We start from the raw sequence: 43,371 nt of genomic DNA, 5'->3' as shown, positions 1-43,371 counted from the left end.
CAAGCCGCTCTTCAAACCAGACTGCGTCATGAGCCATTCCTCCAGTCATCACACAAGAGAGGGAATGACAGAGAAAGACCCAAAACTAGAGGGTTGTTCGAACCCTCCATTTGTAGCCAAAGAACGGAATGGCGGGATCGTTGGCTGGCATGCTTCCATCATCCTGCCGCTTCGCTTTGGTAAACTTCAGTGTCCATCTCACATGACGATCTTTATGGGACAGCTTTGAGGGCTTCTCCTACCAATCTTGTAGGATCCGTCCTTCACGCAGGGCCGCCTTCTCCGCGTTAGTATTGCGTTGCTTGAGAGCTACCACCAGCGTGGTATCCATGATCTGGCCTGACATCGGCAGATAATCCGCATTCCGCAGACGTGCCATTTCGTACTCCATTGGAAAAGCCGTCTGGACCACGAACACAGTGCTATTCAACAGATAACTCATGGTCCAGAACTACATCATGACACGTCCTGCCAGACGACTTCACAATCCATTCTCTCCATCACCGCAAGATAGAATCACAGGGGAACACCTCAAAAACAAGAGGCTTTTTTGAACCACCTAAGTTGCATTCCTTCAGAATAATCATTCCACTCTGTCTACGATATCGATTATCAGTATTCTGATATCTCAATATTTTTTACAAAGAATCCAAATGCCTGACCTATCAAGGGACACCAAACTATGAGCTCACGGTCTTTTACAGCGTTACCTGTCTTAGCCGGTGGCATTATGCTTTTTTTGAACACTGGCACAGCACTCGCAGCTGATACCCTCCCAGCCATTAATACCGGTGACACCGCGTGGATGCTAGTCAGCACCGCTTTTGTGCTGATGATGACCATTCCGGGTCTGGCGCTGTTTTATGCGGGTATGGTGCGTAAGAAGAACGTTCTAGCAACGCTGATGCAGTCATTCGCACTGTGCTGCATTATGTCTATCGTCTGGATGGTCGCAGGGTATTCTCTGGCGTTTACCACTGGAACGCCGTGGATTGGCGGGCTTTCCCGTATGTTCCTGAATGGTCTAGGCGCTCATATTCATAATGGCTCGGACATTGCCTTCACGCTTGGGGCGGATTCTCCCAATGCCACGACAATGACGATTCCTGAGAGCCTCTTCATGATGTTCCAGATGACATTCGCCATCATCACCCCTGCCCTGATTTCCGGTGCTTACGCAGAGCGCATGAAATTTAGTGCCATGTGTGTCTTCTCCATCCTCTGGTCTCTGCTGGTCTATGCGCCTATCGCACACTGGGTCTGGAGCCCCGTGGGCTGGCTGGCCGGTCTGGGCACTGCGGATTTTGCGGGCGGCACTGTTGTGCATATCAATGCCGGTATTGCAGGCCTTGTCTGCGCTCTTGTACTGGGCAAGCGTAAAGGCTTCGGGCATGACGATCTCTCTCCCTTTAACCTGACCTACGCTATTATCGGGGCTTCTCTGCTTTGGGTGGGTTGGTTTGGCTTTAATGCAGGATCGGCTGTTGGGGCTAATGGTCGTGCCGCTATGGCGATGACAACCACACAGATTGCCGCCGCCGGAGCTGGCGTCGCATGGATGTTGGTTGAGTGGCTACGTAGCGGAAAGCCTACGGTTCTCGGGGTAATTTCTGGCGCGGTGGGTGGTCTCGTTGCCATTACACCAGCGGCAGGATTTGTGTTGCCGGGCAGCGCCTTGATTATCGGTCTGATTACCGGAGTGGTCTGCTACTGGAGTGCGACATCCCTCAAACACCTGATGGGCTATGATGACAGTCTGGATGCTTTTGGTGTGCATGGTGTGGGCGGTATTGTCGGAGCGCTGCTGACAGGTCTGTTCGCCTATGGCCCTCTTTCAGCCACGGATGCCAATCCTTCTGGCATTACCGGCTCTTTGCATCAGTTTATGGTTCAAGGAGAAGCCGTTCTGGTTACCATTCTCTGGTGTGGCGTAATCTCTTTCATTCTTCTGAAAGCTATTGATTTCACTCTCGGTCTACGTGTGACGCCGGATGAAGAGCTTGAAGGACTGGATATGTCCTTGCATGGAGAACGGATCAACTAACACGTTGGTCCGTCATTGCAATAAAGACAGAGTGCTCTTTTCACCCCTTTCCCTCTTCCTCTGGGAGAGGGGTTTTTCATGAGCCTCAGGTCGCATAACTCTTACAAAAGCCGGCAAGAGTCGCTCCTTATGGCAACAAACCATCGGCCATAAATCCGTGCCGGGATAACCCTTTTCCAAACACATTTATTCGGCATATGATGCTGAGATAATCAGGGCAGTGCGACATGGTGTTGTATCTTTCCGCCCTGATGTTGATATGAGGTTTTTCCTTATGACATCTTCCGCTCGCTTTGCGCTTGCCGCACTTGCCCTGAGCTGTGCCACTGCCCTTTCCGCTCCGGCTGCTCATGCCCTGAGCGCCAAGGAATGTCATGCAAACTTTGCTGCTGCCCGCAAGGCAGGCACGCTGAACGGCCAGAGCTACAAGCAGTTCAAATCCGCTCAGTGTGAAGCCGCTACGGCAGCTCCGGCAGCAACAACCGCACCGGCTCCCGCTGAAGCACCGAAAGAGGCCGCAGCGCCTGCCACTCCGGCAACGGCTCCGACCGCCGCTGCAACTCCGGCTCCGGCGGCACCCGCAGCTCCGGCTGCCGCCACCACTGCTGGCGTTGTCTTCCCGAGTGCTGTTGCGCCGCAATATGCCAAGCTGAGCGCTGGCAAGGCCCGCATGAAAACGTGTCTTGACCAGTACAACACCAATAAAAGCGGTACCGGCAACGGTAACCTGAAGTGGATTCAGAAAGGTGGCGGCTATTACAGCCAGTGCAACACCCACCTGAAAGCAGGCTGATCAGGAAGCTGGGGCTCTTTATTTAAAGGGTCCCGGCTTTTTTATAGGCAGCGACTTCCGAAGTTTTGAGTTACGGGCTGACCAAACCTTGTTGCTTATCGGACAACCCGCGTTGCTGCCGCGATACGGTGAGATCGGTGCAAAAAGACACGCAAGACTGAGTTTTGGGCGTTTTTTAAAGCTACATCTCTGTCAGCACCCTTATTTCTGCCGCTTAAGTGCGGGCATCACATAAAGCGTTCCCGTCTGGTATGAAATCCAGACACGATGGGCCGCAAACCAGTCTGACCCCAACAACATATCTACCGAGTCATGGATGGGTGCTACCGTCAGCACGGGAGCCTGTTCCTGCTCTTGCCCAATCTGGAACGTGTGAAAACGATGCCAGTGATAGACCTGCCGGTGGCCATCAACACCGCTCGTCAAGCCACCCGGATCAGCCGCCAACGTGCGGGCCGTTACACCCAGTTTTTCTGCTGCTTTGTCTGACAGGATGCGGGACCGTGCCCCGCTATCCACCAATGCACGCAAGGGCTGGCCGTCCAGAAGCACCTGAACGATCACGCGCCGTCCAGCAGACTGAAGAGGCACGGCACGGTAAATCACATGCCAGTCGACTGGCCCTGCACAGGCTGCGGAACCGCTTTTGACTGCCCAGAAGGTCAACCAGCCTTCCGCGACGTTGAATTCTACATCGTAATGCGAGAGCAGATCACCTCCGACCAGACCTTCAACCGGAGGTTGCGTAACGGGCTTTCCCGGCAGATCGTCTACGGGCATGGAAACCGGGCCAGTTTCCAATCCACCCAGCATGAGAGACCGCACAACGACATTTGGCACCGTGCGGCCTATTCCGCCAGTTCCCCTCATGACAGTATGAACAGACGGGTCCAGCAGGACGTTGAAACGCTCAGCCGCATCGGGGGAGAGCAGACTCCCCTCCGACCCGGTATCAACGATCATACTCACGGCATTCCGATTGATCTGGACCGGAATGTTTAGAAACCCTTGATCATCATGCAAAGGGATACGGGCCAGCCGTTCGTGATGGCACATGCTTTCCGCAGCCTGTGCTACCGGCACCCTCACAAGGGATGCGGCAACGGAACAGAGTGCGGCAAGAAGTGCTGTCTGGACTGCCCGTTTATGCATAGCGTCAGCCTAATTCCCGCGCAAAGCGGTCTGTGGCATCCAGCAGGGCACTGAGAATGCCGGGTTCAAACAGCGCGTGGCCCGCAGCATTAATCAGCTTGAAATCCGCTTCCGGCCATGCCCTGTGCAGGTCCCACGCGGTGCGCACCGGCGTTGCCATGTCGTAGCGCCCCTGCACGATAACGGTCGGGATATGCCGGATGCGGTCCACATCGCGGATCAACTGGCCTTCTTCCAGCCATCCCCCATGCACGAAATAATGGTTTTCAATGCGGGAGAACGCCAGCGCGTAATCGGCCTCTTCGTGCTGGGTTTCAATCTCCGGCGCGGGGAGGAGGGTAAGTGTACGCCCTTCCCACAGGCTCCATGCCAACGCCGCTTCCTGCCGGGCGGCAACATCGTCCGACACCAGACGCTTGCGGTACGCCGCCATCATGTCTCCACGTTCTGCCTGCGGGATGGGAGCCTGAAAATCCTCCCATTTATCGGGAAACAACCAAGAAGCACCTTCCTGATAGTACCAAAGCAACTCCGCCTTCCGCAGCGTGAAGATGCCCCGCAGCATCAGGGCTGTTACGCGCGTCGGGTGAGTCTGGGCATAGGCCAGCGCCAGTGTGGAGCCCCATGAGCCGCCGAAAACCGCCCATTTATCAATGCCGAAAAACACGCGCAGGCGCTCAATATCCGCCACCAGATGCCATGTGGTGTTGTTTTCAAGCGAGGCATGGGGTTTAGAACGGCCACAGCCGCGCTGGTCAAACAGCACAATCCGATAGCGGGACGGATCAAACAGACGGCGCTGCGCGGGGGAACACCCGCCGCCGGGGCCGCCATGCAGGAACACAACAGGGATACCGTGCGGATTGCCGCATTCTTCCCAATAAATCTCGTGCCCTTCTCCGGTATCCAGATAGCCGTGGGCGTAAGGGTCTATAGCGGGCCAAGGGGCGCGCAGGGCCTCGGTCATCAGTCTCGTGTTCCTTCTCTCGGCTGAGCAGTTTTTTGCGCACGCGGATGCGCACGGCTCCACACATCAAGCAGGCGCGCTTCATCTGCAAGAGTGTATCTTTGTGTGGTGGACAAGCTGGCATGCCCGAGCAACTCCTGAATGACGCGCAAGTCCGCGCCGCCTTCCATCAGGTGCGTTGCAAAAGAATGGCGTAGAGCATGCGGCGTTACATGGTCCGGCAGTCCAGCCAATGCACGCCATTCCCGCATGGCTTTTTGGGCCACACCGGCCTGTAACCGGCCGCCCCGCACGCCGGGAAACATCGGCTCTTCTGGCTGCGGCGACGGATGTTGCGTGCGCCAGACCTCCAACGCCTGCCGCACGGCAGGCAGCACAGGCACCAGCCGCTCCTTGTTGCCCTTCCCCCGGATACGCAGCACACCGCTGCTGGCGAGTGTGCCGAGATCCGCAATATTCAGATTGAGAGCCTCGGAAATACGTAATCCGCAGCCATAAAGAAGCAGGAACAAGGCCCCATCCCGCTGCTGCGCCATGGGAGTATGCGCAAGGGACGCAATATCTTCCGGCACGGCTTTGGCGTCCGTAACACTCAGAGGTCGAGGGAGCGGTTTTTTGCTGCGCGGCGTGGCCAGCAGGGCAACCGCCGGGTTTTCCACCCCCTGCCTACGCGCAAGATACCGGAAGAAGGACCGCACAGCGGAAACACGGCGGGCCCGTGTGCGGGCAGCCCGGTCCGGTGTGCTCTGCCGCTGGCGGGAGGCTGTGGCGCGCGCCTGCTCCTGCGCCAGCCATGCCCGGAAGTCTCTCAGGCTGATACGCGCCAGCCCGGCCATATCCGGCAAGCCATCCAGATGTTCCGCCATAAAGCTCAGAAAACGCGCGAGATCAGCCCGGTACGCCTCAATAGTCAGGGGAGAGGCGCGCTTTTCCGTTGCCATCCACTCCAGAAATTTCTGGACGGCGTCTTCTGCTGTCATCACGCTCCCTCATATAAACCAGCATCGCTCAGGATGCTCTAATGGCTGTGCTGACTTGTTCAGACTTTTTCTGGTTTCGCAAGCACTGTTCTTTAACCGGTCCTCCGCTTACATAGAACCTCATGGCGTCTGCATCCTCCCATCCCTCTCGGCCTGCCCGATCTCCGGCTTCTATTGCCGGAGCTGCACGCCAGAGAGTATCCGTGCTGCTGCCCATGCCTTTCCCCGGCCCATTTGATTATGCCGCCCCGACAGACATACCGCTCCAGCCCGGCGACATTGTCACGGTGCCTCTCGGCCACCGCAGGCAAACGGGTGTGGTATGGGATGCCGCCTCCTCCCTCCCCCCGGAATTTACGCCACCACCGACCCGCACGGTGGACGCCGCAAAACTCCGTCCTGTTGCGGAACGGCTGGACCTGCCACCGCTGACGGCGGAACTTAGGCGCTTTGTGGACTGGGTGGCGGCCTATACGCTTTCTGCCCCCGGCATGGTGCTGGCCATGACGTTGCGACTGCATATGCGCGGTGTGCCCACACCGTCCACCGGATGGTTGGCGACTTCTCCGCAACCGGACGGATTGCGGCTCACGCCTGCCCGCCAGAAAGTGCTGGCCTTGCTGGCCGATGGCACGGCCCGCACCACGACAGATCTTGCTACGGCCGCCGGTGTTGGGCCCGGTGTTGTCAAAGGGCTGGCCGATGCCGGGGCATTAACGGCTGTTGCCCTCGGGCCGGAGCGCGCCTTTGCCGCCCCGGACCCATTCCATAATCTGCCCGTGCTGGAAGGCGCGCAGGCCGAGGCGACAGACGCCTTGCGCCAGACTGTGGCGGAAGGACGCTTTTCCGTCACGCTGCTGGAAGGCGTCACCGGTTCCGGTAAAACCGAGATTTATCTGGAAGCCATTGCAGCCTGTCTGGAACAGGGCAAGCAGGCACTGGTTTTATTGCCGGAAATCGCGCTTTCCGCGCAGTGGATGGAGCGTTTCACCCGACGCTTTGGCACCCAGCCTGCCATCTGGCATTCGGAAGTTGGCCAGCGCGCCCGCCGTCTAACATGGCACGGAACGGCGGATGGCAGTGCGACGGTGGTTGTCGGGGCACGCTCTGCGCTATTTCTGCCGTTTAAAGACCTCGGCCTGATTATTGTGGATGAAGAGCACGAAGCCCTGTTTAAGCAGGAGGAAGGCGTAATCTACAGCGCGCGGGATATGGCAGTGGTGCGGGCACGGCTGGCGGGCTTCCCCATTGCGCTGGTTTCCGCCACACCCAGCTTGGAATCTCTGGCCAATGTGGAGGCCGGGCGATACCGCCATCTGGTCCTCCCCTCTCGCCATGGCGGAGCGGCGCTGCCGGAAACCCGGATTCTGGATATGCGGGACCACCCGCCGCCCCGTGGTCTGTTTCTCTCCGCCGCCCTCACGGAAGAGCTGACCGCGACCTTCGAGCGCAAGGAACAGGCCATGCTGTTCCTCAACCGGCGCGGCTATGCCCCGTTGACCCTGTGCCGCGCTTGTGGGCACCGGATGGAATGCCCGCACTGCACGGCATGGCTGGTCGAGCATCGTAATCGCAAAATCCTCTCCTGCCATTTTTGCGACCATACTGAACCCATGCCCGAAACCTGCCCCTCCTGCGGGGCAGAGCAAAGCCTGACCCCCATTGGGCCGGGCATTGAGCGCATTACGGAGGAAGCGCGCCACCTCTTCCCCGATGCGCGGATACTGGTCATGGCCAGTGACACGCTGGGCGGCCCAGCCGCTACGGCGGAGGCGGTGGGCAAGATTTCCCGCCGAGAGGTCGATCTGGTGATCGGCACGCAGATTGTCGCCAAAGGCTGGCATTTCCCTCATCTGACTCTGGTGGGGATTGTGGATGCGGACCTTGGCCTTGGCGGGGGCGACTTACGGGCTGGGGAACGCACCATCCAGCTCCTGCATCAGGTTGCTGGTCGTGCCGGGCGGGCCAGCACACCGGGGCGTGTCCTGCTGCAAAGCTATACGCCGGAACATCCGGTCATGCAGGCGCTGCTCTCGGGCGATTTTGATGCGTTCATGGTGCAAGAAGCCGAGCAGAGACGCCCCGGCTTCTGGCCCCCTTACGGGAGGCTGGCCGCCCTGATTGTTAGCGCGGACAGCGCCGTTGCTGCGGATGACGCAGCCGCAGCCCTTGGCCGCGTCGCACCGTATGGAGACGGCATTCAGGTGCTTGGCCCCGCCCCTGCCCCCATGGCCATTCTACGTGGGCGACACAGGCGGCGGCTGCTATTACGCACCCGCAAAACCATTGCTGTGCAGCCCATTCTCCGCCGCTGGTTGGGGTTGGTAAAGCTGGAACGTCAGGTGCGGGTGGATGTCGATATAGACCCGGTTTCTTTCCTGTAAGCCCCACCCTTACAGAGCGTTCTGCGGAAGCGGATTGTCATATTTTATTTATAACGGCTCAGTATCGTTTTAGCGTAAAATCATGCCGGAATGGGTCTGTGCCGTTGCTCTTTTGCGCACAAAGCACTCGACCAGCCCAGCACGAACGCAGAGACATGACCTGTGAGGACCCCGCCCGTGAAGCACTACTCACTGATTGGCCTAGCCATTTATTTCTCATCATGGGTCGGCGTGGCAGTGCTCGGCCTGATATATTGTAACTGGCACGAGGTCGCGTCCACCGTGGTTCTTATGCCGCTCATCTCGCTGGTTATTGGAACAGCCATCGTTCTGTTCATGAAATTTGTGCTAAAAAAGGAGCGGAGATTATCCACGTTCTACCGCTCCCGTATTCAAAAACCGATCTGGCGCGCGGTGTTCTGGCTGCTGCCGTTCCCTGCCCTCACACCCCTTATCGTGGATATTCTGCACGGACACCCGCAAACCAACGATACGTTGGGCCTGAAGATTCTGGCTCTCCTCGGCATTATCATGATGGGCGAAGTTCTGGCGCTGGATGTCACTGAAGAGATTGCGGAGGGCAAAAGCGGCGAACCTTGTCCGGTGAAACCGGGTGATTTCTCCTCACCCTGAGTCCTCTTCGCATAAAAAAAGCGGGCCGAAGCCCGCTTCTCTCCCGTGGCGTAAATTCTTACGCCGCCTGAAGGCACAGCCTCTTATTTTTTGGCTTCCACCGCATCATTGGCCGGTTTGGCCGTGCTGGTCAGCACTGTGGTTACCGTGCTGCGCAGCACCATGACGCGAACGTTGGGGGCGATTTCCACTTCAATTTCCTGACTGTCATCACGCGATTTCTGCACAATGCCAATTACGCCGCCAGCGGTAACAATGCGGTCACCACGACGCAGGGCCTTCAGCTCAGTCTGCAACTTTTTCTGCTTTTGCTGCTGCGGGCGAATCATCAGGAAATACATGATGACGAACACGCCGATAAACGGCAGGAACGACATCAGACTCGAACCAGCCCCCCCGCCACCGGCGGACTGGGCGTAGGCTGCGGGAATAAGGAAATTGGACATGATGACAGGACTTCCTGAAAGGCTGGTTGCGCTATTGGGATGCGTGACCATAATTTTAAAGGCTCACACGTCAAGCATCCCTTGAAGATAAGCCTGCATACTACGCTGTTTTCCTCCTCCCTTTTCCTGCGCTGCCTTATCGACCCCGCCTTTCTGCTCAGTCTTTCTACCCTGTCTTTCCACCCAGTCTTTCAACCCTGCCTTTCTGCCGGAGTTGACCGGCAGCACAACCAAGGACCCTGCCCCTATGGTCACAGCTTCTCTTTCTGTCCTTGAGCGTATTGCCTCAGCACTGGAACGCCTCTCCCCCCCGCCGCCAAGTCTGGAGGGGGTCGATCTGGCTGATGCATTTGTCTGGCTCCCCGAACGCGGGCGGCTGCTGCCAGTGGCGCATGTGGCGCATGTGCCTGCCACGCTGTTGCAGGGCGTGGACTCGCAGCGCCAGACGTTGATGGACAACACCGAGCATTTTGCCCGTGGCCTGCCGGCCAACAACGCCATGCTGTGGGGCTCTCGCGGGATGGGCAAATCCTCGCTGGTGAAGGGTGCCCACGCGCTGGTCAATCAGGTGGACGGCAAACCCTGCGCGCCCGGTAAGGGACGGGTCGCGCTGGTGGAAATCCAGCGGGAAGACCTTGCCACCCTGCCCGACCTGCTGGCCATGCTGCGCCAAAGCCCGCGCCGCTTTATTCTGTTCTGTGATGATTTATCCTTTGAAAAGGAAGACCGGGATTACAAAGCCTTGAAATCCGTGCTGGATGGCGGCATTGCCGGGCGGCCTGAGAATGTCCTGTTCTACGCCACCTCCAACCGCAGGCACCTCATGCCGCGTGAGATGATTGAGAACGAACGCGCCACCGCCATAAACCCCTCCGAGGCGACGGAAGAAAAGGTCTCCCTCTCCGACCGCTTCGGCCTGTGGCTGGGGTTTCACGCCTGCCCGCAGGATGTGTTTCTTGACATGGTGCGGACCTATGCGAGAGAACGCGCCCTTCCCCTCAGCGATGAGGATCTGGCAGCCCGCGCCAATGCATGGGCCATCACACGCGGTGGCCGCTCCGGCCGGGTGGCGTTCCAGTTCATTGAAGATCTGACGGCAGAACTGGCGTCCAGCCGCTAGATCCTCCGCTCGCTCCCCTTTACGGCAGCAAGGACATTCCGCTTTATGACTCTTCCCGTTTTTGCAGGCATTTCGGCTGAACCGGTGGATAGTGTTGCGCATATTATTCAAGTCGCACTCACTCCGGTTTTCATGCTCTCGGGCATCGGCACACTGCTGAACCTGTTCAATACCCGTCTGGCCCGCGTGTCTGACCATATTGAACAGGCCAGCGCCCTGCTGACGGATGACAATGATGACGCGGAGCGCAACCGCACACTGGAAAAACATCTGGTGCGCCTGCACCGCCGCACCCTGATGCTGGACACAGCCATTCTGGCAGGAGGCCTTGGTGGGGCGGCCTCCTGCGGGGCGGCATTTGTGCTGTTTCTAGGCGGCGTGCGGGATTCCTCCGTCGCGACATGGCTGGTGATCATGTTCGGGCTGGCGCTGTGCTGCACGGTCGGGGCGCTGGCGCTGTTTCTGGGTGACAGCTTGATCGCGTGGCATGGCCTGAAGCGTGAGGGACCTATGCCCAGACCGACACCCAAGACGGCCTGATTTTCAATTTGCAAATAAGTTGCAAATAAAAAGAGGCTAACCCGGCCCTCCATGCGCTCTGCGTCTTGCCTCTTTATGTGATATACGGTTGCATGCATTCACTAACAGGCGGTGTCAGGGTGACGCGGCCCCGAACGTCATGACATGAGGCAAGATGGACCAGACCGTTCAGACTGACACACCAGACGACACACCCTCTTTTGGCGCGGGGCACACTAACTCTACCGATCTGCGACGCATCCGCTCCAATCCAGACTTCTGGTACCCTGTTGCATGGTCAAAGGAACTCAAGGCCGGCAAGACCATTGGCACACGCTATGCGGGCACACCCATTGCGCTGGTGCGCCCCACAGAAGGCACCGTGTTTGCGCTGGAAGACCGCTGCGCCCACCGGCAGGTGCCTCTCAGCAAAGGCAAGGTGTGCGGTCAGTCCGTGCAGTGCTGTTACCATGGCTGGGCCTATGGTCGCTCTGGCCGCTGCATTGACGTACCGTATCTGGGCAAGGGCAAACTGCCCAACGGGGTGCGCACCTTCCCCTGCCGTGAGCAGGACGGCCTGATCTTCATCTTCCCCGGAGACCCGGATAAAGCGGATACCGTGCCGCTACCCCCGCGTCTGGCCCGTGTGGGAGACCCGGCCTACAAGACCCGCTTCTTTGGGCAGGAAGTCAAATGCCATTACAGCTTCATGCATGAGAACCTGATGGATATGAACCATCAGTTCATGCACATGAAGCAGATGGGCCAGATGCGCCCGCGCTTTCTGGGCCAGAAACGTGAGCCCGGTCTGGTAGAGGCTCAGTATTCCTTCGCCCGCACAAGCGGCAAGCAGCCGCTGGGTGAAGCCCTGATTTTTGGTGAACGCCGCGATTCCTCGGAAAAATTCCAGCATCGTGACGTCATGACCATCCGCACGGAATATCCGTATCAGACACTACGTATCCAGACAGGGGATGAAGACCCGGTGATGGATTTGTGGATTGTCTATGTGCCGCAGGATGCGGAAGAACTGACCAATCGGACTTTTGGCCTGCTCTCCGTCAAACGCCCCAAGGTGCCGGGTGTGCTGGAGTTGGCGTGGCCGTTCCTTGTCGCCTTCACCGAGCGGATTTTTGCCGAAGATCGGGAAATTGTGGAACTGGAGCAGAATGCTTGGCGTGAACTGGGCGGCGACCATAATGTGGAAGTCTTCCCCGTTATCAACGCCCTGCGCGCTCTTCTGGCAGAATGCGGCGTGTCCGAACCGGCTGTGAATGCCTGACATCACCTCTCTGGTTCTGGAAGCTCCGCCCTACCGGCTGCGCCCCCTCCTGCCCGATGATGCGCCAGCCCTGCACAATCTGGTTAATGACTGGGAAGTAGTGCGGATGCTCAGCCGCCTGCCTTTCCCTTACCCGCGGGAACTGGCCGATGACTGGATTGCCGCAACGCTGTCCATGCATCGGGCCAAAGAAGGCTGTCATTTCGCTATCTTGGATGAAAATGACACTTTTCTCGGCTGCGTCGGGCTGCGCGTGCAAACAGTACCGCAGGTCGGGCGCGTTGGCATGTTGGGGTACTGGGTAGGCCGCACCTATTGGGGGCGCGGGATTGCAACACGTGCGGCAGGACGGCTGGCCCGCTGGGCACTCGCCAATCTGGATATTGCCTGCCTGCGCGCCACGGTTGCGGATGATAACGCCGCCTCGGCCCGAGTGCTTGAGCAGATTGGCTTCCGGGCCATCGGGGTGGACAAGCAGATGTTTGTGGCCCGTGGCAAAGAGCACCCCGTAAGGGTGTATGAAGCCACGCGGGATGATCTGGATACGCCGCCTCTTGTTGAAGCAGAAGGAAGGATGCCCCCCCGCAAACTCGTGCTCGTTTCCGCCGCAGCGCTGATTGATGCGCAGGGGCGTCTTCTGCTGGCCAGACGCCCGGAGGGGAAAAGCCTTGCGGGCCTGTGGGAGTTTCCCGGCGGCAAAGTGGAACCCGGAGAAACACCGGAAGCCGCCCTGATGCGGGAACTGGAAGAGGAACTTGGGCTGGATGTCTCGCGCGCCTGCCTCGCCCCGTTTACTTTTGCCTCCCATGCCTACAAGGCCTTTGATCTTCTGATGCCGCTTTACCTCTGCCGCCGCTGGGCCGGAACCCCAACGCCAAAAGAAGGGCAGACACTGGCATGGGTCGCACCGCAAGACCTACAGAATTACCCCATGCCAGACGCGGATATTCCTTTTATCCCGCTGCTACAGGAGTTGCTGTAACAGTCCCTCCCGGCTGACAGAACTGGAAACCGCGACGGCAAAACGGATCGGCGCTTGACGAACAATACGCGCCTCCGCATAACAAAAGCCTTCCAGTGTGCCAAAGCACGCTGAAACCTCGTGATTTGTACGGCCGGCTTGCGACGAGGTAAAATAAACGCGCTAAAGAGGCCATGGCGACGTTCTGCCGTCGCCACGGTTTCCACGGTCACACTGCGCTGCACAGCGGCAAAAGAACCGGATACCTCGTGATGAGTGACAGCAAAATCTCTTCCTCTCCCCACTGGCGCCCCGCCACCCGCCTGCTGCACGCCGGGCTGGAGCGCACCGAATATGGTGAAACCAGTGAGGCGCTTTTTCTGACCTCCGGCTTTGTGTACGACAATGCCGAGCAAGCGGCCAAAACCTTTACGGGCGAGGTCTCACACTACCAGTATAGCCGCTTTGCCAACCCCACCGTGGCTGCGCTTGAGCGCCGGCTGGCGGATCTGGAAGGTGCGGAAGCCTGCGTGGCGACCTCCACCGGCATGGGCGCTGTCTCTGCCGCGCTACTCTCCCACGTCAAGGCCGGGGACCGCGTTGTGGCCTCCCGCGCGCTGTTTGGCTCCTGCCACTGGATTGTCGCCAATCTGCTGCCGCAATATGGCGTGGAGACTGTTTTTGTCGATGGCGGAGACCTTGCCGCGTGGGATGACGCCTTTAGCAAACCCACCGCCGCGGTGCTGCTGGAAAGCCCCTCCAACCCGATGCTGGACGTGCTGGACCTCGCCGCCATTGCGGAACGCGCCCACAAAGCCGGGGCACTGGTGATTGTCGATAACGTCTTTGCCTCCCCGCTTTACCAGAAGCCGCTGGAACTGGGCGCGGATGTCGTCGTCTATTCCTGCACCAAGCATATTGATGGACAGGGCCGCGTGCTGGGTGGCGCCGTGCTGGGCAAGGAAGACTGGATTAAGGACACGCTCCAGCCCTTCGTCCGCAATACCGGCAATGCGCTCTCCCCCTTCAACGCATGGGTCATGCTCAAGGGCATGGAAACACTAGCCCTGCGTGTGGACGCCATGACGCGGAATGCCGCAGCTGTTGCGGATTATCTTGCCTCCGCCCCCTGCATTGTCAGCGTGCGGTATCCGGACCGTAAGGACCACCCGCAGTATGACCTCGCGCAACGCCAGATGAGCGCTGGCGGGACAATGGTGGCGTTTGAAGTGGCTGGCGGGCAGGCAGGCGCGTTTGCGTTCATGAACGCTCTGCGTCTCATTGCCATTTCCAACAATCTGGGCGATGCGCGCTCCCTCGTCACGCACCCGGCCACCACAACGCACATGAAAATTGGTGCGGAAGAACGCGCCAAGTTGGGCATTTCCGATGGGGCTATCCGCTTCTCCGTCGGGCTGGAAGACAGTGCTGATCTGATTGATGATCTTGCTCGTGGAGTTGCAGCCCTCGCCAAAGGCTAAAGCCGGACCACCGCCTGTCTGTTTTGTCTCACAAGAGAAACAGATCAGACAGGCGGCTTCCCTTACCCGATGGCTTCGTGATAGTGCCTGCGGACTGTTGCTCTGTGACCTTCCCCCTCACCCGACCTGCATGGGGCATGGAGCAGGCCTTGTTATTTTTACGCAGGAGCAGAACATCCCATGCCTGACTGGCCGGATACACCGCCCATGTCCCCCGACCATGATGACGCGCTGAGCGAACTCTTCGCTTCCGCGCCAATGTATGAAGCCGTGACGGGAGATATGCGCGTCTGCGTTCAGGTGTTCTGGCTACCAGAACAGTCTGAGCCTGATGAGGACATGTATTGCTGGGTTTACCGCATCCGCATTGAAAATGGCGGCACGGCCCCCATCCAGCTTAAAGAACGCACATGGCAGATTACCGATGGCGCTGGCCGTACGGAATATGTGCATGGGGAAGGCGTTGTGGGTGAACAGCCTGTTATCCGGCCGCAGAACGGGTTTGATTACACATCCGGCGTTTCCCTCACCACTGCGGGTGGTTTCATGCGTGGGTCTTACCAGATGTGGAATGTCAATTCCGGCAAGCGGTTTGATATCGCTATCCCGGCTTTCAGTCTTGATAGCCCGTTCCAGTTCCGCCAGATCCACTAACGCCAAATCCATTAACGCCAGCCCCACTAACCCGAGGCGGCGTCAGCCGCTTTACTATCATGCAGATCGCAGGAGAATGGCATGAGTGACCCTCTGCCCAAAACTGACCGCCCGACACGTGAGGAGGCGGAAGCCGCCGTCCGCACCATGCTGCGCTGGGCCGGGGAAGATCCGGACCGTGAAGGCCTGCATGATACACCTGCCCGCGTGACGCGTGCGTATGAAGAGTTTTTTCAGGGGTATGAAATTGATCCCAAAACCCTTCTGGAGCGCACGTTTTCGGAAGTGGAAGGGTATGATGAAATCGTGCTGCTGCGCGATATTCGTTTTGAAAGCCACTGTGAGCATCATCTGGCCCCCATTATTGGCCGCGCGCATGTGGCCTACCTGCCGCGCCAGCGCGTTGTCGGCATTTCCAAGCTGGCGCGTGTGGTGGATGCCTATGCCCGCCGTATGCAAATTCAGGAACGGCTGACAGCCCAGATTGCCAACACCATTAATGATGTTCTGCAACCTCATGGCACAGCGGTCATTATTGAATCTAGCCACGAATGCATGACAACGCGTGGCGTGCATCGCCCCGGCGTGTCCATGGTGACGAGCCAGATGCTGGGGACCTTCCGCACCAACTCTGACACACGGCGGGAACTGATGGCCATGCTGAACCGCCCGGCGGCCAGCGAATACTAAAAACGCCAGCCCGCCTCCGGATACTCGGAGAGCTTTAAATGGCAGTTTTCCGGCGCAGATAGCCCTGAAACAGACAGTCAGGATTTTCTGCGCCGGAAAAATATCCGTTAGTCGGTCGCTTTTTTAGTCAGTCGCTTTTTCCGTTAGGTGATATGTGAGTGCCACGTGCCCATCTTTATGGAGGTCGCGGCTTTCCGGCACGATGGTCACACCGATATTTTTCTTCACATACAGAGCCTGAATGGCTTTTTCATCTTGCAGCACGGCTGCGGGGGTAACCTCATCACCCGGATGAAGACGTACGGCCTCTTTCAGGGCAGAGGTTGCGATGTGCAGATTGCCGTCAAACGCAACGCTTTCCAGAACAAGTGGCGTGTTTAAATGGGCCGGGCCGCCTGTTTCCTCAATCGTCCACGCTATCTGAACTCTTTTGCCGTCCAGCTTGAGGGTCTGATGAAATTTTCCACCAATATTCTGCCGCTGGTACAGCGTCATGATGTCTTGTAGGCCCTGCGTTATCTGCGCCTGTGTCACCATGCTACCAACGCTGAACGGCACCACCGCCATGATGGCACCTGTGCCGATCTGCTTGTTGCCGTAAACCTTGATGTCCTCAACTTTTACGGGCGTGTTCAGCGCAGGGAGCTTCTGGTCCGGATGCGCCCCTGCGGGTGCCGGGCTTGGCGCATCGTTCGGCGGCAAGGATGTGGCCTGCTGTGCCCATGCTGCGGCTGGCGGCATGGCGCAGGCCAGACTGAGCACCGCAGGAATAAAATGGACAGTAAGACGTCTCATAAAAGGCTCCATCCTGTTGAACATCGTTCCATATGATGCACAACAGGAGGCACCTGCCAATGCCCTATATGGTCACACTTGCTCCAAGCACGCTCAGAAACTGTGCGAGCCATGCCGGATGCGCGGGCCATGCCGGGGCTGTCACCAGTTCTCCGTCCGTTACGGCATCCGTCACCGGAATATCGGCGTAAGTCGCACCCGCCATTTCCACTTCCGGGCGGCAGGCCGGATACGCGGAAACCCTGCGGCCCTTGATGATGTCAGCAGCGGCCAGCAGTTGCGCACCGTGGCAGATGGCTGCCAGAGGGCGGTCAGCAAATGCTCTGACAATCTCAATCACCCGCGGGTTTAGCCGCAGATGTTCCGGCGCACGGCCACCGGGGACAATCAGGCCGATATAATTATCCGTATCAATCTCATCGAACGTCGCATTCAGTTCAAACGCATGTCCGGGTTTTTCGCTGTAGGTCTGAGCGCCTTCAAAATCATGAATGGCCGTGAGAACTTTATCCCCCGCCTTCTTGCCGGGGCTGACCACATCCACCTTATAGCCAAGCATCAGCAACGCCTGATACGGCACCATGATCTCGTAATCTTCCACATAATCGCCTGCCAGCATCAGCAGTCTGACATCTTCAGTCATGGTCATGATCCTCCTTCAGTCCTTCACGCAGCCGGGGCATGAGTTCAACGAAGTTACAGGGGCGATGGCGGCTGTCGAGTTGGAAAACGAGAATGTCATCCCAGCCGTCCTTGACCGCGCCGGTTGAACCGGGAAGCGCGAACAGATAGGTGCCGTCCGCAACGCCCGCGATAGCGCGGGACTGAATGGTGGACGTGCCAATCTTGCGGTAGGACAGCATTCTGAACAGTTCGCCAAAGCCCTCAATGCGCTTTTCAAGCACACGGTCAAAGGCTTCTGGCGTCACATCTCGGCCGGTCACACCCGTGCCGCCGTTGGTGATCACCACATCAACCTGCGGGTCTTTAATCCAGCGGGTGAGTTGCTCTGTAATCTGCCCGACATCATCCCGCACAATCGTGCGGTCCGCCAGAACATGGCCCGCCTGCTCAAGGCGGGAAACCAGCGCCTGACCGGAGGTATCGGTTTCAAGAGTGCGGGTGTCGGATACGGTCATGACCGCAATCCGCACGGGCAGGAAAGGACGATTTGTGTCGATTTTTGTCATAGACGGACTTCATCATCTGCCGCCACAGGCGTCAACGCATTCCGGGACGTGTCCTGCGGCGGACTATCGTTAAAAAGTCACTAAAAGCTTCTAAAACGTCCAAAGAGTGAAAAAAAGTTTAGACATTCTTATGCCGCTTTGAAACAATATGAACACTTGCCTCATGCACCTTCAACAAAAACAAAAAGAAACATGAAAAAAATCTCCCCCGGTTTTTCCATCCTTTGCGCCCTCTCTTTTGCCTGTGTTCTAACGCCTGCCTTGTCCCACAAGGCATCCGCGCAATTGCTGACAGGCGGAAACAGTGCTGCAGGCCTTTGGCCTAGTCTGGAAGCCAATAATGAGGCCAACCCGGTGGAAGACCCCGGTCCGCTGTTTTCAGCGCCCTATGGGAAAAACCATTTTTTCGGGGATTGGTGGGGTGCGCAGCCTTGGCTACTGGACCACGGCATTCACATTCTGGCCGACGTGCATGAGGAACTGGCGGGTAACTTCCGCGGCGGTATGCGCCAAGGTGTGACCAATGCCGGGCAGGTTGGGGTGGAACTGGATGTGGACTGGGGCAAGCTGACAGACCTTGATCTGCTTAAAGGCTTCTGGTCCCACATGATGGTGGTGAACGGCCACGGCCAAAATCTGAGCACCCGGTTTATCGGGGATTCCATTGGCGGTGTGCAGCAGATTTACGGTGCCCGTGGTAACGTGGTGGCCCACCTTGTCTATCTGTATGGTGAGCATGCGTTTCTAAACAACCATGTGGACATCAGCGCTGGCTGGATTCCGGTGGGCAGCTTCTTCGCCGCGTCTCCACTGTTCTGTATGTATATGAACGTGGCAATGTGCGGGAACCCGGCCCCCAACAAATACACGGAAGGCAACCGTGACTGGCCATCAGGCAACCTTGGCGCCGTAGCGCGTGTCATGCCCACCAACAATACCTATATTATGGCGGGCCTGTTTGCTGTTTCCCCGCATGCCTTTAACGGCGGCATTTCCGGCTGGGCCTGGGCGCAGGATGGTTTGGGCAAGTTCTCAACCCCAGTTGAGATCGGCTGGCTGCCGTCCTTTGGCAGAAACCATCTGGTTGGCCATTATAAGGCTGGCTACAGCTACGATAACTCCAAATATAAAGACCTGTACGAAGACATTAACGGCAACCCTTGGGTGCAGACAGGGGAACCCGCCCGCTATCACGCAGGCCGCGCCAGCGCATGGATACAGGCGGACCAGATGCTTGTGCGCAATGGAGATGGTCCGACAAACGGCCTGATTGCTCTGGGCGGCTATATGTGGACAGACGGCAAGACCACCGCCATGGCTCACCATCTCTGGGGCGGTATGCTGGAAACCGGCAAACCATGGGGCCGACCGAATGACAGTATCGGCGTCATGTATCAGTGGCTACAAATGAGTCGCACGGTCGCCCTGCAACAGGAAGCTTCCATTATTGCGGGGCAGGATTTCCAGTCTAACCAGTGGGGGCAGGTCTGGGGTGTGCAGTCTCATGAAAATATTTATGAGGTCTTCTACAACGCCCACGTAGCAAACGGCCTGACTCTTCAGCCGGATTTCCAGTATATTAACCGTCCCGGTGGGACGACGACTTTCCATGATGCCGCCGTTATGGCGCTCCAGTTCAACGTCGTTCTGTAATTTCCGGAATGGGCCGCAGGGTGAGAGCCCTGCCGCCTAGTCTGGCAAAAGCCTCCGCATGGCAGGTGAGCAGCAAGATCTGGAACCGGGTTGCGGCGTCCGCCAACACGTCAAACATCAGTTCCAGCCGCTGAGAATCTGAAAAACTCAGCGCATCATCCAGCACCAGAATGGCGGGAGACTGCCGGGCATGGAGCAGTTCCGCAAAGCCCAGCCGCACCAGCACGGCAATCTGCTCCCGCGTACCGTCCGATAATTTATCAAACTCTTCCGCCGTCCGTCGTGTCAGGCCAGACAGGCCGAACTCTGTATTCAGTTCCAGAGACGCACCGGGGAAGACGGCGGAAAATGCGGGCTGCATGGTCCGCACCAGCGGGGCGAGGTAGCGTTCTGTCTGCGCTTTCTCAGCCTCACTTAACGTCTGGTCCAGCAGCGCCAGTGCGGCACGTTCCCGCTCATACCCGTCACACTCCAGTCTGAGGCGGGAGGCCTTGCGCCCGGCTTCGGCAATTTTTTCGTCCAGCCCTTCCCCTTCGGCCACACGCACCCGGGTTTCTCGCTCCCGAATATCTTCCCGCAGGCGCGTGATCGTACTGCGCGCATTCTCCAGCGCCTGCTCCCGGCGTGTAATCCGGGCCTCCACAACGGAAAGAGGTTGCTCCGTCTCCCGCCCGGCCCGGAGCGCCTGCATATGGGCTTCCGCCTGTGTCTGCGCGTGCGCCGCCTCTATGGCCCGCGCTGCCAGAGCCTCATCACTCTCCCGCGCTGCACTGACAGCCAGTTCCCGCCCAATCTGCTCGCGCTCGGCCTGCTTTTGCCGGAGGGCCGTCTGGGCCTTGTCCTGCACGGTCTGAGCCGCGTTAGAGGCTGCCTGATTGTCACGTTCCGCCTGCCGGGCCGCATCGGCAGCGCGCGCTGCCTCATCTTCTTCCTGCCGGGCTCTTTGTTGTAGCGGCTGAACAGCGGCGTCTGTCTGCTCAGCCGTTAAGGTGCTGTCCTGCCCTGCCGGAACTGCTGCATCTGGTGTGCTCTGGTCAGTCTGTTCGATACCGTGGCCGAATGCGCCTGTTGTTTCCGCCCCGCACGCTTGCGCGAAAGCCTCCTGCTCTCGAGCCAGTGCGGCAGCGTTATCCTGCACGGTCTGCCGCAACGTCGCCAGAGCCGCGAACAGAGCGGCGTCACGCTCATCTGACGCTGCGGGCAAAGAGGCGACAAAGCCCGCGCGCGCTTCCGCAATACGGGTTTCTGCCTGTCGTCGTTCTTCAAACAGATGTTCAGCCTGCTCCGCACTCTGGCACCCGGCAGCCAGCAAGACCGCCTCAAGCTGTTGCCGGGCGGTGTCTGCTGTAGCCAACACGTCATCATGGTCTTTGACCGCTGGTGTAATGCGAAACTGGCCAATGCCCTCAACGCGCAAATCAGCCGCCTGCGTCAGAACGCTCTCCCCCTGCGGGCAGGGGTTTCCGTCCAGCATCACGCGGCCCGCTGCTTCAGGCAGCAGCGTTATGGTCAGTCGTGTGGCGCGGGCACTCAGGGCCGCCTTTGCTGCGTCCTGCTCCCTTACGGCTTTCCGCACCCGGCGAATTGCTGCCTCATCAACACGCAGAGCCGCCAGCGCGGCGCGGGCCTGTTCCAACCGGGCGCAGGCCGCTTCAGCCCGGTGCAGCACCTGTTGGTCCCGTTCCAACGCCGCTCGTTGTTGCAAAACCTCGGCTCGCCGTGCAACCGCCAGTAGGGCTTGCCGCGCTGCCTGCTGCCGCTGCTCGGCTTGCTCACGCCGGGTCCGGCTTTCCTCATAACGCTGCCGCGCCTGTGCCGTCCGGTGCGTGAGGGCGTGCAGGTCATGCTGCATTTCCGCTGCCTCACGCTCTAGCCGCTGCTGGGCCGTCTGCCGCTCCTGCCGCCGCTCCTGCTCATCCCGGATGCTGTTGCGGGTCTGTGTTACTGTCGCGAGGGCCGCTCTGGCGGCCTGCTCCTCCGCATCCGCAACACGCAACGTATCCCGCAACTGGCGCAGGGCCAGAAGGTCGGCTTCATCCTCCGCTTTGCGGTTTGGGTCTTCCTGCTCCCGCAAAGCACGGCGCGCCTGATCCAGCGCAACCAGATCCTCTTCCAACACAGCGCGTCTGCGTTCAAGTTCTTGCACGTCAGTTTGCGCCTGTGCCTCCTGCTCCAGCGCCTGCTTGTATTTTCCTGTGGGCTGGGCACTTTTTGCTGTCTGGAGCAGATAAAGCCGCTCCCGAACGCGGCTGAGCACAGCACTGGCCGCAGCCCCACCGGTCACCTGTTCCACGCCCTGTTCCAGACAAGTGCGCAGGCTGTCCTGCCCGGTCTGGTTTAAGTCAGGCTGCGTAAAGCTTTCTCCCTGCCCTACCAGCAGCGCGTTCCATAACCCTGCGGCCTCACCCTTGCTGGCCTCTTCCAACCCGAGAAGTGTACGCAGTTCTTCTTCCGCCTGATCGCCCTCAAACCGCTGAGGCCCGAGGGTCAGGCGCGTAAAGGCTTTTGAAAGAAACTGCTTTTCCAGATGGCAATCCACGCCCCTCCACGTGAAGGAAACAGCAACATGCGGGGCACCGCCGCCATGAGGCTGCAAATCCTTCACGAGCTTTGCCTTGGAACTGGACCGCACCATCAAAACGGCCTTTAGAGCCGCCAGCAACGTGGATTTTCCAGCTTCATTCGGGGCGGCCAGCACATTCAGCCCTGCCCCTAACCCGTCCAGCCTCACGGGAGAAGCAAAACGCCGGAAGCCTTCAATCTGCAAATCTGTCAGGATCATCCTGCCTGTGCTCCCCTCTCCTGCCAGAACAGAAACAGCCGTTGCAGGGCTTCCGATGCAAGCTGTCCTTCCGCCCCTCCGGCCTCTGAGCGCGCCAAAAGCTGCTCCGCCGCAGCGCGCACGGCCCCACCGGCTCCAAACCGATCCAGATCATCCAACCCTGCTGAGAGATACGGCGCGCCGGTCAGCCGCAAACAGGCGACCGCACCGCTCAGGCGCTTGAGCACCGTATTTTCATAAAGTGCCATATCCTCCACAGAGAGCAGGCCAGATACCGCTGCCCACACCAGCACCGCGCCCGGGTTATCAGGCGCAATACTGCGGATACGCGCTTCCAGAGCCTGAACATCCTGCCCGGATGTCAGCACCACATCATTCAGCTTTTTCCAGATATAGCGCCCGGTTCTATGGCGTGTAATCTCCGGTTCCGCCCGTACGCCGGGCAGCGTAACGACAACGGCCTCACCGCCACCGCCCCCACCCGTTGTAAAACGGTCTGTCTCCGGTGTGCCGGAATAGAAGGTCCGCGCATCAATCCGGCAGAAGCCGTGCCAGTCTCCCAACCCCAGATAAGCCAGCCCCGCCCGCCGGGCGCGGTCCACCGCAACCGGATTATGCTCGGACTCAGCCTCCCCGCCAAACCCCACCACGGACCCATGCGCCAGACCAATGCGCAGGGCGTCCGGCGGCGTTTCAGCCTCATCCATATAGGCTGTCAGGTCCGTTAGCACATGCCGCCGTTTCAGCACGGCAGGCAGCAGCCACGCCTGATGCGCCCCATCCAGCAGGACCGGGCCCGGCTCCCTGTGCAGCGTAACATTCTCCGGCAGACCGCTGCGGGTCAGACGCGCCCAGACACCTTCCGGCTGGTCCGCATCATGATTGCCGGGAATCAGATGCCACTGGACATCCGCAAACTCCCGCATCCGCTCAACGGGCTGATGCAGGGTGCGGTCCCCCGGTGTTTCATGCTCATACACATCCCCAGCCACCAGCACATGGGTCACCCCTTCCTGCCGGGCCAGAGAACCCAGCCGCCGGATGACTTCCAGCCGCTCGGCCTGCAAAGCGCCAAGCGTATCATCATCCGCAAAGCGGAAAGTCCGGCCAATCTGCCAGTCTGAAGTGTGGATAAATTTCATAACCCGATCACAGTCGTGAGAAAGTCTGCCTCAATTCAGCATATCCCCCGGATGTATCATACCCTCAAACCCCTGCTTACATGGACCATCCGCCATGTTTTGCAGTGTCGCGGCAGGGTTCCACGCATTTTATGCAACCCGGCTCAGCGCGGAAAAATTCCCCCACAGAATTATATTTTATTTTAATAGACTTACTGATCTCAGGAGTCGGCTCAAGCGGTGCCTCCTGACACTGTGTACTCTGGAAAAGCTTTCAAGCGGCAAGGACAACGGAAAGGATGAGCCTGAACACCCCAGCCGCCTCACCTATCCGCTTTTGGAAGGGCTTTCGCCCCGCCCTCCCGGCTTCCATTTTCCCGCCCGGCTGGTTCCAGTTTTGCCTGCGCACATGGCTTTCCGCTTCACTCGCCCTCAGCACGGCATTCTGGTTGCAGCTTTCGTCCCCCGGCTCCGCCGCCGTAACAGTCATGATTCTCGCCCAGCCTTTACGGGGGCAGGCGCTCTCCAAGGCGGTCTATCGTCTGCTTGGCACCCTGATCGGCGCGTTTGTCGCCCTGTTTCTGACAGCCTGCTTCAATCAGGATCGCGTCGTGCTGCTGGGCGGTGTCGGTCTGTGGCTGACGCTCTGCACCATTATCGGCACACTGGAAAAAGATTTCCGGGCCTACGCCGCCATGCTTTCCGGCTATACCGTCGCGATTGTCGGCATTAGCTGCATTGATAATCCGGCGGGTGTTTTTGATGTCACGGTAAACCGTGTTTCCTCCATTGTGGTCGGGATTGCCGCCACGGCAGCGGTCAATAATATTTTTGGCTCTCCCACTGCGTGGGAAAAACTCGCCACCAACCTACACCGCGTGGCCAATATGGTGCAGCGCATCAGCCGGGATGCTCTGGCCGGACATGGCGTTCCCGATGATATGGCCTGCGCAGGTCTCGCCGGGGAGATTATTGCGCTGACATCGCAGGTGTCCTTCGCCAAGACAGAATTGCCCGATGCCCATGTTCGTCTGGCGGGTGCGCGCTCCGCCATGGTGGCCTTGCTGGAAATGCTCAGTTGTAGCCGGGCCATTGCCGCCGTGCTGCGCAAGGGAGAAATTTCCGGCCCGGTGCTAAACCATATCCGCAGCGCGTTTGGGGATGGCACACCTGTGGCTTCTCCCCGTCAGGTCGTGCGGGATCTGGAAGATCTGGCGCGTGAAGCCCATACGGAAGAACTGGACCAAGGCCCAACGCTGGATGAAGCGTGGTTAATTGAGCGCTCCATGGCGCTCCTGTCCGATGCCCGCTGGGCTACGGATGGGATAGACGCCTTTGAAAACGGTCGGCGCGCCCGGACCCAAGCCCCTGAACTAAAAATCGAACAGCATCAGGACGTCATTGCCGCCCTGCTGGCCGGATTACGTACCCTTACCGGATTTTCCGTTGCGGCGGGGCTGTGCATTATTTCGGATATTCCCTCTACCTATACCGCTCTCTCGCAGGTGGCAGTTATCCTCACATTGGCGGCCTCAACCTATAATGCGCGTGGGTTTGGCATGGGCGCGCTGCTTGGCACACCGCTGGCGATTATTGTGGCGGCAATCCTGAATTTTCGCGTCCTGCCGCATGGGGCGGATATGCCTTTTCTGGCCATGGCTATCATCCCCGTCATTTTTGGGGGCTGTCTGCTGCTGATGAACCCTAAAACCGCGACAATGGGTTTTAACGCGGGGGTATTTTTCTTTGTGATTCTGGGCGTGGCGAATGAACAGAATTACGAGCCTTCTGCCTTTATTGACCGTAATGTGCTGTATCTGTTTGCCGCCATTGTCATTTTCATCGCGCTGGTGCTGCTCCTGCCGCCATCCGCCAACAAACGACGTTTTCGCGTTGCCATTACCATTGGGCATGACCTGCGGCTACAACTGGAAGGCCATGGGGAACAGGCTGGTTCCGCGCTTATCAGCCGCCATTATGACCGGTTGTGCAAAATTCTGGACTGGAACAGCTACCTCCCCAACACCAAAGCCAAAGTCCGGGTATTTAACCGGCTTTCCAGTCTGGATGAGTTGAACGTAGAACTGGCCCGTGCCCGCCGCCACCTGCAACGCGCCGCCACCATTCCTGCCATCCGCGCGGATGCCGAGGCCGCGTTTCGCGCCACGATTGTCTACAACATCAACTCCGCCCTGTATCGCATGCGGCGGCAGGCGCGCATCCTGCTGGATCATGCCATCACACTACCACATGGTGAAATGGCGACGGCGCTCGCTGCTGTCTCCGGCATGGTCGGGGCCATCCGGCTGCTGGAACATAACCGTTCGGCCCTCCAGCTTTACGACATCCTTCCTGTACCCGACCAGCAATGGAAGGCGTTCTGAGCATGGAATTACGCGCTGTTCTGGATATTGATGGCCTGCTGGTCTCCTCGTTTCTGGTCCATGCCGGGCTGGCGCTGCTCACGCTGCTCATCCTCACCCCCATTTTGGCGAAAGTGGGCGCGCGCAGAGTAATCTGGAATCTGCCTCTGGCTGAATTCGGGCTGTTTGTCTGCCTGATCGGCCTTTACACCCTTCTCTTGTAATAAAGGATTGTCGAACCGTGTTTGAACGCGCCCGCCGCGCCCTGCAATTTGTCACGACGGGGACAATTCTCGCCATTGCGGCCATCGTCGGCCTTGTGTTGTGGGACTATTATACTGCTGCCCCATGGACACGGAACGGGCAGGTCCGTGTGCAGGTGGCCGATATTGCACCGCGTGTCTCCGGCCAGATTATTGCCGTGCGTGTGCGGGACAACCAATTTGTCCATGCCGGGGATATTCTCTACGAAATTGACCCGTTCGACTTTAAAGTCGCGGTTGCCTCTGCCACCGCCCGCGTGAATGAGCGTCAGGCGGATATGATGCTGAAAGACTCTCAGGAGAACCGCCGCAACAAACTGACGGAAGTTGCGGCCTCACGTGAGGAAAAGCAGGTCTTTCAAGCCACGGCGGATATGGCCAAAGCCCAGTATGGGGAAGCGATGGCGGCCCTTTCTCAGGCTAAGATCAATCTGGACCGTACCTATGTTCGCAGCACGGTGACAGGCTATGTCACCAACCTAATTATGCGCGTGGGGGATTTTGCAACCGCTGGCAAGCCCAATGTCCGGGTGATTGATGCCTCATCCTACTGGGTGGACGGGTATTTTGAGGAAACCAAAATCCGCGCCATCCATGTGGGAGACCGCGTGAGAATGGATCTGATGGGCTTCCGGGAGCCCATGTGGGGCCATGTTATCAGCATTACGCGGGGTATTGCCACGCCTAACGCAACACCCTCCACACAGGGCCTCCCCTCCGTGGACCCGGTTTATACATGGGTGCGACTGGCCCAGCGTATTCCAGTACGGGTGCATATCGACAGCATTCCCCCCGGCACCCAGATTGCAGCGGGCATGACCACCACAGTCACCATCGTCGGCAGTAAAGGCAAACGCGCGCATGATACGCTGGCTGAAACGCTGGCCCGCCTGCACGACGCCCTGATGGGGGGCACAGGCGGAAATCAAATTAGCAATTAAGACAATTAAGATAGAGACTGCGGCAGGGCCAGAGCCTCGGCCAGCAGCGTATCCCACACGGGTGAAAACTGGTCGGAATGGGGATAGGGGGCAAAGCGGTCAAGATAGCTGCCCTCCTGCTGGATATGCTCGTCGCTCTATTTTCTCTCTTTGTTCCGCAACATTACTTATTAAACACAGGTTTTGTGCCATACTCCCTCTCCTCCTGACGAATCAAAGACGGTGCGATGCCCAACCCGCTTTTCCCTCGCTTTTACTGGACGCCCCGGCGGGCTGCTGGCACAAACAGAGGCATGGCCGGACAGTACTCCTTTTCCCAACGCACTACACTGGCCGCGTTCTGCTGCCTTCTTTCCGGCGGGCTTTTTAGTGCGTTTTCTGGCGGGGTGAGATGTGCGGAAGCCACGACGACACTGGTGGTCCACACACCTTGCCTGCAAAGCCTCCACATCCTCAGCGACCATGCGCAGAGTGAGGCCGCCCGCATTGATGGCAAAACGCCTGCGGCAATTACACTCAAAACAGCGGACAACGGCGCTACCACGCTTGCTCAGAGCCGTTGCACAGGCGCGGACTCTCTGACGGTCTCCGTCCGGCCAGAAATCAGCCTGACCATTGATAATGCCGGCACGACAAACATCACAATGGAAGACCGCACCGGCCCGACCTTTATCCATGCTGGCAGCGGCACCCTGAAATTGGGGAAAACCGGGGAGCTCGGGCTGTTTTCTGACTCGTCCGGCCCTATCACCATTTCAACACTGGCAGACTCCGCCCGCATCCGCTCGGAGCAGAGCGCACCCATTACCATCACCTCTATCGCCGCCCCCGCTCTGGCTCTGTATCTGGGCGGAAGTGCAAGCTTTACCGCCAGTTCCGGCCACCTCAAGGCGCTGGAAATTACCTCCGCCAGCACAAAGGACGCCGTTTTTCATGGCGTGACGGATGTTGGCCTGTTCCACGTTCAGCAGAGCGGCGGGATCAGTGTTGACAAAGTCACTGGCGCACTGGCAACGGAACGAGACGGAAGCGGAAAGATTATCAGTGACGCCGCAGCGCCCCCGCCGCGCGTGCGGGCGGACAAGGCCAACGTTCTGCCGTAAGGCCCGGCGGAAGCCGTGCCGTGTGTCACTCTCTTTAGTGCTTCATGTAACGCCGCGCTGGCCCTGCCCGCCTGCCAGCCCTCTGGGTAAGGAAGACCGCTTTGTCCATCTGCCGACTTTTTATTATGCGTCCCGTCGGCACCGTTCTGATGGCCATGGCATTTGTCATGGCAGGCTTCTTTGCCTATCGCGCCATGCCGGTCGCGGATTTGCCCAATATTTCGGTGCCGGTGATCTATGTCCTCGCCACCCAGCCGGGCAGTTCCCCGCAGCAGATGGCCAGTTCGCTCACCACCCCGCTGGAACGGCATCTGGGCCAGATTGCGGGCCTGACCAGCATGCGCTCCGACTCAACGGATACCAACGCCTTCGTCCTGCTGTTTTTTGATAACAGCCGCGACATTAACGGTGCTGCGCGGGATGTAGAGGCCGCCTTGCAGGCTGCCCGCGCGGATATGCCGCACACGCTGCTTATGCCGCCGCAATATTACAAGGCCAATCCGTCTGACAGCCCGATTATGCTGGCGACGCTCACCTCCCCCACCCGCTCCGTCACCGCCCTGCGGGATATGGCGGAAACCCGGATGAAACCCATGCTGGCCGGGGTAAAAGGCGTTGGCTGGGTGGAAATGGTCGGTGCTTCCAAACCCGCCGTGCGCGTGGAAATGAACCCGATGATGCTGTATAAATACGGGATCGGGTTTGAGGACGTGCGCTCGGCTCTTGCGTCCGCCAACGCCAACACACCCAAGGGTTTTCTAGATTCCGGCGGCCAGCGCTTAACACTGGAAACGAACGATCAGGCCCGCACGGCCAGCGAGTATCGGGATCTTGTTATCGGTTATCGCAAGGGTCGCCCTGTCCGCCTGACAGACGTGGCCTTTGTCCATGACGGCCCGCAGGATGAGCGGAAGGCCGCATGGTCTAACAGCCAGTCCGCCATCATCACCATCATCCGCCCGCAACCCGGCGCCAATGTGATTGAAGTGACGGACGCCATCCGTGCCCGGGCCGGTCTTCTGGCTAACGCGCTGCCTGCGGATGTGCAGTTCAGGCTGGTGTCAGACCGCTCCGTGTCCATCCGGGGGGCGCTGGAAGACACGCAATATACGCTGCTAATTTCCATCGTGCTGGTGGTGCTGGTTGTTCTGGCCTTTCTGCGGAGCTGGCGGTCCACGCTTATTCCCGCCATTACCGTGCCCATCTCGCTGGCTGGCTCACTGGCTGTCATGCATCTGCTGGGTTTCTCGCTGGACACGCTCTCCCTCATGGCGCTGACCATCGCCACCGGCTTTGTGGTGGATGACGCCATTGTGGTGGTGGAAAATATTGCCCGCCACATGGAAGCAGGCATGGGGCGGATGGAAGCCACACTGCTTGGCTCGCGTGAGATTGCGTTTACCATTCTCTCCATCACAATCTCCCTGATTGCCGTCTTCCTGCCGCTGCTGCTGCTTAGTGGCGTTCCGGGCAAGATCTTCTTTGAATTTGCGATGACGCTGACCACAGCCGTCTCCGTCTCTTTCTTTCTGTCCATCTCGCTCACGCCCATGATGTGCGCCTACATGCTGGAAATCCATCATGAGCCGGACCCGAACGCCCCGCCGCCCCGGCACGGACTCCTGACCCGCGCAGCCCACCTGCTGGCCGATGGTACGGATAAAGTTCTTGGATGGCTGATGCACAGTTATGAACGCTCGCTGAACTGGGCGCTGCGTCACCCGTGGCTTATTTTCTGCACTCTGCCCGCCAGTTTTTTTGCGACCATCGGCATCCTGATCATCATGCCCAAAACAATGCTTCCGGCGGAAGATATTGCCCTGCTGGAAAGCTATGTGAGCGCTGACCAGACAAGCTCTTTCGCGTCCACCTCCGAGCGGACAAAAAAGGTTATCGCCGCCATGATGACGGACCATGATGTGCGCGATGTTCTCGGCTTTGCCGGAGAAGATGCCCCCAATGAAGCGGAAGTCTTTGCCCAGTTGACGGACAAGGCCTCCCGCAGCTCTACCCCGGAACAGATTGCCGCCCGCGTGCGGGCACGGGTGAAAGATATTCCGGGCATGAGCATCAGCATCTCCAACGCCGGGGATATCAATGGTGGCGGCGGCCGTCAGCATGAAGGCACGTTTCAATATATTTTCCGGAGTGACAACGCGGAGGATATTTACACGTGGGTGCCTCGCATTACGGAAGCCCTGCGCAAAAGCAAGGTGATTACTGGCGTCAGCAGCCATCTGTCCGGTAATGGCATGGCCATGCATGTGCGTATCCAGCGTGATACGGCAGCGCGGTACCTGATCACCCCGCAGTTGATCGGCAATGCGTTATATGATGCATACGGCCAGCGCACGGCGTCCGCTATCTCCACCTCTCTCACCACCTATTATGTGGTGATGGAAGTGGAAAAGCAGTTCCGGGAAAATCCGGATATGCTGAAAACCCTGTGGGTTTCCACAGCGGGTGGCACAGCCTCCGGCGCGACAGCATCCAACACCGTACGCGTTGTCAAACCCTCAAACGCCTCGGAATCCAGAGAAGCCTCCCTCAGCCAGCTTTCCTTCCGTAACGCGATTGCCAACCGTCTGGCTGGCGGCGGCGCGGGGGCCTCCAATGGTTCCGCGGTCTCTTCCTCGTCCGAAGTCATGGTGCCGCTGCCAACTGTCGCCAAACTGGAAACCGCGCCAACCCCGCTTCAGGTCAGCCATGAGAACGGCTTTATTTCCGGCTCTATTTCCTTTGACCTCGCCCCCGGCAAATCTCTGGGGGATGCTTCCACGGAAATTCAGACGGCCATGTTGACGCTGCACACGCCGCTCAGCCTGCGCGGTGATTTTTCCGGACAGGCCGGAGATATGCAGAAAGACATGATCAATGAACTGCTGGTGTTCGTTGCCGCTATTGCGACCATGTATGTCACGCTCGGCATCCTGTATGAGAGCTACATTCAGCCGCTCACCATTCTGTCCACCCTGCCTTCCGCCGCTGTGGGGGCTATGCTGACCTTGTGGATTTGCGGCGAATCATTTTCCCTCATCGCCATGATCAGCGTTATTCTGCTGATTGGTATCGTCAAGAAAAACGCCATCCTGATGATCGACTTCGCCCTGCATGTCGAGCGGGACCAGAACATGCCCCCGGAAGAGGCTATCCGCACGGCCTGCCTGACGCGCTTCCGCCCTATTTTGATGACCACTCTGGCCGCCGCCTTTGGCGCGGTGCCGCTGGTTTTCGGGCATGGATATGGGTCCGAACTCCGCCGCCCGCTGGGCATTGCCGTAATCGGCGGGCTGGCCACCAGCCAGTTGCTAACCCTGTATTCCACCCCGGTTGTCTATCTGTTCATGCACCGGCTGGGCCGCTGGGTGCGGCGCAAAGGGGCCGCTCTCGGAGCCAGACTGCGCTTTACCCGGCACACCCCCACAGACGCAGCGCATACTGGCACACCCTGAGCGCGCCCTCAGCGCATTGACCTGAAAGCAGAATAGGCAGTGCGTCCAAAATTCGCTAAGAAAACGGCGTTTAAGACCCTTTATCTGTAAGGAATGGTTCCTCATGACCGATACCACCGTCCCCGACCGCCTGTCCGTCAACCCCACCAGCCCATATTTTAATGAAGCCCTGCTGGAACGCGGCGTTGGTATTCGCTTCAAAGGCGTCGAAAAAACCAATGTGGAAGAATATTGCATCAGCGAAGGCTGGGTGCGCGTTTCTGTTGGCAAGACCGTGGACCGTAGCGGCAACCCGCTGACCATGAAATTGCAGGGCCCCGTGGAAGCCTGGATTAAAGACTAACCTGCGCTACAAACATGCCTCCCCAATAATTAATGACTTTATTAAATTATTGATGTTTGTGATACTGCTCACAGCAATCTGATGTGAAACAGTCTCCGGGAGAGCATGCATGGTCCAGTCTGAAAGCGGGAAAACCGCGGATCTTCGCTATACAGTCGTCATCGTAGGGGGGGGCACCGGCGGTCTTGCTGTCGCCGCCCGCCTACTGCGTGAGCGGCCAACGCTGGATGTGGCTGTTATTGAACCGGCAACCACCCATGCCTATCAGCCCGGCTGGACGCTGGTTGGCGCGGGTGTGATGACGCTGAAAAGCACGCTCCGGCAGGAAGGTGGCCTGATTCCCAAAGGCTGCACATGGCTGCGGGCTGCTGTGGAGACTTTCCAGCCGGAAGAAAAGCAGGTCACGCTGGCAGATGGCCGGACTGTGGCCTATAATCGTCTGGTCGTCTGCCCCGGCCTCCAGCTTGACTGGGACAAGATTGACGGCCTGACGGAAACACTGGGCCGCAACGGTGTATGCAGCAACTACTCCAAAGACACTGTGGACTACACATGGACGTGCATCCAGTCTCTCTCTGGTGGCACGGCGCTGTTCACCCAGCCCCCCATGCCGATTAAATGCGCGGGCGCTCCGCAGAAAATTGCCTATCTGGCCTCTGACTACTGGCGGAAAGAGGGCACGCTGAACCGCACGAACGTAGAGTTCTGCCTTGCGGGGGATGCCCTGTTTGGGGTCGCTTACTATCGCCCTGCCCTGCAAGAAGCGATTGATTATTACGGCATCAATCTCCAGTACAGGCACACGCTGATTGCCGTGAATGGGCCGGAACGCAAAGCGACATTTGCAGTCACCACCCCGGATGGCAAAACAGAAAATGTTGTCAAAGATTTTGACATGCTACACGTCACGCCGCCGCAGAGCGCGCCAGACTTTGTCAAGAAAAGTCCGCTCGCCAATAACGATGGCTGGCTGGATGTAGACCCCTCCACCCTGCGCCATACGAAATATGACACTGTTTTCGGTCTGGGTGATGTGGTTGGCACCTCCAACGCCAAGACCATGGCCGCAGCCCGTGCGCAAACGCCAGTGATCACTGCCAATCTGCTCGCATCTCTGGACGGCAAACCGATGAGCGGCATTTACGACGGCTATGGTGCCTGCCCGCTGACGGTTGGATATGGCAAAATTGTTCTGGCGGAATTCCTGTATGGCGGCAAACCCGCCCCCAGCTTCCCCTACGACCAGCGCCAACCCAGCCGTTTTGCATGGTTCCTGAAAAGCACCGTCTTCCCCCGCGTTTACTGGGACATGATGCTCAAGGGGCGTGACATTAGCATACCGCACCACCCGGAGTGGATTAAACTCTGATTTCCGGCTGAACTAAACTTTTAAGACCCTCGCCTTGTGCGGGGGTTTTTTATGAGCATTGCCACTCACGCTAAGGATCACGGTCCAGCGTGGAATAAGGCCCATGCCTGACACGCCCTGACACGGGCAGGGCTTACCAGTCATAGGGGGTATTTTCTTTAACCCGCTTATCATCACCGCCCCTGCTGTATGCCACAGGACTTATCAGTGGATAGTCTGGGTCTCTCATACAGGCATTTTCGACAATCCGTTATGCCGCCCATTACATAGAAAAAAGGCCGCCCCAATCCGGAGCGGCCTTTATTTCTATGAAGGCTATAAGCCTCTCAAGCGTCGTCTATCGGGCGCTTTGGCAGAAGAGCCGGGACAAACACCAGTGTTGCCAGCAGGGTGCAGCCCAGCGAGAGCAGCAACAGACGGCCCATGCTGGCCGTGCCGGGGTGATGCGATAAGGCTAGAGACCCAAAGGCCGTACCCGTTGTCAGCGCGGAAAACAGCACGGCCCGAGCCGTGGGGGATGCCAGCGGGAATTTCACCCCATCGCGCCAGTTCATGACGAAATAGATGTTGAAAGACACGCCAACCCCGAGCAGCAGCGGGAGGGCAATAATATTGGCGAAGTTCAGTGTCTCTGGCAGCAGAACAACAAGAATGACAGTCATCAGAGCCGAGAGCATAAGCGGGGCCAAAACCAGCAGCATATCCTTCACACGCCGCAAGGCGAGGAAGAGGATGAGCGCGATCATGATAATCGCCGCAGCGGCGGCCTGTTCAAACGCACGCACAATGGAACGCGCGCTTTCCACAATATCAACAGCCGTCCCGGCAATATCCGGTTCAACCTGCTGCAACGCCGTTACAAACTTACGCAACGCCCCGCTGCTGGACATAACGCCCGTCGGGTGTACTTCCACCAGTGCGCGGCCATCCGGCAGCAGATAGTCATTAGCAATAGAGGGCGGAACATCCTTCAACGTGACGGGAGTTGCCTGCAACATAGTGCGCAACTGGTCCAACTGAAGCGGCAGGAAGCGCACCAGATCGGTATTGGCCGCAAGAACCTGTGCATCTGGCGCGGTGGAAAGCTTAACAAGAGCTGCCTGAATGCGCCGCAGCGGGTCCTGAGCGGAAAGCTTGTCCAGCACCCCACCCAGTGCCGTCGCGGTTGTGGCGGCGGACGCACGCAGTTCGTCAGCATTCGGGGCCGGTTTCGGGTTGGGCACAATCAGGGTTGGCAGCAGGATGGACGCGGCGTCCTGAATCAATGCCAGTTTTTCATCCTGTTTGGTCGGAACAAAAGACCCAAGCCACAGAACATCATGCACCTGCGGGATGCTGGAAAGACGGTCCGCCTGCTTCTGCGCATCGTCCAGAGACTTTACCAGCAGTTCCGCACTGTAGGGCGAGGATTGCGGGTTGTTCATCAGCAGATGCAGCGCGCGCATGCCTTCAGAATTGGGGTTTTTTGTGTGGAGCGGGTCTCCGTCAAACTGGAGTTGGGGCACCAGAGCAATGCCCGCCGCTGCAATAATCCCGAATATCCCGAGCACCACCATGCGGTGATGACGGATCTTCACATCCACCGGCTTCATGAAGCTGTAGCCCATATCCGGGCAGTCCAGTTTTGGATGAAAAATTTTCAGCAGGGCTGGCAGCAGGCTGGTGGTGGACACAAAGGCCACCAGCATACCAATCCCGGCAATCAGCCCCAACTGGGCAACCCCGAGGAATGCGGTCGGCGTGAAAGCCAGAAAGCCCGCGGAGGTCGCAAGGGCGGCCACCAGAATCTGATGCCCAGTTTCCTCACCCGTTTCCCGCAGGGCTTCCAGAATGCCTGCATTGCCAGATTCCACATGCTGCGCACGGAACCGCACCGAAAACTGAATGGCGAAGTCGACCGCAATACCAACAAACAAAATAGCGAAGGCCACAGAAATCAAGTTGAGCGTGCCAACCGCAACAGCAGCAAAGCCAGTTGTCAGTAGCAGGCCGATCACCAGAGTAATGACAATAGGCACCACCACGCGCCATGACCGCACGGCAAGCGCCAGCCAGAGCGTGACAAGGGCCAGAGAGCCGATCAGACCGGTGATCATCCCTTCCGCAACGGTCGCAAACTCTTCATCATCCAGCTTGACCTGCCCGGTCATGTGAACCTTGACCTGCCCGCCTTTGACAAACTCAAGGGATTTGATGGCCTGCACCATGGCATCAGACGCAGCACCCCCCGGCTGGAATGAACCGTAGTCCAGCTTAGGCTTGGTGATGACAAACTGATACCGCCCAGCCAGATCAGACAATTGCCCACCCAGAAGCTGCTGCCATGACAAGGGTTGCGGGTGGCCTGCCGCAGCCTTTTCCAGATTATTGGCAAAGCCCGCCAGCGGGGCCTGAAAGCCTTTCAGCCCGTCAGCTTGCCCCTGTTTAATGCCCTCGGAAATAAGAGAGAGCGCGCCAAACAGGCCACGGGCGGACGGGTCCTGCGCCAGTGCCGACAGAAAAGGCTGGGCTGTAATAGTATCGTTCAGCACCTGAGAAAGCGGCTGAGGGTCCAGAAACATCAGGCCGTTGCGCACCAGATACGGGTTGGCATCCGGCCGCACGGCAAAAATGAAGTGCGTATGGTCCGCTGCCAGTTTTTCCGCCAGAACGCGCGCTGTCTCACGCCCTTCTTCCGGCAGATCAGCCTCAATGACCGCAACCAGCAGATTTTCTTTCTGCGGGAACAGACGGCCCATTTCATCCGAACGCTGCTTCCACGCCAGACGGTCGGACAGCATCTTGCTGGTGTCCGTCGTCACGCCGAGGCATGTCATCCCCGCATAGACTGCCCCGCAGGACAGAAGCAGAAACAACGCCACAACCGCAACGGCATGGCGCGCGCAGACTGTAATGAAACGACCTATGAGGGCAGAGAGCATGACTGACAATCAGATCCTGAAAAGTTCACGGCACAAGGCCCAAAGCTGCTTCCGTTTGGACCAACCCACCAGCCTGATGCAAGGGAGGATATGCAGATCACGCCTGACGGACTTACAGACCGGAACGGGAAAGCGGATTTTTGCACCCGTTGCGCGGCTGTGCATCCCATCGATGTTCCAACCACTGCCACACCAGCAGAGAGGGCACACCCCACGCAATTTCCCGCACACGTTTGATAAGGGAGAGAGCAATAGCCAGTGCCGGACTAATGCCAAATAGGCCACCAATCAGCAGATAACCGCCTTCTGATACGCCCAGCGCGCCGGGCACTGCAAAGCCCACGGATTTTGCGGCTTCCCCCACGCCCTCAATAACAAAACCAACGGAGAGCGAGCAGTCATGCCCCATAAAATGCAGAATAAGGCAGACTTCCACCGCTCCCAGCGCCCACGCGATAAACTGGAGCCAGAGCGCCATGACGGCATTGCGCTTGACCTTGTACAAGCCAAGAACCGCCTGATGCAGCCCGCGAATACCATCAACACCGTTCCAGCCCAGATGTCCGGCAATTTTAACCAGTAACACCTCAACAAACGCGACCGCCCCGAGCCACTGGCTGATAAACAGCGCAAGCCCGACAGCCAGAGCAATCAGGGCGCTTTCCAGTAATTCATCGGTAATGGGAGAGCGTTTGACCAGAAACAGCAGCAGACCAAGCCCAAGAAAGGTGAAGATCACCTGACTGAGCAGTTCAAGCGTGAGGTCACAAATGGTGGCCGCCGCGGCATGCCGGGTGCCAAGGCCTCGCCGAGCGAGAAGGCGGCTGGACCAGACCTCCCCGCCCACCTGCGCCACGGGGAGGAGATTGTTGATCCCTTCCCGCACGCAGCGCAGCAGAAAATAGTCGCGCCATGGCAGAGAAGGGGACAGACTATTCCCGGCAATGGTGCGCCACGCCTGTGCTGAAAGCGCCACCTGCACGGTATGAAACAGGATGGCGGCCAGAATACCCCAGCCGCCTGTCATGATGAGGGAAAGGATGGAGCGCGCGCCGAACTGCATCAGCATCCAGACTGTCAGCCCCAGCCCCAGAAGACCTGCGATGACGGTAACCCGCTTCATTCTTCCCCCTGCGTTACAGGGCCGCTGGCTCCATCCCGCCGCCCTTATGCATCAGACCCTGATCTGACGAAGCAACGCAAGAGACTCCACACAGGCTGCGGCAGCTTCCCGCCCTTTATTGTGCACATCATCGCGAGAACGCACGGTGGCCTGCTCATCCGTGTAGGTTGTGAGCACACCAAACGCGATTGGTGTTTCCGTAGCCAGTGAGGCCTGCATCAACCCGACCGTGGTGCCAAGGCTGATAAATTCAAAATGAGCTGTATCGCCTTTAATGACGCAGCCGAGGCAGATCACGCCTTCAAATTTGCCGGTTTTGGCCAGCGTCTGTGCCAGCAAAGGCATTTCAAACGCGCCGGGGGCTGCAAAAACATCTCCTTCCGCCACCGTAATGCCGTGCTCGCCCAGCCATGCCAGTGCGCCATCCCGCAGGCCACCCGTGACCTCCTCATTAAAGCGGCTGACAATCAGCGCCAGACGCGGCATGGGCGTCAGGTTGAGGTTGGGGAGAGAAACGGGATTGCGTGTGCTCATGGCGTTATCCTTAAAGAAAACTTTGTAAAATTAGACCGTGACGGTGGCTGGGGCGTCACTCACAGAAAAGTGACTCAGGCTATGCCCCATCCGCTGGCGCTTGGCATGCAGATAGGCGCGGTTGTGCGGGTTAACCGGCGTTTCCAGACCGAGTCTTTTCCGCACCTGAAAACCCCGGGCTTCCAGCGCGCGTACCTTGTCTGGATTGTTTGTCAGCAGATCAAGCTGGCCTATGCCCAGATCACGCAGGATTCCAGCCGCTGCCGCCCAGTCCCTCACATCCGTGGCAAATCCAAGCCGATGGTTGGCATCTACCGTATCCAGCCCGGCATCCTGCAATTCATAAGCCCGGATTTTATTCACCAGACCAATGCCGCGCCCTTCATGCCCGCGTACGTAAACCAGCACGCCACACTCCGCCTGCCCAATGGCTTTTAGAGCTGCATGCAACTGTGTCCCGCAATCACACCGCAAGGAACCGAGGGCGTCACCCGTCACACATTCAGAATGCATCCGCACCAGAGGCACCGCACCCGGCGCTGCGGGATTTCCTTTTACCAGCGCCACATGCTCCACCCCACGGGAATCCCGGAAGGCATGGATAGCAAGGTCTTCCCCGCCATAGGCGCTGGGCAGGGCGGCGGTTGCGAGATCTTCCATCTCTTCTTCTGCCGAAGCTTCGGCAGAAACATCCGCTGATTTTGCTTCAAACTGCGCAAGCGGCGTCAGGCCGTGTGTGCTGACCCACGTCACCAGTTCCGCAATGGAGATAATCGGCATGTCATGCTGCTGGCCATACACATCCAGCGCCGGACGGCGGGCCATAGTGCCATCTTCATTCAGAATTTCGCAGATGACCGCCGCAGGACGCAGGCCAGCCAGACGCAGCAGGTCTATGGAGCCTTCCGTATGGCCAATGCGCTCCAGCACCCCACCGGGAGCCGCCCGCAGCGGGAAGATGTGGCCGGGTGTTGCCAGATCGGACGGCTGCGCAGCTTCGGACGTCGCCACCAGAATGGTATGCGCCCTGTCCGCTGCGGAAATGCCGGTTGTTACCCCTTCCCGCGCCTCGATAGAGACTGTGAAGGCCGTGCCGTGCCGGGCGGTATTGTCCCGCACCATCATGGGCAGTTGCAGCTTCTCCACCTGTGCGGGTGGCAGCGGCAAACACACCAGGCCGCGCGCATGGGTGATCATGAAATTCATGGCCTCTGGCGTCATGAATTCCGCCGCCATCACAAGGTCGCCCTCGTTCTCGCGGTCTTCATCATCCACCATAATCACCATGCGGCCCGCGCGCAGAGCCTCTACAGCGCGACGCAAGGTATCAGACGGCTGAGCCGCCCCGACCGGAGCGTTTTTCACTGGTTCTGACATAGAGCCTCCACATATTTGGCAATCACATCCACTTCCACATTCACCGCATCCCCCAGCACCAGTTTACCGAGGTTGGTATGTGTCCATGTGTGCGGAATAATCATCAGCGCGATACGGAACGTATCGCCCTGCATAGCGCTGAGTTCATTCAGCGTGAGGCTGATACCATCCAGCGTGATGGAGCCTTTTTCCACCATGTAGCGGCGCAGGCTGGCGGGCACTTCAAACACCACGCGGTGTGCATCGCCCGACGGCGTGCTTTCCACAAATGTCGCGGTGCCATCCACATGCCCCTGCACAATATGGCCGGACAACCGGGTGGCGGGTGTGACGGCCCGTTCCAGATTAACAAAGCTGCCGACCCGCAACGCGCCCAGTGTGGTGCGGTCCAGTGTCTCGCTACTGACAAAAAACTGCACCAGACCGTTTGCGGATGGGGCTGTCGCCGTCAGACACACACCATTAACCGCAATGCTTTCCCCCTCCGCCACATCTCGCAGGCCAGTCTCCACTTCCAGCATGACAGACTGAGCACCGGGCTCCACTTTGCGCACAGGGCCAAGGGATTCAATAATTCCGGAAAACATGGTTACTCCTCAGCGCATCGTGCCCACTCTGGGAACAGAGCAAGCGGCGTTGTTGCATGACGGGTTGAAACGGAAAAATGGTCTGCGCCGTGCGCATCCTGACGAATGGTAAGCCAGTCATCCCACAGCCCCTGCGCCCGCAGGGCAGCCAGCAAAGTCGGGCCAGCTTCCACCATGGCCCACAGCGCTGGGGTTTCAGCCAGCAGAGCGGGAAGTTCCTGAATATCGGGGCAGAATGTCACGTCAAAGCGCGCATGCGTCTGCTCCCGCCAGCGTAACGGCACATGCGCTTCCTGCCCGCAGACCACCAACGTTCTGCGGCGGTCAGCATGGTCCGGGACATGCCGCACGGTAAAAGAAGGATTATCCGCCAGCACCGTGCCCATGCCGGTAATGACCAGATCGGTCGCCCGGCGCAGGCCATGTGCAAAGCGAAGGGACTCTGGTGTTGTAAACGTGGTCTGCCCGGCAGGAGGCACCATGCTGCCATGCTGGTCTAGCGCCTGTTTGACGGTAATCCACGGTCGGCCCTGCACCATCCGCATCGCAAACGGTGCGATGAGCGCACTGCACTTGGCGGCGAGAACGGCCGCGTTCGGGGCATCCGCCAGCCAGCGCACCGTAACACCCGCTTCTGTCAGTGCCGCCGCGCCGCCGCCCACCACATGCGGGTTGGGGTCCGGGCATCCAATCCAGACAGTTTTAACGGGAGAGTCCAGCAGCGCCTCCGTGCAGGGGCGCGTCCGGCCTGTGTGATTGCAGGGTTCCAGCGTGACAACCGCCGTATGCACGCGCGCGAACACCCCGACCTGCTTTGCTTCTTCCAGCGCAAGCCGCTCCGCATGAAGCTGTCCCGCGCGATGGTGTGCCGCCACAACCAGCACCTCACCAGCTTCATCCAGCAACGTGCAGCCCACGGCAGGATTGGGAGCCGTCTGGCCTACAAACTGCCATGCCTCCGCAAGCGCTGCCTCAAAGGCCCGCGCGACACAGTCCGGTATCAATTCTGAAGGGGTTTGCATCACACCCTGTACCCATCTGCCAAAAACATAACCAGACAGACTCAGGGCAGATAGCAGAGAACACCCCTTGTGCCCCCGCATGGACGCGGAGACCCAAAGGCCTGCACCGTTCTCTCTCATCCGGACTGTAACCGTCGGCTCCGGAATTACACCGGATCTGCTGACCCTGCCGAAGCAGGCGCTCGCGGGCTTATAACGGAAAACCGTTACTTACCGCCGGTAGGGATTTTCACCCTGCCCTGAGAACGTCACGGCTGCATAGACAGCAACCGTGTCTGTTATGATGGGGTGAATATAGTCTGCTTGCAAGGGACAATGCACTCAGAGCAGGCCAAAACAATACGTGAGGTCCGGTTTTCTGCCTGTGCTTTAACTGTTCCCGTTTTAAAACGCCCACGTAGCATCACAACTGAACCAGAGCATATTGTTGGTGCCGTTATTCACAACCGGGTTGGACACCGTGCCTGCCTGATTAAAGGGATGTGTGCCATTCAACGACTTATCCAGACGGATTTCCGGCCGGATGGTCAGAGCACCAAGGCCAAGCCGCCTGTTGATAAATTGCGGCTGGTATGCTGCTCCAACGGTCAGTTCCCCATATGTTGTCGGCGGGGCGACATAATAAGGATAAGGCTTGTTGCTGAGAGAACGCGTATAGGACGTCAAACTCGCATATTGCGCGGTAATCCCGCCGGTATTGTCGCGGTAAATCTCGCCACGGGCATTTAGCGTCAGCCATGGATGGATGGCCCATGCCAGATAAGTGGTAATGCCGTAGGCATCATCACGGGTCAGATCATCATGGAGGTACACGGCATCCACCGTCACCGTCACGGCCTTGTTCACGTGATATGCCGCCATAATGTTTCCATTATACTGCATTTTCCGGTTGGCTTCCGGCCCCACCCCGGCGCTTGCCAAGCCATCCGGTGAGATAAGGGTCCGGCCGTTATTGCCCTGCGGCCCAAAACGGCCAATGGCATGCATATCCAGCTTACCATCCAGCAGATGGTTAAACGTAAATCCAAAATAGCCTTTGGGCTTGTTGTTATTGCCGTATTTTCCAAAGGTCACGGAATTCCCGGTATCAATCCCGACAATCCAGTCCGCATGTTTTGCCAGATGCATGGTGGCGACAATACCAACCGTCTCAAACGGCACGATGTAGTCGGACGCATAATTGAATGTATAGAATGGCCGCGCCTGTGCCGGTGTGCCTTCCACCCCCATCAGCCCGTACATCTGCCCGATCTGCACATCTATCCCGTGGCGGAACAACCAAGGCATATGGACGTCCAGATGCGCCTGTGTAGGGGCCCACTGATACAGGCTATGGAGCGAGTCTGACGCCATGCCAATCGTCGGGTCAAACCGTGCATCCGAGCCATACATAGCCTCCAGCACAAAGCCGATTCCATACCCGCCCCCCACACTTGTAACCGGATGAGAAAGTGACCCCATAATCTGGTTCAGCGTGACGGTATTGGCCCGATCGGCATAATATTGCGCGAAGTTCCGGCCCGAGCGCGTCCACGGGTTCCCGGCAATCCCGGCTTCGATACTGAAATGGCCTTGCAGCCCATCCCAGTAGCTCAGCTTATGCCCGCCCTCCGGATGAAACAGATTACCCGCTTGCAGCTTGGGCATATCATCCTGAGTGACTGTGCTTGTGGGCACGGTGAGTTCTTCCGCAGGGGACACACCTTCAGGCTTTTGCGCGTTGAGCGGCAGATGCGCGGGCTTTTGCACGCTACCCGGCTGCACCCGTTTTTTAGGGACAGATGTGCGTATAGCAGCAGCAGGCTGTGCCGACGTTTCCGCGCGGACAAGTGAAGGACACCCTCCACACCCCATCAACAGCAAAGAAGCCAGAGAAACCTGCTTCAGTCTGGTGTGCTTTGCCATCTACCTCAGTCCATTCCAGAAAATATCGAAGCCACAAGACATGATTCGACGACGTTAATGAACTGGCTGTTTTCTGGATAGAGCCATGAATAGAACAGACAACTCCCCCATAAATGCCAGATCAATGCAGAAAATAGTGCCGTTGCAGCAAATAACCGCCACCAGAGCACTAATCGCCCCCATCGGCGCAACCCCTGACAGAACCGAGGAAAGCGGCGCACGGTAGGAGCAATGTAAATCACACTCCATACGCCACCGCCGCCAGAAAAGACTGATCATGCTCAGTATAGACGTGGTCCACATGCCTCCAAATCGTGTGAAAATCTGCTCAACCTTACCAAGAGTTCCGGTATGACGCCCACTATGCTGGACGCGACCCCGTGATGCTGGGGATGTTATTTGCTCCTCCCCCCCCCCCCCC

35 protein-coding genes, 2 pseudogenes and 2 riboswitches are annotated in these 43,371 nt (G+C 58.5%); of the genes and pseudogenes, 19 read left to right on the top strand and 18 right to left on the bottom strand.

Annotated features, from left to right (window positions below; all coding sequences use genetic code 11):
- Window positions 1-100: 100 nt before the first annotated feature.
- Window positions 101-376, bottom strand: a pseudogene (locus AD949_RS13660) (IS5/IS1182 family transposase); the annotation flags it as partial.
- A 354-nt stretch (window positions 377-730) separates the two neighbouring features.
- Here AD949_RS13660 and AD949_RS02650 point away from each other — a divergent pair.
- Together AD949_RS02650 and AD949_RS02645 are read left to right on the top strand one after the other, a co-directional pair.
- The gene (locus AD949_RS02650) at window positions 731-2,044 is read left to right on the top strand and encodes an ammonium transporter (protein WP_280136430.1); all 1,314 of its coding nucleotides are present in this window, start codon (window positions 731-733) and stop codon (window positions 2,042-2,044) included.
- A 274-nt stretch (window positions 2,045-2,318) separates the two neighbouring features.
- Complete coding sequence (locus AD949_RS02645; protein WP_048835123.1) at window positions 2,319-2,837, top strand: hypothetical protein; 519 nt, start codon at window positions 2,319-2,321, stop codon at window positions 2,835-2,837.
- Window positions 2,838-3,038: 201 nt separating this feature from the next.
- On the opposite strand, the gene AD949_RS02640 is transcribed toward AD949_RS02645, so the two are convergent.
- The 3 genes from AD949_RS02640 to AD949_RS02630 are packed head-to-tail and all read right to left on the bottom strand — an operon-like array spanning window position 3,039 to window position 5,936.
- The gene (locus AD949_RS02640; RefSeq protein WP_052944521.1) at window positions 3,039-3,989 is read right to left on the bottom strand and encodes a retroviral-like aspartic protease family protein; all 951 of its coding nucleotides are present in this window, start codon (window positions 3,987-3,989) and stop codon (window positions 3,039-3,041) included.
- Between the two features lie 4 nt (window positions 3,990-3,993).
- Window positions 3,994-4,956: a prolyl aminopeptidase gene (pip, locus tag AD949_RS02635; protein ID WP_048835095.1), complete on the bottom strand. Its 963-nt coding sequence runs from the start codon at window positions 4,954-4,956 to the stop codon at window positions 3,994-3,996.
- Window positions 4,956-5,936, bottom strand: coding sequence for a tyrosine recombinase XerC (locus AD949_RS02630; protein WP_048835096.1), 981 nt, complete (start codon window positions 5,934-5,936; stop codon window positions 4,956-4,958). The genes pip and AD949_RS02630 overlap by 1 nt, the downstream gene beginning before the upstream one ends.
- A 122-nt stretch (window positions 5,937-6,058) precedes the next feature.
- Here AD949_RS02630 and AD949_RS02625 point away from each other — a divergent pair, with 122 nt between their 5' ends.
- Both AD949_RS02625 and AD949_RS02620 read left to right on the top strand, forming a co-directional pair.
- Window positions 6,059-8,320: a primosomal protein N' gene (locus AD949_RS02625; protein ID WP_048835097.1), complete on the top strand. Its 2,262-nt coding sequence runs from the start codon at window positions 6,059-6,061 to the stop codon at window positions 8,318-8,320.
- Between the two features lie 177 nt (window positions 8,321-8,497).
- The gene (locus tag AD949_RS02620; protein ID WP_048835098.1) at window positions 8,498-8,953 is read left to right on the top strand and encodes a hypothetical protein; all 456 of its coding nucleotides are present in this window, start codon (window positions 8,498-8,500) and stop codon (window positions 8,951-8,953) included.
- 83 nt (window positions 8,954-9,036) lie between these two features.
- Here the strand turns inward: AD949_RS02620 and yajC are convergent, their stop codons facing one another.
- Window positions 9,037-9,402 (bottom strand): preprotein translocase subunit YajC, encoded by a 366-nt coding sequence (yajC, locus tag AD949_RS02615; protein WP_174766793.1) that lies wholly within the window; start codon window positions 9,400-9,402, stop codon window positions 9,037-9,039.
- A 244-nt stretch (window positions 9,403-9,646) separates the two neighbouring features.
- Between yajC and AD949_RS02605 the strand changes: the two genes are divergently transcribed.
- The 7 genes from AD949_RS02605 (at window position 9,647) to folE (ending at window position 16,106) form a co-directional block, all read left to right on the top strand.
- Window positions 9,647-10,519 carry an ATP-binding protein gene (locus AD949_RS02605; protein WP_048835100.1) on the top strand — a complete coding sequence of 291 codons (873 nt, stop codon included), beginning with the start codon at window positions 9,647-9,649 and terminating at the stop codon, window positions 10,517-10,519.
- A gap of 45 nt (window positions 10,520-10,564) precedes the next feature.
- Window positions 10,565-11,059 carry a DUF2721 domain-containing protein gene (locus AD949_RS02600; RefSeq protein ID WP_048835101.1) on the top strand — a complete coding sequence of 165 codons (495 nt, stop codon included), beginning with the start codon at window positions 10,565-10,567 and terminating at the stop codon, window positions 11,057-11,059.
- Between the two features lie 154 nt (window positions 11,060-11,213).
- Window positions 11,214-12,320, top strand: a complete 1,107-nt coding sequence (locus tag AD949_RS02595) for an aromatic ring-hydroxylating oxygenase subunit alpha (RefSeq protein ID WP_048835102.1) — start codon at window positions 11,214-11,216, stop codon at window positions 12,318-12,320.
- Complete coding sequence (locus AD949_RS02590) at window positions 12,313-13,302, top strand: bifunctional GNAT family N-acetyltransferase/(deoxy)nucleoside triphosphate pyrophosphohydrolase (protein WP_048835103.1); 990 nt, start codon at window positions 12,313-12,315, stop codon at window positions 13,300-13,302. Before AD949_RS02595 ends, AD949_RS02590 begins: the two co-directional genes overlap by 8 nt.
- 107 nt (window positions 13,303-13,409) lie before the next feature.
- Window positions 13,410-13,489, top strand: a riboswitch (SAM riboswitch).
- A gap of 64 nt (window positions 13,490-13,553) precedes the next feature.
- The gene (metZ, locus tag AD949_RS02585) at window positions 13,554-14,762 is read left to right on the top strand and encodes an O-succinylhomoserine sulfhydrylase (RefSeq protein WP_048835104.1); all 1,209 of its coding nucleotides are present in this window, start codon (window positions 13,554-13,556) and stop codon (window positions 14,760-14,762) included.
- A gap of 180 nt (window positions 14,763-14,942) precedes the next feature.
- Complete coding sequence (apaG, locus tag AD949_RS02580) at window positions 14,943-15,416, top strand: Co2+/Mg2+ efflux protein ApaG (protein ID WP_048835105.1); 474 nt, start codon at window positions 14,943-14,945, stop codon at window positions 15,414-15,416.
- An 81-nt stretch (window positions 15,417-15,497) separates the two neighbouring features.
- On the top strand, window positions 15,498-16,106 hold the full coding sequence (gene folE / locus AD949_RS02575; protein ID WP_048835106.1) for a GTP cyclohydrolase I FolE: 609 nt from the start codon (window positions 15,498-15,500) through the stop codon (window positions 16,104-16,106).
- A gap of 123 nt (window positions 16,107-16,229) precedes the next feature.
- Here folE and AD949_RS02570 read toward each other — a convergent pair whose 3' ends face one another.
- The 3 genes from AD949_RS02570 to moaB form a co-directional block, all read right to left on the bottom strand.
- Window positions 16,230-16,901: a POTRA domain-containing protein gene (locus tag AD949_RS02570; RefSeq protein ID WP_048835107.1), complete on the bottom strand. Its 672-nt coding sequence runs from the start codon at window positions 16,899-16,901 to the stop codon at window positions 16,230-16,232.
- Between the two features lie 64 nt (window positions 16,902-16,965).
- The gene (locus AD949_RS02565; protein WP_048835125.1) at window positions 16,966-17,544 is read right to left on the bottom strand and encodes a DJ-1/PfpI family protein; all 579 of its coding nucleotides are present in this window, start codon (window positions 17,542-17,544) and stop codon (window positions 16,966-16,968) included.
- Window positions 17,537-18,091, bottom strand: coding sequence for a molybdenum cofactor biosynthesis protein B (moaB, locus tag AD949_RS02560; protein WP_048835108.1), 555 nt, complete (start codon window positions 18,089-18,091; stop codon window positions 17,537-17,539). Before moaB ends, AD949_RS02565 begins: the two co-directional genes overlap by 8 nt.
- A 192-nt stretch (window positions 18,092-18,283) precedes the next feature.
- Here moaB and AD949_RS02555 point away from each other — a divergent pair, with 192 nt between their 5' ends.
- A complete protein-coding gene (locus AD949_RS02555) occupies window positions 18,284-19,744 on the top strand; it encodes a carbohydrate porin (RefSeq protein WP_052944522.1) in 1,461 nt (486 codons plus the stop codon).
- On the opposite strand, the gene AD949_RS02550 is transcribed toward AD949_RS02555, so the two are convergent.
- Together AD949_RS02550 and AD949_RS02545 are read right to left on the bottom strand one after the other, a co-directional pair.
- Window positions 19,728-22,526, bottom strand: a complete 2,799-nt coding sequence (locus AD949_RS02550; RefSeq protein ID WP_048835109.1) for an AAA family ATPase — start codon at window positions 22,524-22,526, stop codon at window positions 19,728-19,730. The genes AD949_RS02555 and AD949_RS02550 overlap by 17 nt on opposite strands.
- On the bottom strand, window positions 22,523-23,668 hold the full coding sequence (locus AD949_RS02545) for a metallophosphoesterase family protein (RefSeq protein ID WP_048835110.1): 1,146 nt from the start codon (window positions 23,666-23,668) through the stop codon (window positions 22,523-22,525). Before AD949_RS02545 ends, AD949_RS02550 begins: the two co-directional genes overlap by 4 nt.
- Window positions 23,669-23,946: 278 nt before the next feature.
- On the opposite strand from AD949_RS02545, the gene AD949_RS02540 reads away from it, so the two are divergent.
- The 7 genes from AD949_RS02540 (at window position 23,947) to AD949_RS02510 (ending at window position 33,481) form a co-directional block, all read left to right on the top strand.
- Entirely contained in the window at window positions 23,947-26,031 is a 2,085-nt protein-coding gene (locus AD949_RS02540; RefSeq protein ID WP_048835111.1) for an FUSC family protein, read from the top strand.
- Window positions 26,032-26,033: 2 nt separating this feature from the next.
- Window positions 26,034-26,234, top strand: a complete 201-nt coding sequence (locus AD949_RS02535; protein ID WP_048835112.1) for a DUF1656 domain-containing protein — start codon at window positions 26,034-26,036, stop codon at window positions 26,232-26,234.
- A gap of 17 nt (window positions 26,235-26,251) precedes the next feature.
- Window positions 26,252-27,214, top strand: coding sequence for an efflux RND transporter periplasmic adaptor subunit (locus tag AD949_RS02530; RefSeq protein WP_048835113.1), 963 nt, complete (start codon window positions 26,252-26,254; stop codon window positions 27,212-27,214).
- Window positions 27,215-27,441: 227 nt separating this feature from the next.
- Window positions 27,442-28,317 (top strand): hypothetical protein, encoded by an 876-nt coding sequence (locus tag AD949_RS02525; RefSeq protein WP_096430518.1) that lies wholly within the window; start codon window positions 27,442-27,444, stop codon window positions 28,315-28,317.
- A 101-nt stretch (window positions 28,318-28,418) separates the two neighbouring features.
- A complete protein-coding gene (locus AD949_RS02520) occupies window positions 28,419-31,769 on the top strand; it encodes an efflux RND transporter permease subunit (RefSeq protein ID WP_048835114.1) in 3,351 nt (1,116 codons plus the stop codon).
- A gap of 103 nt (window positions 31,770-31,872) precedes the next feature.
- Window positions 31,873-32,112, top strand: coding sequence for a DUF3297 family protein (locus AD949_RS02515; RefSeq protein WP_048835115.1), 240 nt, complete (start codon window positions 31,873-31,875; stop codon window positions 32,110-32,112).
- 109 nt (window positions 32,113-32,221) lie between these two features.
- Window positions 32,222-33,481: an NAD(P)/FAD-dependent oxidoreductase gene (locus AD949_RS02510; protein WP_048835116.1), complete on the top strand. Its 1,260-nt coding sequence runs from the start codon at window positions 32,222-32,224 to the stop codon at window positions 33,479-33,481.
- A 326-nt stretch (window positions 33,482-33,807) separates the two neighbouring features.
- Here the strand turns inward: AD949_RS02510 and AD949_RS02505 are convergent, their stop codons facing one another.
- The 8 genes and pseudogenes from AD949_RS02505 to AD949_RS14260 form a co-directional block, all read right to left on the bottom strand.
- Entirely contained in the window at window positions 33,808-36,402 is a 2,595-nt protein-coding gene (locus tag AD949_RS02505; protein ID WP_048835117.1) for an MMPL family transporter, read from the bottom strand.
- A gap of 112 nt (window positions 36,403-36,514) precedes the next feature.
- A complete protein-coding gene (locus AD949_RS02500) occupies window positions 36,515-37,525 on the bottom strand; it encodes a lysylphosphatidylglycerol synthase domain-containing protein (RefSeq protein ID WP_048835118.1) in 1,011 nt (336 codons plus the stop codon).
- 51 nt (window positions 37,526-37,576) lie between these two features.
- Window positions 37,577-38,059 (bottom strand): 6,7-dimethyl-8-ribityllumazine synthase, encoded by a 483-nt coding sequence (gene ribH, locus AD949_RS02495; protein WP_048835119.1) that lies wholly within the window; start codon window positions 38,057-38,059, stop codon window positions 37,577-37,579.
- Window positions 38,060-38,089: 30 nt separating this feature from the next.
- The gene (locus AD949_RS02490; protein WP_048835120.1) at window positions 38,090-39,436 is read right to left on the bottom strand and encodes a bifunctional 3,4-dihydroxy-2-butanone-4-phosphate synthase/GTP cyclohydrolase II; all 1,347 of its coding nucleotides are present in this window, start codon (window positions 39,434-39,436) and stop codon (window positions 38,090-38,092) included.
- Complete coding sequence (locus AD949_RS02485) at window positions 39,421-40,023, bottom strand: riboflavin synthase (protein ID WP_048835121.1); 603 nt, start codon at window positions 40,021-40,023, stop codon at window positions 39,421-39,423. The genes AD949_RS02490 and AD949_RS02485 overlap by 16 nt, the downstream gene beginning before the upstream one ends.
- 2 nt (window positions 40,024-40,025) lie before the next feature.
- On the bottom strand, window positions 40,026-41,045 hold the full coding sequence (gene ribD / locus AD949_RS02480) for a bifunctional diaminohydroxyphosphoribosylaminopyrimidine deaminase/5-amino-6-(5-phosphoribosylamino)uracil reductase RibD (RefSeq protein WP_048835128.1): 1,020 nt from the start codon (window positions 41,043-41,045) through the stop codon (window positions 40,026-40,028).
- A gap of 104 nt (window positions 41,046-41,149) precedes the next feature.
- Window positions 41,150-41,296, bottom strand: a riboswitch (FMN riboswitch).
- Between the two features lie 133 nt (window positions 41,297-41,429).
- On the bottom strand, window positions 41,430-42,950 hold the full coding sequence (locus AD949_RS02475) for an outer membrane beta-barrel protein (RefSeq protein ID WP_048835122.1): 1,521 nt from the start codon (window positions 42,948-42,950) through the stop codon (window positions 41,430-41,432).
- A 54-nt stretch (window positions 42,951-43,004) separates the two neighbouring features.
- A pseudogene (locus tag AD949_RS14260) lies at window positions 43,005-43,371 on the bottom strand (hypothetical protein); the annotation flags it as partial.

This window comes from Acetobacter orleanensis (assembly GCF_001581005.1).
Classification (GTDB): Bacteria; Pseudomonadota; Alphaproteobacteria; order Acetobacterales; family Acetobacteraceae; genus Acetobacter; species Acetobacter orleanensis.
The sequence above is the reverse complement of the archived record's forward strand: the minus strand, read 5'-3'. Positions and strand labels throughout refer to the sequence as shown.

Coding starts and splice junctions, on each gene's coding strand:
- AD949_RS02650 (WP_280136430.1), top strand. CDS start 731: ATGCTTTTTTTGAACACTGGCACAGCACTCGCAGCTGATACCCTCCCA.
- AD949_RS02645 (WP_048835123.1), top strand. CDS start 2,319: ATGACATCTTCCGCTCGCTTTGCGCTTGCCGCACTTGCCCTGAGCTGT.
- AD949_RS02640 (WP_052944521.1), bottom strand. CDS start 3,989: ATGCATAAACGGGCAGTCCAGACAGCACTTCTTGCCGCACTCTGTTCC.
- pip (WP_048835095.1), bottom strand. CDS start 4,956: ATGACCGAGGCCCTGCGCGCCCCTTGGCCCGCTATAGACCCTTACGCC.
- AD949_RS02630 (WP_048835096.1), bottom strand. CDS start 5,936: ATGACAGCAGAAGACGCCGTCCAGAAATTTCTGGAGTGGATGGCAACG.
- AD949_RS02625 (WP_048835097.1), top strand. CDS start 6,059: ATGGCGTCTGCATCCTCCCATCCCTCTCGGCCTGCCCGATCTCCGGCT.
- AD949_RS02605 (WP_048835100.1), top strand. CDS start 9,647: ATGGTCACAGCTTCTCTTTCTGTCCTTGAGCGTATTGCCTCAGCACTG.
- AD949_RS02600 (WP_048835101.1), top strand. CDS start 10,565: ATGACTCTTCCCGTTTTTGCAGGCATTTCGGCTGAACCGGTGGATAGT.
- AD949_RS02595 (WP_048835102.1), top strand. CDS start 11,214: ATGGACCAGACCGTTCAGACTGACACACCAGACGACACACCCTCTTTT.
- AD949_RS02590 (WP_048835103.1), top strand. CDS start 12,313: ATGCCTGACATCACCTCTCTGGTTCTGGAAGCTCCGCCCTACCGGCTG.
- metZ (WP_048835104.1), top strand. CDS start 13,554: ATGAGTGACAGCAAAATCTCTTCCTCTCCCCACTGGCGCCCCGCCACC.
- apaG (WP_048835105.1), top strand. CDS start 14,943: ATGCCTGACTGGCCGGATACACCGCCCATGTCCCCCGACCATGATGAC.
- folE (WP_048835106.1), top strand. CDS start 15,498: ATGAGTGACCCTCTGCCCAAAACTGACCGCCCGACACGTGAGGAGGCG.
- AD949_RS02570 (WP_048835107.1), bottom strand. CDS start 16,901: ATGAGACGTCTTACTGTCCATTTTATTCCTGCGGTGCTCAGTCTGGCC.
- AD949_RS02565 (WP_048835125.1), bottom strand. CDS start 17,544: ATGACTGAAGATGTCAGACTGCTGATGCTGGCAGGCGATTATGTGGAA.
- moaB (WP_048835108.1), bottom strand. CDS start 18,091: ATGACAAAAATCGACACAAATCGTCCTTTCCTGCCCGTGCGGATTGCG.
- AD949_RS02555 (WP_052944522.1), top strand. CDS start 18,284: ATGAAAAAAATCTCCCCCGGTTTTTCCATCCTTTGCGCCCTCTCTTTT.
- AD949_RS02550 (WP_048835109.1), bottom strand. CDS start 22,526: ATGATCCTGACAGATTTGCAGATTGAAGGCTTCCGGCGTTTTGCTTCT.
- AD949_RS02545 (WP_048835110.1), bottom strand. CDS start 23,668: ATGAAATTTATCCACACTTCAGACTGGCAGATTGGCCGGACTTTCCGC.
- AD949_RS02540 (WP_048835111.1), top strand. CDS start 23,947: ATGAGCCTGAACACCCCAGCCGCCTCACCTATCCGCTTTTGGAAGGGC.
- AD949_RS02535 (WP_048835112.1), top strand. CDS start 26,034: ATGGAATTACGCGCTGTTCTGGATATTGATGGCCTGCTGGTCTCCTCG.
- AD949_RS02525 (WP_096430518.1), top strand. CDS start 27,442: ATGCCCAACCCGCTTTTCCCTCGCTTTTACTGGACGCCCCGGCGGGCT.
- AD949_RS02515 (WP_048835115.1), top strand. CDS start 31,873: ATGACCGATACCACCGTCCCCGACCGCCTGTCCGTCAACCCCACCAGC.
- AD949_RS02510 (WP_048835116.1), top strand. CDS start 32,222: ATGGTCCAGTCTGAAAGCGGGAAAACCGCGGATCTTCGCTATACAGTC.
- AD949_RS02505 (WP_048835117.1), bottom strand. CDS start 36,402: ATGCTCTCTGCCCTCATAGGTCGTTTCATTACAGTCTGCGCGCGCCAT.
- AD949_RS02500 (WP_048835118.1), bottom strand. CDS start 37,525: ATGAAGCGGGTTACCGTCATCGCAGGTCTTCTGGGGCTGGGGCTGACA.
- ribH (WP_048835119.1), bottom strand. CDS start 38,059: ATGAGCACACGCAATCCCGTTTCTCTCCCCAACCTCAACCTGACGCCC.
- AD949_RS02490 (WP_048835120.1), bottom strand. CDS start 39,436: ATGTCAGAACCAGTGAAAAACGCTCCGGTCGGGGCGGCTCAGCCGTCT.
- AD949_RS02485 (WP_048835121.1), bottom strand. CDS start 40,023: ATGTTTTCCGGAATTATTGAATCCCTTGGCCCTGTGCGCAAAGTGGAG.
- ribD (WP_048835128.1), bottom strand. CDS start 41,045: ATGCAAACCCCTTCAGAATTGATACCGGACTGTGTCGCGCGGGCCTTT.
- AD949_RS02475 (WP_048835122.1), bottom strand. CDS start 42,950: ATGGCAAAGCACACCAGACTGAAGCAGGTTTCTCTGGCTTCTTTGCTG.